This window comes from Streptomyces sp. WM4235, from assembly GCF_001279725.1.
Lineage (GTDB): Bacteria > Actinomycetota > Actinomycetes > Streptomycetales > Streptomycetaceae > Streptomyces.
In genome coordinates this window covers 1-56,876 of record NZ_LGDE01000282.1, presented here as the reverse complement: position 1 = coordinate 56,876, position 56,876 = coordinate 1, and the positions used below count along the sequence as shown (strand labels likewise).

General features: G+C 73.0%; 52 protein-coding genes (1 of these 52 running past the window's edge). 32 read left to right on the top strand and 20 right to left on the bottom strand.

Annotation, left to right across the window (positions count from 1 at the left end):
• Positions 1-816: the 3' portion of a succinyldiaminopimelate transaminase gene (gene dapC / locus ADK55_RS19630; protein WP_053680491.1), read on the top strand. The gene continues 279 nt to the left of window position 1, outside the view; 816 of the gene's 1,095 nt are visible here — the last part of the coding sequence; the start codon falls outside the window, past its left edge; it ends in the stop codon at positions 814-816.
• Between the two features lie 90 nt (positions 817-906).
• Here dapC and ADK55_RS19625 read toward each other — a convergent pair whose 3' ends face one another.
• Positions 907-1,290, bottom strand: a complete 384-nt coding sequence (locus ADK55_RS19625) for a hypothetical protein (RefSeq protein WP_053680489.1) — start codon at positions 1,288-1,290, stop codon at positions 907-909.
• 307 nt (positions 1,291-1,597) lie between these two features.
• The gene (locus ADK55_RS19620; RefSeq protein WP_063839571.1) at positions 1,598-2,560 is read right to left on the bottom strand and encodes a hypothetical protein; all 963 of its coding nucleotides are present in this window, start codon (positions 2,558-2,560) and stop codon (positions 1,598-1,600) included.
• Positions 2,561-2,716: 156 nt separating this feature from the next.
• On the opposite strand from ADK55_RS19620, the gene dapE reads away from it, so the two are divergent.
• Positions 2,717-3,796: a succinyl-diaminopimelate desuccinylase gene (gene dapE, locus ADK55_RS19615; RefSeq protein WP_053680484.1), complete on the top strand. Its 1,080-nt coding sequence runs from the start codon at positions 2,717-2,719 to the stop codon at positions 3,794-3,796.
• A gap of 64 nt (positions 3,797-3,860) precedes the next feature.
• Entirely contained in the window at positions 3,861-4,628 is a 768-nt protein-coding gene (locus ADK55_RS19610; protein ID WP_053680482.1) for a TIGR00730 family Rossman fold protein, read from the top strand.
• Between the two features lie 13 nt (positions 4,629-4,641).
• Here the strand turns inward: ADK55_RS19610 and folP are convergent, their stop codons facing one another.
• Entirely contained in the window at positions 4,642-5,502 is an 861-nt protein-coding gene (folP, locus tag ADK55_RS19605) for a dihydropteroate synthase (RefSeq protein WP_053680480.1), read from the bottom strand.
• Positions 5,503-5,578: 76 nt separating this feature from the next.
• Here folP and ADK55_RS19600 point away from each other — a divergent pair, with 76 nt between their 5' ends.
• Complete coding sequence (locus ADK55_RS19600; RefSeq protein WP_063839570.1) at positions 5,579-5,938, top strand: DivIVA domain-containing protein; 360 nt, start codon at positions 5,579-5,581, stop codon at positions 5,936-5,938.
• On the top strand, positions 5,935-6,516 hold the full coding sequence (locus ADK55_RS19595; RefSeq protein ID WP_053680478.1) for a DNA-3-methyladenine glycosylase I: 582 nt from the start codon (positions 5,935-5,937) through the stop codon (positions 6,514-6,516). The genes ADK55_RS19600 and ADK55_RS19595 overlap by 4 nt, the downstream gene beginning before the upstream one ends.
• Positions 6,517-6,592: 76 nt before the next feature.
• On the opposite strand, the gene ADK55_RS19590 is transcribed toward ADK55_RS19595, so the two are convergent.
• Positions 6,593-7,396: an enoyl-CoA hydratase/isomerase family protein gene (locus ADK55_RS19590; protein ID WP_053680476.1), complete on the bottom strand. Its 804-nt coding sequence runs from the start codon at positions 7,394-7,396 to the stop codon at positions 6,593-6,595.
• A 330-nt stretch (positions 7,397-7,726) separates the two neighbouring features.
• Here ADK55_RS19590 and ADK55_RS36550 point away from each other — a divergent pair, with 330 nt between their 5' ends.
• Complete coding sequence (locus ADK55_RS36550; protein ID WP_003966491.1) at positions 7,727-7,894, top strand: DUF3117 domain-containing protein; 168 nt, start codon at positions 7,727-7,729, stop codon at positions 7,892-7,894.
• Between the two features lie 156 nt (positions 7,895-8,050).
• On the opposite strand, the gene ADK55_RS19585 is transcribed toward ADK55_RS36550, so the two are convergent.
• Positions 8,051-8,713, bottom strand: a complete 663-nt coding sequence (locus ADK55_RS19585) for an O-methyltransferase (protein ID WP_053680474.1) — start codon at positions 8,711-8,713, stop codon at positions 8,051-8,053.
• 189 nt (positions 8,714-8,902) lie between these two features.
• Here ADK55_RS19585 and sigE point away from each other — a divergent pair, with 189 nt between their 5' ends.
• The 5 genes from sigE to ADK55_RS19560 all read left to right on the top strand — a co-directional run bounded on the left by sigE (position 8,903) and on the right by ADK55_RS19560 (position 13,304).
• The gene (sigE, locus tag ADK55_RS19580; RefSeq protein ID WP_078999151.1) at positions 8,903-9,682 is read left to right on the top strand and encodes an RNA polymerase sigma factor SigE; all 780 of its coding nucleotides are present in this window, start codon (positions 8,903-8,905) and stop codon (positions 9,680-9,682) included.
• Entirely contained in the window at positions 9,679-10,284 is a 606-nt protein-coding gene (locus ADK55_RS19575; protein WP_053680472.1) for a zf-HC2 domain-containing protein, read from the top strand. The genes sigE and ADK55_RS19575 overlap by 4 nt, the downstream gene beginning before the upstream one ends.
• Positions 10,285-10,413: 129 nt before the next feature.
• Positions 10,414-11,841, top strand: a complete 1,428-nt coding sequence (locus tag ADK55_RS19570) for a S1C family serine protease (protein WP_078999150.1) — start codon at positions 10,414-10,416, stop codon at positions 11,839-11,841.
• 139 nt (positions 11,842-11,980) lie between these two features.
• On the top strand, positions 11,981-12,430 hold the full coding sequence (locus ADK55_RS19565) for a sec-independent translocase (RefSeq protein ID WP_053680468.1): 450 nt from the start codon (positions 11,981-11,983) through the stop codon (positions 12,428-12,430).
• Positions 12,431-12,572: 142 nt separating this feature from the next.
• Positions 12,573-13,304 (top strand): hypothetical protein, encoded by a 732-nt coding sequence (locus tag ADK55_RS19560; RefSeq protein ID WP_053680466.1) that lies wholly within the window; start codon positions 12,573-12,575, stop codon positions 13,302-13,304.
• A 116-nt stretch (positions 13,305-13,420) separates the two neighbouring features.
• Here ADK55_RS19560 and ADK55_RS19555 read toward each other — a convergent pair whose 3' ends face one another.
• The 3 genes from ADK55_RS19555 to ADK55_RS19545 form a co-directional block, all read right to left on the bottom strand.
• A complete protein-coding gene (locus tag ADK55_RS19555; protein ID WP_199826570.1) occupies positions 13,421-14,587 on the bottom strand; it encodes an Mrp/NBP35 family ATP-binding protein in 1,167 nt (388 codons plus the stop codon).
• A gap of 42 nt (positions 14,588-14,629) precedes the next feature.
• Positions 14,630-15,136, bottom strand: a complete 507-nt coding sequence (locus ADK55_RS19550) for a DUF1003 domain-containing protein (protein ID WP_371591602.1) — start codon at positions 15,134-15,136, stop codon at positions 14,630-14,632.
• A 199-nt stretch (positions 15,137-15,335) separates the two neighbouring features.
• A complete protein-coding gene (locus ADK55_RS19545) occupies positions 15,336-16,607 on the bottom strand; it encodes a magnesium transporter MgtE N-terminal domain-containing protein (RefSeq protein ID WP_053680465.1) in 1,272 nt (423 codons plus the stop codon).
• Between the two features lie 244 nt (positions 16,608-16,851).
• Between ADK55_RS19545 and ADK55_RS19540 the strand changes: the two genes are divergently transcribed.
• A complete protein-coding gene (locus tag ADK55_RS19540) occupies positions 16,852-17,649 on the top strand; it encodes a hypothetical protein (protein WP_053680462.1) in 798 nt (265 codons plus the stop codon).
• A gap of 53 nt (positions 17,650-17,702) precedes the next feature.
• On the opposite strand, the gene ADK55_RS19535 is transcribed toward ADK55_RS19540, so the two are convergent.
• On the bottom strand, positions 17,703-18,215 hold the full coding sequence (locus ADK55_RS19535) for a hypothetical protein (protein ID WP_053680460.1): 513 nt from the start codon (positions 18,213-18,215) through the stop codon (positions 17,703-17,705).
• A gap of 95 nt (positions 18,216-18,310) precedes the next feature.
• On the bottom strand, positions 18,311-19,426 hold the full coding sequence (locus ADK55_RS19530) for a magnesium and cobalt transport protein CorA (protein ID WP_053680458.1): 1,116 nt from the start codon (positions 19,424-19,426) through the stop codon (positions 18,311-18,313).
• A gap of 380 nt (positions 19,427-19,806) precedes the next feature.
• On the opposite strand from ADK55_RS19530, the gene ADK55_RS19525 reads away from it, so the two are divergent.
• The 4 genes from ADK55_RS19525 (at position 19,807) to ADK55_RS19510 (ending at position 22,751) form a co-directional block, all read left to right on the top strand.
• Positions 19,807-20,391: a suppressor of fused domain protein gene (locus tag ADK55_RS19525; protein ID WP_053680456.1), complete on the top strand. Its 585-nt coding sequence runs from the start codon at positions 19,807-19,809 to the stop codon at positions 20,389-20,391.
• An 84-nt stretch (positions 20,392-20,475) separates the two neighbouring features.
• Complete coding sequence (locus tag ADK55_RS19520) at positions 20,476-21,120, top strand: DUF6758 family protein (RefSeq protein ID WP_053680454.1); 645 nt, start codon at positions 20,476-20,478, stop codon at positions 21,118-21,120.
• Positions 21,121-21,211: 91 nt separating this feature from the next.
• Positions 21,212-22,075: a PHP domain-containing protein gene (locus tag ADK55_RS19515; protein WP_053680452.1), complete on the top strand. Its 864-nt coding sequence runs from the start codon at positions 21,212-21,214 to the stop codon at positions 22,073-22,075.
• A 70-nt stretch (positions 22,076-22,145) separates the two neighbouring features.
• The gene (locus tag ADK55_RS19510) at positions 22,146-22,751 is read left to right on the top strand and encodes a MarC family protein (RefSeq protein ID WP_053680451.1); all 606 of its coding nucleotides are present in this window, start codon (positions 22,146-22,148) and stop codon (positions 22,749-22,751) included.
• Positions 22,752-22,878: 127 nt separating this feature from the next.
• On the opposite strand, the gene ADK55_RS39260 is transcribed toward ADK55_RS19510, so the two are convergent.
• The 3 genes from ADK55_RS39260 to ADK55_RS19500 form a co-directional block, all read right to left on the bottom strand.
• Positions 22,879-23,031 (bottom strand): hypothetical protein, encoded by a 153-nt coding sequence (locus ADK55_RS39260; protein ID WP_199826569.1) that lies wholly within the window; start codon positions 23,029-23,031, stop codon positions 22,879-22,881.
• 95 nt (positions 23,032-23,126) lie between these two features.
• The gene (locus tag ADK55_RS19505; RefSeq protein ID WP_053680449.1) at positions 23,127-24,008 is read right to left on the bottom strand and encodes an alpha/beta fold hydrolase; all 882 of its coding nucleotides are present in this window, start codon (positions 24,006-24,008) and stop codon (positions 23,127-23,129) included.
• 91 nt (positions 24,009-24,099) lie between these two features.
• A complete protein-coding gene (locus ADK55_RS19500) occupies positions 24,100-26,016 on the bottom strand; it encodes a DEAD/DEAH box helicase (RefSeq protein ID WP_234350148.1) in 1,917 nt (638 codons plus the stop codon).
• Positions 26,017-26,467: 451 nt separating this feature from the next.
• Between ADK55_RS19500 and ADK55_RS19495 the strand changes: the two genes are divergently transcribed.
• Positions 26,468-27,226, top strand: a complete 759-nt coding sequence (locus tag ADK55_RS19495) for a ferritin-like fold-containing protein (RefSeq protein ID WP_053680447.1) — start codon at positions 26,468-26,470, stop codon at positions 27,224-27,226.
• A 115-nt stretch (positions 27,227-27,341) separates the two neighbouring features.
• Here the strand turns inward: ADK55_RS19495 and ADK55_RS19490 are convergent, their stop codons facing one another.
• The 4 genes from ADK55_RS19490 to ADK55_RS19475 all read right to left on the bottom strand — a co-directional run bounded on the left by ADK55_RS19490 (position 27,342) and on the right by ADK55_RS19475 (position 29,150).
• Entirely contained in the window at positions 27,342-27,644 is a 303-nt protein-coding gene (locus ADK55_RS19490) for a hypothetical protein (RefSeq protein WP_199826568.1), read from the bottom strand.
• 139 nt (positions 27,645-27,783) lie between these two features.
• The gene (locus ADK55_RS19485; protein ID WP_053680445.1) at positions 27,784-28,011 is read right to left on the bottom strand and encodes a DUF3107 domain-containing protein; all 228 of its coding nucleotides are present in this window, start codon (positions 28,009-28,011) and stop codon (positions 27,784-27,786) included.
• Between the two features lie 138 nt (positions 28,012-28,149).
• A complete protein-coding gene (locus ADK55_RS19480) occupies positions 28,150-28,788 on the bottom strand; it encodes a TetR/AcrR family transcriptional regulator (protein WP_053680443.1) in 639 nt (212 codons plus the stop codon).
• Between the two features lie 146 nt (positions 28,789-28,934).
• Entirely contained in the window at positions 28,935-29,150 is a 216-nt protein-coding gene (locus ADK55_RS19475) for a hypothetical protein (RefSeq protein ID WP_053680441.1), read from the bottom strand.
• A gap of 119 nt (positions 29,151-29,269) precedes the next feature.
• Between ADK55_RS19475 and ADK55_RS19470 the strand changes: the two genes are divergently transcribed.
• The 12 genes from ADK55_RS19470 to moeZ all read left to right on the top strand — a co-directional run bounded on the left by ADK55_RS19470 (position 29,270) and on the right by moeZ (position 43,294).
• On the top strand, positions 29,270-30,259 hold the full coding sequence (locus ADK55_RS19470) for an alpha/beta fold hydrolase (RefSeq protein WP_053680439.1): 990 nt from the start codon (positions 29,270-29,272) through the stop codon (positions 30,257-30,259).
• Between the two features lie 5 nt (positions 30,260-30,264).
• Positions 30,265-31,722, top strand: coding sequence for a DUF3152 domain-containing protein (locus tag ADK55_RS37805; protein ID WP_107089237.1), 1,458 nt, complete (start codon positions 30,265-30,267; stop codon positions 31,720-31,722).
• 46 nt (positions 31,723-31,768) lie between these two features.
• On the top strand, positions 31,769-31,864 hold the full coding sequence (locus tag ADK55_RS40750) for an Ms4533A family Cys-rich leader peptide (protein WP_323178900.1): 96 nt from the start codon (positions 31,769-31,771) through the stop codon (positions 31,862-31,864).
• Positions 31,865-32,081: 217 nt separating this feature from the next.
• Positions 32,082-33,821 (top strand): ABC transporter substrate-binding protein, encoded by a 1,740-nt coding sequence (locus tag ADK55_RS19460; RefSeq protein WP_053680438.1) that lies wholly within the window; start codon positions 32,082-32,084, stop codon positions 33,819-33,821.
• Positions 33,818-34,822, top strand: coding sequence for an ABC transporter permease (locus ADK55_RS19455; RefSeq protein ID WP_078999145.1), 1,005 nt, complete (start codon positions 33,818-33,820; stop codon positions 34,820-34,822). The genes ADK55_RS19460 and ADK55_RS19455 overlap by 4 nt, the downstream gene beginning before the upstream one ends.
• Positions 34,819-35,811 (top strand): ABC transporter permease, encoded by a 993-nt coding sequence (locus ADK55_RS19450; protein WP_053680436.1) that lies wholly within the window; start codon positions 34,819-34,821, stop codon positions 35,809-35,811. The genes ADK55_RS19455 and ADK55_RS19450 overlap by 4 nt, the downstream gene beginning before the upstream one ends.
• Positions 35,808-37,448: a dipeptide ABC transporter ATP-binding protein gene (locus tag ADK55_RS19445; RefSeq protein WP_053680434.1), complete on the top strand. Its 1,641-nt coding sequence runs from the start codon at positions 35,808-35,810 to the stop codon at positions 37,446-37,448. The genes ADK55_RS19450 and ADK55_RS19445 overlap by 4 nt, the downstream gene beginning before the upstream one ends.
• Positions 37,449-37,666: 218 nt before the next feature.
• Positions 37,667-39,316 carry a DUF3492 domain-containing protein gene (locus ADK55_RS19440; protein ID WP_053680507.1) on the top strand — a complete coding sequence of 550 codons (1,650 nt, stop codon included), beginning with the start codon at positions 37,667-37,669 and terminating at the stop codon, positions 39,314-39,316.
• The gene (locus ADK55_RS39880; protein WP_053680432.1) at positions 39,313-40,203 is read left to right on the top strand and encodes a hypothetical protein; all 891 of its coding nucleotides are present in this window, start codon (positions 39,313-39,315) and stop codon (positions 40,201-40,203) included. Before ADK55_RS19440 ends, ADK55_RS39880 begins: the two co-directional genes overlap by 4 nt.
• A 101-nt stretch (positions 40,204-40,304) precedes the next feature.
• On the top strand, positions 40,305-41,300 hold the full coding sequence (locus ADK55_RS19430) for an NAD-dependent epimerase/dehydratase family protein (RefSeq protein ID WP_053680430.1): 996 nt from the start codon (positions 40,305-40,307) through the stop codon (positions 41,298-41,300).
• Positions 41,288-42,037: a spherulation-specific family 4 protein gene (locus tag ADK55_RS19425; RefSeq protein ID WP_053680428.1), complete on the top strand. Its 750-nt coding sequence runs from the start codon at positions 41,288-41,290 to the stop codon at positions 42,035-42,037. Before ADK55_RS19430 ends, ADK55_RS19425 begins: the two co-directional genes overlap by 13 nt.
• A gap of 78 nt (positions 42,038-42,115) precedes the next feature.
• Entirely contained in the window at positions 42,116-43,294 is a 1,179-nt protein-coding gene (moeZ, locus tag ADK55_RS19420; RefSeq protein WP_053680427.1) for an adenylyltransferase/sulfurtransferase MoeZ, read from the top strand.
• 98 nt (positions 43,295-43,392) lie between these two features.
• Here the strand turns inward: moeZ and ADK55_RS19415 are convergent, their stop codons facing one another.
• The 3 genes from ADK55_RS19415 to ADK55_RS19405 all read right to left on the bottom strand — a co-directional run bounded on the left by ADK55_RS19415 (position 43,393) and on the right by ADK55_RS19405 (position 49,650).
• Positions 43,393-44,994 carry an alpha/beta hydrolase gene (locus ADK55_RS19415; protein ID WP_053680426.1) on the bottom strand — a complete coding sequence of 534 codons (1,602 nt, stop codon included), beginning with the start codon at positions 44,992-44,994 and terminating at the stop codon, positions 43,393-43,395.
• A gap of 128 nt (positions 44,995-45,122) precedes the next feature.
• Entirely contained in the window at positions 45,123-46,502 is a 1,380-nt protein-coding gene (gene hemG, locus ADK55_RS19410) for a protoporphyrinogen oxidase (protein ID WP_234350147.1), read from the bottom strand.
• 223 nt (positions 46,503-46,725) lie between these two features.
• The gene (locus tag ADK55_RS19405) at positions 46,726-49,650 is read right to left on the bottom strand and encodes a lysylphosphatidylglycerol synthase transmembrane domain-containing protein (RefSeq protein ID WP_107089236.1); all 2,925 of its coding nucleotides are present in this window, start codon (positions 49,648-49,650) and stop codon (positions 46,726-46,728) included.
• Positions 49,651-49,769: 119 nt separating this feature from the next.
• Here ADK55_RS19405 and ADK55_RS19400 point away from each other — a divergent pair, with 119 nt between their 5' ends.
• The 3 genes from ADK55_RS19400 to ADK55_RS19390 all read left to right on the top strand — a co-directional run.
• Entirely contained in the window at positions 49,770-50,117 is a 348-nt protein-coding gene (locus ADK55_RS19400) for an MGMT family protein (protein WP_053680505.1), read from the top strand.
• A gap of 354 nt (positions 50,118-50,471) precedes the next feature.
• Entirely contained in the window at positions 50,472-53,915 is a 3,444-nt protein-coding gene (locus tag ADK55_RS19395; protein WP_420713646.1) for an ATP-dependent helicase, read from the top strand.
• A 66-nt stretch (positions 53,916-53,981) separates the two neighbouring features.
• Positions 53,982-56,876 (top strand): ATP-dependent helicase (locus ADK55_RS19390; protein WP_053680423.1); only part of this gene is annotated, 2,895 nt, incomplete at its 3' end.

Sequence of the window (56,876 nt, the reverse complement as noted above, 5' to 3'; positions counted from 1 at the left end):
GTCGGCTCCAAGGAACTGGTGGCCTGGCTGCCGACCCAACTCGGCCTCGGCGCGGGCGACAAGGTGGCCTACCCCCGGCTCGCCTACCCGACGTACGAGGTCGGCGCGCGCCTGTGCGGCGCCGAGGCCGTCGTGTACGACGACCCGACCGAACTCGACCCCGCCGGCGTGAAGTTGCTGTGGCTCAACTCCCCGTCCAACCCCACCGGCAAGGTCATCCCCAAGGAAGACCTGATCCGGATCGTGGCCTGGGCGCGCGAACACGGCGTCCTGCTGTTCAGCGACGAGTGCTACCTGGAACTGGGCTGGGACACCGACCCCGTCTCGGTCCTCCACGACGACGTGTGCGGCGGCTCGTACGAGGGCATCGTGGCCGTCCACTCGCTCTCCAAGCGCTCCAACCTCGCCGGGTACCGGGCCGCTTTCATCGCCGGTGACGCGGCGGTGCTGGGCGAGCTGCTGGAGATCCGCAAGCACGGCGGCATGATGACCGCCGCCCCCGTCCAGAACGCCGTGGTCGCGGCCCTCGGCGACGACGCCCACGTCGCCGCGCAGCGCGCCCGGTACGCGGCCCGCCGCGACGCGCTGCGCACCGCCCTGGAGGCGCACGGCTTCCGCATCGAGCACAGCGAGGCCGGCCTGTACCTGTGGGCGACCCGCGACGAGCCCTGCTGGCAGACCGTGGCCCACCTCGCCGAACTGGGCATCCTGGTCGCCCCGGGCGACTTCTACGGGGAGGCGGGCGCGAACTTCGTCCGCGTCGCCGTCACCGCCACCGACGAACGGGTCGAGGCCGCGGTCAAGCGCCTCGGCTGAGCCGGGAGCGGCCCGCGCGGCGCCGCGGACAGCCCGAGGGGCCGGGAGTTCGTGCTCCCGGCCCCTCGGTGTTCCTTGTCCGCGCGGTGGTCAGCCGCCCAGGCCGCCGGCCAGCGGCAGGCCGCCCAGCGGGAGGGTCTGCGCCGAGGGCAGCCCCGAGGTGGGCAGCGCGTCGGTCGGCAGGGCCTCGGTGGGCAGCCCCGAAGTGGGCAGCCCCGAGGTCGGCAGGCCGGCCAGCAGCGGGCCGGCCGCGCCGGTCAGTTCGGCCGGTGCGGCCTTCGTCACGGCGTTCGTGGCGGTCGCGGCGGTGTCGCCCGCGCCGTCGGCGGCGTCCGGCGCGGTGAGCGTGCCCAGTTGCGGCACGGACTCCAGGCCCGCGGCACTGGCCGCGCCGGCCGCACCGACCACGGGAGCTGCGCCGGCTGCGAGGAGCAGCGCGGCACGGGCGATCCGACGGGTCAGGGGGAGGGACATGTTGCTCCTAAGCGGTAGCGGCTGAGTACGCCGTGTACAACCGCTCGCAGGGCGGGCGAAGTTGCGGACCCGTCGGGTAAAGGATCAGTAACGCATCGTTTAATCGGCTTCCGGGAAAAGCGCACCGGACGCGCGCCCACCAGGTGTTCTGTCCGACCCGACCCCCCGAGGTCCCCCGAACCGGTCACCCCCGCACGGGGGACGTCCCGCACGTCTGAACGAGCCCGTCGGCGAGCCCGTTGAACGAGCCCGTGAACGAGCCCCCGTCCACGCCGCCTTCGATCGGCCTCGCGTCGGGCGGCTCGCCTCAGCGCGCCAGGAAGATCCGCACCCCGTCGGACCCCGCGGTGGGCGCGTCGCCGGCCCCGGCCCCCGCCCCGCCCTTCGCCCGCCACCGGCCGTCGGACTCGCCCGCGACCCAGCTCCCCGGGGCGTACGACACCCGGGCGATGCCCATGTCGCGCGCGTGGGCCACCGCCCACTGCGCCACCAGCCGATTGCGCCGCCGCTCGGCCTCGTCGGTGCCGCGCGTCGGCGCGACCGCGACCTCGCTCTGCCCGACCGGTCCGGACTCCCCGGCGGTCGCCGGCTCGGCGCGGGCGTCGAGCCGCATCTGCTTGCCGAAGATCCGCGTCAGCTCCGTCCGCACCCGCTCCGGATCGCCCGGCGCGGTGGGAGCGGGCCCGCCGCAGTCCACCGAGCCCTCGCCGCCGAACGCCGCGGTCAGCACCACCGCGTCCGGCTCGTGCTTCGCGTACGCCTGCGGGAAACCACTGAGCTGCACCTTCTGCGCGGCCACCGTCAGGGGGAGCCGCGAGTAGCCCTTCACCTCGGCGAGCCGGTCGTAGAAGATGCCCGCCGAGTACACCGGGTCCATGATCTGCTCCGCGGTACCCCACCCCTGCGAGGGCCGCTGCTGGAACAGCCCGAGCGAGTCCCGGTCGCCGTGATCCAGATTGCGCAGCGCCGACTCCTGCATCGCGGTCGCCAGCGCGATCGTCACCGCCCGCTCCGGAAGCCCCTTCGAGACGCCGACCGCGGCTATCGTCGACGCGTTCGCCGCCTGCTCCGGGGACAACTCGTAGGTCTGGGCCGAGCCGTCGTCGGCGCCCGCCCCCGAGGTCCGGGCCGTGCAGTACGGGGGGCCGTCACCGCCGGTCGACTCGTACTGGACGACGAGGTACCCGCCGAGCGCGAGCAGCACGAGCAGACCGGCGACCTTGGGCCAAGGCCGCCGGCGACGCGGGCGGGGATGATCGGTGCGGGACACGCGGCCCACCGTACTTGAGGCGGGTGACGGGCCGGCCTGACGAGTCCCCCGACTTCGCAACGGGCCTCGGGACGGGCTTTTGGACGGGCCCGCGGGACGCGTCCACCCGACGGACGGACCGGGCCCCCCGGCGACCCGGGCGTTAGGGTCGGTTCCATGCCCGAATCCGAGCTGGACCTCACCCTGGACGCTGCCGAGCTGACCGCCCGGCTCGTCGACATCCCTTCCGTGAGCGGCGACGAGAAGGTACTCGCCGACCTCGTGGAAGACGCGCTGCGCGGCCTCCCGCACCTCACCGTCGACCGCTTCGGCAACAACGTCGTCGCCCGTACGCACCTCGGCCGCGCCGAACGCGTCGTGCTCGCCGGGCACCTCGACACCGTGCCGATCGCCGACAACGTCCCGTCCCGACTGGACGAGAACGACGTCCTGTGGGGCTGCGGAACGACGGACATGAAGTCCGGCGTCGCCGTGCAACTGCGCATCGCGGCCACCGTGCCCGAGCCGAACCGGGACCTCACCTTCGTCTTCTACGACCAGGAGGAGGTCGCCGCCGACCTCAACGGCCTGGGCAAGGTGGCCGAGGCCCACCCCGACTGGCTCGTCGGCGACTTCGCGGTCCTGCTCGAACCCTCCAACGCCGAGGTCGAGGGCGGCTGCCAGGGCACCCTGCGGGTCCTGCTGCGGACCAGCGGCGAACGCGCCCACTCGGCCCGCAGTTGGATGGGCTCCAACGCCATCCACGGCGCGAGCCCGATCCTCGCCACGCTGGCCGCGTACGAACCGCGCAAGCCCGTCATCGACGGCCTGGAGTACCACGAGGGCCTCAACGCGGTCCGCATCGAGGGCGGCGTCGCCAACAACGTCATCCCGGACTCCTGCACGGTGACGGTCAACTTCCGCTACGCCCCCGATCGCGACGAGGCACAGGCCCTGGCCCACGTCAAGGAGGTCTTCGCGCACTGCGACATCGCCGAGTTCGTGGTCGACGACTCCTCCGGCGGCGCCCTCCCCGGCCTCGCCCACCCGGCGGCCGCGGCGTTCATGGAGGCCGTCGGCGGCCGGGCCATGCCCAAGTTCGGCTGGACGGACGTCTCCCGCTTCAGCGCCCTCGGCGTCCCCGCGGTCAACTACGGCCCGGGCGACGCGCTGCTGGCCCACAAGGTCGACGAGCGGGTCGAGACGAAGGCGATCCTGCACTGCGAGGAACGACTCCGCGCCTGGCTGACCTCCTGAATTCCGCTTCTCGTCACCTTTGTGCGCCTACCCTGATCCAACGATCAGCAGGAGGGAGCACATCATGGGCAACCCCGGCAATCTCGGCGGGAACGCTCGTCGTCGGCCCGAGGAGCAGCAGCTCGGTCCGGTGCTGCGCAGGCGGAGTCAGGTCCAGGCGGGCAGTACGACGGACCAGCGGCTGCTGGACTCGGCCGGACCCTCCGAATGGGTGCACACCGATCCCTGGCGGGTCCTGCGCATCCAGTCGGAGTTCATCGAGGGCTTCGGCACGCTGGCGGAGTTGCCGCCGGCGATCAGCGTGTTCGGGTCGGCCCGTACTCCGGTGGACTCGCCGGAGTACGAGGCGGGCGTACGGATCGGGCACGCGCTCGTCGACGCCGGCTTCGCCGTCATCACGGGCGGCGGCCCCGGCGCCATGGAGGCCGCCAACAAGGGCGCGCGCGAGGCCAACGGGATCTCGGTCGGCCTCGGCATCGAGCTGCCCTTCGAACAGGGCCTGAACCAGCACGTCGACCTGGGTCTGAACTTCCGCTACTTCTTCGTCCGCAAGACGATGTTCGTGAAGTACAGCCAGGGCTTCGTGGTCCTGCCGGGCGGACTCGGCACGCTGGACGAGATGTTCGAGGCGCTGACCCTGGTCCAGACGCAGAAGATCACCCGCTTCCCGATCGTGCTGTTCGGCACCGAGTACTGGAGCGGGCTGATCGACTGGCTGAAGAACACGGTGATCGCGCAGGGCAAGGCCTCCGAGCGCGACCTGTACCTCTTCCACGTCACCGACGACGTGGACGAGGCCATCGCGCTGGTGACCAAGGAAGTCGGCAAGTAGCTCCGCCGACGCGCTACGCGAGTCCCCGGCGGGCGACCGCCGGGGGCCGCAGCCCCTGGATCGAGCGCACCATGTCCAGGACCTGCCGCGTCTCCGCGACCTCGTGGACCCGGTAGACCTGCGCGCCCAGCCAGGCCGAGACGGCCGTCGTGGCCAGGGTGCCCAGCAGGCGCTCCTTGACCGGCTTGTCGAGGGTCTCGCCGACGAAGTCCTTGTTGGACAGGGAGACCAGCACCGGCCAACCCGTGTCGGTCATCTCCGCCAGGCGCCGGGTGGCCTCCAGCGAGTGGCGGGTGTTCTTCCCGAAGTCGTGACCCGGATCGATCATGATCGCGTCCCGCCGGACGCCCAGCGAGGCCGCCCGCTCGGCCAAGCCCACCGTGACGCGCAGGATGTCCGCCATCACGTCCTCGTACGAGGTCCGGTGCGGGCGGGTGCGCGGCTCGACCCCACCGGCGTGGGTGCACACGATGCCGACGTCGTACCGGGCGGCGACCTCCGCGAGCCGGGGATCCACCCCGCCCCACGCGTCGTTCAGCAGATCGGCGCCGGCCTCGCACACGGCCTCGCCGACCTCGTGCCGCCAGGTGTCCACGCTGATCACCACGTCCGGGTGGCGTCGGCGCACCTCGGACACGAACCCGACGGTACGGCGGGCCTCCTCGACCGCGTCCACGTGCTCGCCCGGACCGGCCTTGACCCCACCGATGTCGATGATCGCGGCGCCCTCGGCGACCGCCTGCTCGACCCGGTCCAACGCGGGCTCGTCGCGGAACGTCGCGCCCTGGTCGTAGAAGGAGTCCGGAGTCCGGTTCACGATGGCCATGATCACCGGCTCGTCGGTGTCGAACTCGCGCCTGCCCAGTCGCAGCATCCCGCTCTTTCCTCCTTCGGCGACCCTCTCGCCTCGTCTGTGACCTTAACCTGGTGCCCGGAAGCCTCTCAGGGAGATGATCGTGTTCTGGTTCTTGCTGATCGCGCTGGTCGTGGTCGTCGCCGCGGTCACCCTCGCGGTCGTCGGTGGAGGTGCCGAGGCGGTCCTGCCCGAGGCCGAGCCGGACCGGGTCGCCGACGGGCTGCCCGACGCCCGCCCCGTCGCCCGGACGGACATCGACGCGCTCCGCCTGCCCGTCGCCGCGCGCGGCTACCGGATGGCCGAGGTCGACGACGTACTGGACCGGCTGGGCGCCGAGCTGGCGGAGCGCGACGCGCGGATCGCGGAACTCACGGCGCGGCTCGCGGCCGCGGCCGAGGACGACGCGCCCGCCGCCGCGGCGGGCCGGGTGGACCTCGGCAAGGACGGACGATGACCGGCTCCGCGGTCGCCGGCCCCGACGGCGACCCGCGCTGCCCGTGGGCCGTGTCCACCGAGGACTACCTCGCCTACCACGACACGGAATGGGGCCGCCCGGTCCACGGGGACGACGCGCTGTACGAGCGGCTCTGTCTGGAGGCGTTCCAGTCGGGCCTGTCCTGGATCACGATCCTGCGACGCCGCGAGGGCTTCCGGAAGGCGTTCGCGGACTTCGAGATCGCGGCGGTGGCACGGTTCGACGAGAGCGACGCGGCGCGGTTGCTGCTGGACGAGGGCATCATCCGCAACCGGCTGAAGATCGAGGCCACGCTGGCGAACGCACGGGTCCTGGCGGGCTGGAAGGAAGGGCGGCTGGAGGAGCTGATCTGGTCCCACGCCCCGAAGCGGCCGGGCCGGGCGCCGAGGACCGTCGCCGACGTCCCGGCGATCACCGACGAGTCCACGGCCCTCGCGAAGGAACTCAAGAAGGCCGGCATCCGCTTCGTCGGCCCGACCACGGCCTACGCCCTGATGCAGGCCTGCGGTCTGGTCAACGACCACCTCGCCGGCTGCGTCTCCCGCGACGGATCCTGATCGGCGCTCCGGCCGCCGACGCGCCGGCGGCCGGGGGCGCGGTGCGCGCCTGATCGGCCGACCGCCGGTCGGCCGATCAGCGACCCAGGTACTTCGGGGTCTCCTTCGCCAGGAACGCCCGCACCGCGATCCCGTGGTCCTCGGACGCCCCGGCGCGCGTCTGGAGCTCGTCCTCGCGGGTGAGCGCCTCCGGGAGGCCGTGGGAGGCCCCGTACGCCAGGGACTCCTTGAGGGCCGCGTAGGCCACCGTGGGGCCCGCCGCGAGGGCGCGGGCCACGGACTCGGCCTCGGCGGCCAGCGACTCCGACGGCACCAGACGGTTCGCGATGCCCAGCTCGAACGCCTCCTTGGCCTTCACGGACCGCGGGAAGAACAGCAGGTCGGCGGCGCGCGAGGCACCGATCAGACGCGGCAGGGTCCAGGACACCCCCGAGTCGGCGGTCAGCGCGACCCCCGCGAACGAGGTGTTGAACGACGCCGTGTCGGCCACCACCCGGAAGTCGGCCGCCAGCGCGAACCCGAAGCCGGCCCCGGCCGCGACCCCGTTGACGCCCGCGACCACCGGCTTCGGCATCTGCGTGAGCGCCCGCACGATGGGGTTGTAGTGCTCCGCGACCGTGCTCATCGTCAGCGAAGAGCCGGTCTCGCGGTCGGCGGCCAGGTTCCCGATGTGCTCCTTGAGGTCCTGGCCGACGCAGAAGGCCCGGTCGCCGGCCGCGGTCAGCAGGACCGCCCGTACCGCCGTGTCGGAGCCGGCCGCCTCGACCGCGTCGCGCAGGGCGACCTTGGTCTCGGTGTTCATGGCGTTCATCGCGTCGGGCCGGTTGATCGTGATGGTCGCGAGTCCGTCGGTCACTTCGTAGAGCACGCTGTCGGCCATGGCGGGGGTCCCCCTTCGTCGCGGGCTTGGCTACCGGCCGGTATCGGGCGGTGCAAGGGCCAGCATGGCGGACCCGGACCCGGCCGGGCATGTGATGTGCGTCAATAAAGCCGAGGGCAGTCGCCAAGGCAGCGGCGAAGTATCGCAGGCGGGTCCCCGAAATGAGTGGTTTTGGTCAAGCGCGTTGCCGAAGCGTTCCCTACCGATGTTGGTCATCGGGTCCTGACATGCGGGATAATGGCCGGGAAGCAATGTGTTCGATGCCGGGTACTAGGCGCCTGAATGGGGCCGTCGGCTGACGATGAGCTGGTTTCAGGAAGGGGAACGAGCATGGCGGCCATGAAGCCGCGGACGGGCGACGGCCCGCTCGAGGTCACCAAGGAGGGGCGGGGCATCGTCATGCGCGTACCGCTCGAGGGCGGCGGTCGGCTCGTCGTCGAGCTGACTCCGGACGAAGCGGACGCCCTGGGTGACGCCCTGAAGAAGGTCGTCGGCTAACCGGTCGGCAGTACTTTCACCATGCATTCTCTGCACTGCCCCGGCCGCGTCACGCGGCCGGGGCAGTGTTGTTCCCGGGGCGTGGTCGCCGGGCGCGCGGTTCCAGGGGTGCGCGAGATCGCCCCCCGGGCGCGCGGGGCGAACGGGCGCGGGGGATCAGCGCCGGACCGCGCACAGCAGGCCGTCGCCCACGGGGAGCAGCGCGGCCTCCAGGGCGGGGGTCTCGCGGACGGTGCGCAGCAGTTCGCGGACCCGGAGCACCTCCACGGGCTGGGCCGCGGAGTCGACCGTGCGGCCGTCCGAGAAGACCCCCTCGAAGCACACCAGCCCGCCGGGCCGCAGCAGCCGCAACGATTCCGCGAGGTAGTCGAGGGACTCGGTGGGGTCCCCGTCGCAGAAGACCAGGTCGTACCCGCCGTCGGCGAGCCGCGGCAGTACGTCCAGCGCGCGGCCGGGGATGAAGCGGGCCCGGTTGACCGCGAAGCCCGCGGCGCGGAACGCCTGGCGGGCGAAGGCCTGTCGGTCGGCTTCGGGATCCACGGTGGTCAGCACCCCGTCGGGGCGCATTCCGTGGAGGAGGTGGATGCCGGAGACGCCGGTGCCGGTGCCGATCTCGGCGACCGCCTTTGCGTCCGCGGTGGCGGCCAGCAGGCGCAGCGCGGCCCCGGTTCCGGGCGAGACCGAACGCAGTCCCGCCTCCCTGGACCGGTCGCGGGCCCATCGCAGAGCGTCGTCCTCGGCGACAAACGCGTCGGCGAACGCCCAGCTCGTCTGCCGGTTGCCGCTAATGACCCTCTCCTGTCCCCATAGTTGGCGCAACGGTGACTGTATCCGTTGACGTCGGGAACCCGCAGATGGGACCGGGCGTTGAAAGAGGTGTGCGCGGGACGGACGCCGGAGGTCGGCGAACACCCGTGGACGAGACGACGAGCGGGGGCGTCGGAAGACCCGCGACCCGTGCAAAGTTAGTGCAAAAATCTTTATCCGGAGCTGACGGGAGGGGTGGCTATGGTAGGGACTCCACTGGACACCACCAGAGCCGACAGGGGAGGTGCGGCTGCGCCTGTGGATCGTGGAGGCGTGCTCAGGCGCCTCTTCTGGTCGGCCGGCGAGCCGAAATCCGTGACCGACATTGCTGACCGCTTCCACACCACCGCATCCGCTACCACCGCGACCTTTGCCGCCGATGCGGGCTCGCAGGCGTGGACCCCTCCCTCGTGGGAGGAGATCGTCAGCACGCACAGTGCGCGGGTCTACCGTCTCGCCTACCGCCTGACGGGCAACCAGCACGACGCCGAGGACCTGACGCAGGAAGTCTTCGTCCGCGTCTTCCGCTCGTTGTCCACGTACACGCCCGGCACGTTCGAGGGCTGGCTGCACCGCATCACGACGAATCTCTTCCTGGACATGGTCCGCCGCAAGCAGCGGATCCGCTTCGACGCGCTCGGCGACGACGCCGCGGAGCGGCTGCCCAGCCGCGAGCCGTCCCCCCAGCAGGTGCTGCACGACACGCACTTCGACGCGGACGTGCAGCAGGCGCTGGACACCCTCGCCCCCGAGTTCCGCGCGGCCGTGGTGCTGTGTGACATCGAGGGCCTGTCGTACGAGGAGATCGCCGCCACGCTCGGCGTGAAGCTCGGCACCGTGCGCAGCCGCATTCACCGCGGCCGCTCCCACCTGCGCAAGGCGCTCAAGCACCGGTCTCCCGAGGCCCGTGCGGAGCAGCGCGCGCTGGCCGGGGTGGCGGTGGGTGCGCCGGGTGCCGGGGGAGAGGGCGGAGCCGAGTGACCGGAGCCCGTCCGTCCCCCGCCGAACAACACCTGGGCGACCGTCTCGCCGCCCTCGTGGACGGCGAGTTGAGCCATGACGTGCGCGAGCGGGTGCTCGCCCACCTGGCCACCTGCCCCAAATGCAAGGCCGAAGCCGACGCGCAGCGTCGGGTGAAGAGCATGTTCGTGGAGAGCGCGCCCCCGCCGCTGTCCGCCGGACTGCTGGCCCGCCTCCAAGGCCTTCCGGGTGGCGATCCCGACGGTCCGCCGCCGCCCTCCGGCCCGCCGGGTGCCGACCCGTTGTCCTCCTTCGGGTACGCCGCGCCGGCGTCCTCGCGCGAGGGTTTCAGGATCCATGAGATGGGGCGACCCAGACGTCGCTTCGCGTTCGTCGCCGCGGGAGCCGTGTCGTTGGCCGCCATCGCGCTCGGCGGGTCGCTGCCGCTGGACGCCGTCGAGCCGAACGCCCGGGGAGACGCGCCCGCGACCAGGCCCGGGCCGTACGCGCCGTTGACCGACGCCGTGGTCCGCGACCGGCTGCCCAGCCCCGGTGGCCTGCCCACGCTCACCTCGCCCGGCCCCACCGTGTCGGCCCGCCCGGCGGTCTCCCTGTCCCGGTGACGGCCGCCGCCCCGTGCCCCGTCGTTCGCGTCGCGGGTTCGGGGGCGGGGCTCCCCCTGACGGCCGGACCTGGTTGAATCGGCGGCAGATGCGCCGCCCGGCGGTGCGACAGGTACGCGGGGAGCGCGCATGTCCGACAGCCAGCAGACCGATGCGTCGCGGGCGCCACAGTGGTGGAGCCGGCCCGACGGCCCTGCGAAGGCGCGACCGGCGGAGGTGCCCCCGCAGCGCTCCGACCCGCAGGGCTCGGACCCGGAGCACGGGCCCCTGAGCGACCCGTACACCGCTTCCGACCCGCACACCGCTCCCGACCCGCACGCCGCGACCGTGGTCGATGCCGAGGCCGGTACCGGTGCGGAAGTCGATCCCGACGCGGGGCCCGAGGTCGCGCCGCGGTACGACCCCTGGGCGGCCCGGCCGCTGCACGTGGTGGACCGGGGGCGGGAGCCGCGCGGGTTCCGCATGTGGCGGGTGGTGGCCCTCGCGGTCGGCGTCGCCCTCCTCGCCGGCGGCGTCGGCGGCTTCCTGGGCGTCCTCGCGGAGCGCCGCAGCAGCACCCGCCTCGAACTCCCGCAGGCCGCCGTCGACTCCAAGGGGCGGGCCCCCGACAGCGTCGCGGGGATCGCGGCCTCGGCGCTGCCCGGCGTGGTCACCCTCCACGTCAGCGGCGGCGGGGGCAGCGGCACGGGCACGGGCTTCGTGCTCGACCCGCAGGGACACATCCTCACCAACAACCACGTCGTCGCCGACGCCAAGGACATAACGGTCACCTTCAGTACCGGTGAGAGCGTCCCCGCCACACTCGTGGGCCGGGACGGCGGCTACGACCTGGCCGTGGTCAAGGTCGAAGGGGTGCGCGGACTGCGGCCCCTGACCCTCGGGAACTCCGAGAACGTCAAGGTCGGCGACCCGGTGGTGGCCATCGGAGCCCCCTTCGACCTCTCCAACACCGTCACCGCGGGCATCATCAGCGCCACCGGGCGCCCCATCACCGCGGGCGGCGACAAGGGCGACGGCAGCGACATCAGCTACGTCGACGCCCTCCAGACCGACGCGCCGATCAACCCCGGCAACTCCGGCGGCCCGCTCCTCGACGCCCGCGCCCATGTCGTCGGCATCAACAGCGCCATCCGGGGCGCCGACAAGAGCGGCGACGGAGACGAGGAGGACCGCCAGAGCGGCAGCATCGGCCTCGGCTTCGCCATCCCCGTGAACCAGGGCAAGCGGGTCGCGGAGGAACTCATCGGCACCGGGCACGCCACCCATCCGGTCATCGGAGTCACCCTCGACATGCAGTACAAGGGCGACGGAGCCCGTGTCGGGACCAAGGCCGCGGACGGCAAGCCCGCGGTCGTCGCCGACGGGCCGGGAGCCCGCGCCGGGATCAAGGCGGGCGACGTGATCACCAAGGTGGACGGGCAGCGCGTGCACGGCGGGGACGAGCTCATCATCAAGATCCGGGCCCACCGGCCGGGCGATTCCCTGAACCTGACCGTGCTGCGCGACGGCGGGGAGCGCACGCTGGACGTCGTGCTGGGTTCGGCCGACGGCTCGTGACACGGCGAGCGCGCCCGACGCGCTCCCGGCGTCGGACGGCGGCGAAAGTGGTACCCGTGCGGTACGGGCGTATGGGTCCCGAGGCATCGACGGGTACCGTTGTCCTGGCCCGACGTGAAGAGAGCCGAGGAGCGGCAAGGTGTTCAACGACATAGGCGCACTCGAGCTGGTCACGATCGTCGTGCTGGCCATTCTCGTGTTCGGTCCGGACAAACTGCCGAAGATGATCCAGGACGTCACCGGGGTGATCCGCAAGATCCGGTCGTTCTCGGACAGTGCCAAACAGGACATCCGCTCCGAACTGGGTCCGGAATTCAAGGACTTCGAGTTCGAGGACCTCAATCCCAAGACGTTCATCCGCAAGCAGCTGACGGAGAACGAGGACCTCAAGGACATCCGCAGCAGTTTTGACCTCCGCAAGGAGCTCAACGACGTCACCGACGCCGTGAACGGCAAGGAGCCCGCCGCGCCCGCGACCCCGTCCGCGTCCGCCGCCACGCCCGCCGCGAGCACCGGCCCCGACCTGCTGAAGAAGCCCGCCGCCCCGTCCCCCGAGCAGCGCACTCCCTTCGACGCCGACGCCACCTGAGCCGCCGCCTGCCCGGTGATCCGGAGTCGGATGGCTATCCTCCATCTGTCCGTCCGGACGCAGGACGCCCGAGGGAGGGGGTCCCCCCGTCGAGTCGAGGGGGAGGGCCGTTCCGGACCCCAGGGAACGAGAGGCCGCCCAGATGGAGACGACGAGCAGTAGCCGGGTAGGCGCGCAGCCTGCCGAAATCCCCGCAGAGCTGCCCGCGGACGACCCGCAGGCACAGCAGGACCCGCGACAGAGCCCCGCGGCGGCCCAGGAGGGCGCCGACCCCGCCCCTGCGGCCCGTCGGGCGGTGGAGGGGTACCTGCGGGCCGACTTCCCCTGGTACGGCCTGGACGGGGCCTTCACCGGCCCCCGCCGGCTGATGCAGGTGGGCACCGCCGCGGACGGGACCGTGGAGCACGGTTCCACCGGCCACGGCGACGAGCCGTCCGTGCGCGGGGAGATCGCCACCGGCGAGAAGGAACGCTTCGCGGTGGTGATCACCGTCGCCGGGAACCCGATCCGCCGCAGCGCCGACGGAACCGGCGTCCTGGAGGCCACCTCGGTCTCCTCGGCCGCCTGGCTGGCCGGCTCGGGCCTGCTGGCCTACAGCTGGCCCGGTCGGATGGACCACAGCCTGCGCGACGACTGGCTCGACCAGCAGACCGAGGCGGCCTGGGAACTCGCCGACGACCTCGACGGCGAGGACTGGTCGACGCTGTCCCTGCCGGTGGACGGGGAGCCGACGCCGTTCCACTACCGCGAGTCGGAGTTCGGCTGGGTGCTCGCCGGGTCCCGGGGCGGGGTGCACCTGGGCGCGTACGGGCGCGGCATGAGCGCGTACGGGCTCGGCTTCTCGGTGATCGGCGACCTGGACGCGTACCGGTAGCCGCCGGAAGTCCGCGCCCCCACGCCGCAGACGCACGGCGGGGACGGGTGACGGAAACGGGGGAGGGCACCGCCGACCGGCGGTGCCCTCCCCCGTTTCGTGCTCTCGGGCGAGCGCTAGAACTTGTTGCGCGGGGTGATCCCCAGCGACATGCCCGAGAGGCCGCGGGCCCGGCCGCCGAGCTTGCCGGCGATGGCGCGCAGGGCCGCGCCGGCGGGGGAGTCGGGGTCGGACAGGACGACGGGCTTGCCCTCGTCGCCGCCCTCGCGCAGCCGGACGTCGATCGGGATCGAGCCCAGCACCGGTACCGAGGCGCCGACCGTCTTCGTCAGCCCGTCGGCGACCCTCTGCCCACCGCCCGAGCCGAAGACGTCCACCATCTCGTCGCAGTGCGGGCACGGCAGGCCCGACATGTTCTCGACGACACCGACGATCTTCTGGTGGGTCTGCACGGCGATCGAACCGGCCCGCTCGGCCACCTCGGCGGCGGCCTGCTGCGGGGTGGTCACCACGAGGATCTCGGCGTTCGGCACCAGCTGGGCCACCGAGATCGCGATGTCACCGGTGCCCGGCGGCAGGTCGAGCAGCAGGACGTCCAGGTCGCCCCAGAACACGTCCGCCAGGAACTGCTGGAGCGCGCGGTGCAGCATCGGACCGCGCCAGACCACCGGCGCGTTGCCCGGGGTGAACATGCCGATGGAGATCACCTTCACGCCGTGCGCGGAGGGCGGCATGATCATGTTCTCGACCTGGGTGGGGCGCCCGTCCACGCCGAGCATGCGCGGCACGCTGTGGCCGTAGATGTCCGCGTCCACCACGCCGACCTTCAGACCGTCCGCCGCCATCGCGGCGGCGAGGTTCACCGTCACCGAGGACTTGCCGACGCCGCCCTTGCCGGACGCGACCGCGTACACACGGGTCAGCGAGCCCGGCTTGGCGAAGGGCACCTCGCGCTCGGCGGTGCCGCCGCGCAGCGTGTTCGCGAGGTCCTTGCGCTGCTCGTCGCTCATCACGTCGAGGGTGACGGCGACGGAGGTGACACCGGGGACGCGCTCGACGGCCTCGGTGACGTTCTTGGTGATGGTCTCGCGCATGGGGCAGCCCGACACCGTCAGGTAGACGGTGACGGCGACCGCGCCGCCGTCGCCGATCTCCACCGATTTGACCATGCCGAGCTCGGTGATCGGCCGGTGGATCTCGGGGTCGTTCACCGTCGCCAGCGCGTCCAGGATCGCGTCCTGCTCGGGCACGGCGGCGTCGGCGGAGCTTGTGTCGGTAGCCATGTCCCGATGGTACGGCTCGCCGGCACGCCGCCGGTAAGCCCGTCAGCGGTCGCCTTCGTCACGTTCGGGGGCCAGCAGCCGCCGTTCGTCCATCTCCTTGATCAGGTCCTGGAACTCCGACCTGATCCAGTCGCGCGTGGCGACCTCGCCCATGCCCATGCGCAGCGAGGCGATCTCCCGCGTCAGGTACTCGGTGTCGGCGATGGACCGCTCGTTCTGCTTGCGGTCCTGCTCCAGGTTGACCCGGTCCCGGTCGTCCTGCCGGTTCTGCGCGAGCAGGATCAACGGGGCCGCGTACGAGGCCTGGAGCGACAGCATCAGCGTCAGGAAGATGAACGGGTACTCGTCCCACCGCAGGTGCCCGGGCGCGAAGATGTTCCACAGCACCCAGGCGATGATGACGATCGTCATCCAGACGATGAACCGGCCCGTGCCCAGGAACCGCGCGACCCGCTCCGAGAGCCTTCCGAAGGCCTCCGGGTCGTACTCGGGCAACAGTCGGCGGCGCGCCGCACGCGGCTGGTCCAGCCGGACGCGCGAACGCGTCAGCGCGCTCGCCCCGGACGGGGCGCTCCCCTTGGACCGGTCGGCGGAACGCTCCGGTCGGTCGGCCCGCAGCCGCTCCGCCGCCTCCTCCAGCCGGTCCGACAGGCCCTCGCGGGCATGGTCGCGCCGCTCTCGCCGCTGCTTGCGCGCGGCGTCGCCGCGCGGGGCGCCGGCGCCGCGGCTTCGATCGCCACGCCCCCGCTCAGTGGCCACTCACGGCCTCCTCGGAATGGAAGTCCGTCTCCCGCCAGTCGTCCGGCAGCAGGTGGTCGAGCACGTCGTCGACGGTCACCGCGCCCAGCAGCGACCCGCTCTCGTCGACCACCGGCACCGCGACCATGTTGTAGGCGGCCAGGTGCGTGGTCACGGCGGGCAGCGAGGAGTCCGGCCGCAGCGGTGGCAGGTCCGTGTCCACGATCGAGCTGACCAGGGTGAACGGCGGGTCCCGCAGCAGCCGCTGGAAGTGCACCGTGCCCAGGTACTTGCCCGTGGGCGTCTCGTCCGGCGGCCGGCAGACGTACACCTGCGCCGCCAGCGCCGGCGACAGGTCCGCCTGCCGTACCCGGGCCAGCGCGTCGGCGACCGTGGCGTCCGGCCGCAGCACGATCGGCTCGGTGGTCATGAGACCGCCGGCGGTGTTCTCCTCGTAGGACAGCAGGCGGCGCACATCGGCCGCGTCGTCCGGCTGCATCAGCGTCAGCAGCCGCTCCTTGTCGTCCTCGGGCAGCTCGGAGAGCAGGTCGGCCGCGTCGTCGGGGTCCATCGCCTCCAGGACATCGGCCGCGCGCTCCTCCTTCAGCTTGCCGAGGATCTCCACCTGGTCGTCCTCGGGCAGCTCCTCCATGACGTCCGCGAGCCGGTCGTCATCGAGGGCGCTGGCGACCTCGGCGCGACGCTTCGGCGTCAGGTGGTGCAGTACGTTCGCCAGGTCGGCCGGTCGCATCTGCTCGAAGGTCGCCACCAGGCTCTCGGCGCCCTGCCCGTGCTCCTCCAACGAGAACCCGCTGACCGCGGACCACTCCACCGTGAGGGTCTCGCCGCGCCGGCGCAGCGCGCCCGCCTTGCCCTTGCGCACGAAGATCCGGTCGATCTCCCAGTCCCGGCGGGCCGGCAACTGCTGGATGGCCACGTCCAGGACGGTGACCTCCTCGCCGCCGGCGACCAGCGTCACCCGGCGGTCCAGCAGCTCGCCGAGCACCAGTCGCTCGGTGGGCCGCTGCTCGAAGCGCCGCATGTTGATGACACCGGTGGTGATGACCTGTCCGGACTCCACGCCCGTCACCCGGGTCATCGGCAGGAAGATCCGACGCCGGCTGACGACCTCGACCACCAGGCCCAGCAGCCGCGGCGGGCGACCGCCGACGCGCAGCATGGCGACGATGTCGCGGACGCGGCCGACCTGATCGCCGTTGGGATCGAAGACGGGCACACCCGACAGATGCGAGACGAAGATCCGCGGGGCGCCTGCAGCCATCCGAGCGCCTCCTAGAGCGTGAACCAACCGTCGATCAAGACTCGTGCCGAGCCTCAGGCTAGCCCGTGCCGCCGGTCAGCGTCCTGGTGGGGCCGTCCGGCCGGGGTTGGCGCACCTGTCCGAGCCGTGCGGGGGCCGCCCCGCGGGGCCCCCGCACCCCTCTCCGGACGCGGGCGCGGGCCGCGAGGCCCGGGCGGGTACGCTGCCTGTCGCCCCCAGAGGAACCACCGAGAGGCACCCGCCCGTGACCGCCAACCTCCCTGTCGCACGGCTGCGCCGGGCCGCCGTCGCCGGCGTCCTGTGCGCGGGCCTCGCCGTCTCCGTCACGGGCTGCGGCGGCGGCGGTGGCGAGGATCCCGACAAGGGGACCAACGGGGTCGGCAAGCTCTCCGCCGACAAGATCGAGGCGCAGGCGCGGACGGCGGCCACCGCCGCCTCCTCGGTGCACCTGTCCGGCACCCTGGTCAGCGGCGGCAAGTCCTTCACCCTCGACATGCGCCTCAAGTCCGACGGCGGCACCGGCGAGGTGAAGTCCCAGGAGGACACCTTCCAGGTGCTGCGCGTCGGGGAGCAGCTCTACCTGAAGGCCAGCGCGGCCTTCTGGGGCGAGTCCGACTCGGCCGGCAAGCTCGGCGACAAGTTCGTGAAGGTGCCCGAGAGCGACCCCACCTACAAGCAGTTCCGCGGCTTCACCGACATGGGCGTCCTGCTCGACGGACTGCTCGGCCTCGACGGCAAGCTCACCAAGAGCCCGTACAGCAAGGTCGGGCAGGCCCGCGTGGTCCCGCTCCTGGCCGACGGGGGCAAGGGCGGCCGCCTCTCGGTGTCCCTCGACGGCACCCCCTACCCGCTGCTCATGGAACGCGCGGGCGGCGCCGGCCGGGTGGAGCTCGCGGACTGGGGCCAGGCCTTCCCGCTGGATCCCCCCGCGAAGGACCAGACGGTCGACTACGGGTCCCAGCTGCCCACGACCAGGAACCAGGGCGGCGTCAAGCCGAGCCCGAGCGGCAGCGCGGGCCAGGGCTCCAACCCCGGCGGCTGACCGGCGGCCCGAGGGCTCATCCCCGGCGGGCCGGGCCCGTCACGGCCCGAGGATCAGCGCGCGGCCCTGCGCCGCTTCAGCAGCAGCTTCGGCAGCCCCGCCGGGATGGCCCGGCGGGTCGTCGCGGGGGAGGGCAGCGGGGCCGCGGCCAGCGACCCGCCCGGCAGCGCGTCCCGTACGGCCTCGGGCTCCAGGCGCAGCAGCCGGCACTCCCGCGCCCACCGCTCCGTCATCAGCTCGGAGTCGGGGGCGTTCAACCGCTTGCCCTTCAGCTCGGCCACCGCGGCCTGCCACTCCTCGCCGCGCGGCGGGAGTTCCCGCACGGTGGCCGTCCACGCGACGAGCCGGCCGCCCTTGTCCTTGCTGCGCACGGTGACCTCGGCCGTCGAGCCGTCCGCGAGCCCCGGGAACGGCTGCTCCCCGGGCCCGTCGCCGAGCACGTGGGCGGCGCCGTCGACCCAGGCGTGCCACAGGGCCCGATCGGTCCCGGAGCCGCGGACCCAGATCAGTCCGGACTTCTTGCCGGCCTCCTCGACGAGGGCCAGATCGAACGCGCTGAGAGTCATGGGGCCAGCGTAGCCGGCCGCGGTCGGTTCGCAGGGCGGTGTCCTGTCGGTCGGGCCGGGCTCGTCGTGTCCGGGCCCGATCGACAGGACATCCCCTACAGCCAGCCGTGGCGTCTGAGGGCCCGGTGGATGGTGAGGCAGGTCCCGACGATGGTGACCATCACCATCGGGTAGCCGTACTTCCACTGGAGTTCCGGCATGTGGGCGAAGTTCATGCCGTACACCCCGCAGATCATCGTGGGCACGGCGATGATCGCCGCCCAGGAGGTGATCTTGCGCATGTCCTCGTTCTGGGCGACGGTCGCCTGCGCGAGGTTGGCCTGGAGGATCGAGTTCAGCAGCTCGTCGAAGCCGACGACCTGCTCGTGCACCCGCGCCAGGTGGTCCGCGACGTCGCGGAAGTACTTCTGGATGTCCGGGTCCACCAGCCGCATCGGGCGCTCGCTCAACAGCTCCATGGGGCGCAGCAGCGGGGCGACCGCCCGCTTGAACTCCAGCACCTCGCGCTTGAGCTGGTAGATGCGGCCCGCGTCGCCGCCGCGGGTGGCGCCCTTGGCGGGCGCGGCGAAGACCTCGCTCTCCACCTCGTCGATGTCGTCCTGGACGGCCGCCGCGACCGCGATGTACCCGTCGACCACGTGGTCGGCGATGGAGTGCAACACGGCCGAAGGCCCCCGGGCCAGCAGGTCGGGGTCGTCCTGGAGGCGGTGTCGCAGGCCCTTGAGGGAGCCCTGGCCGCCGTGCCGGACGGTGATGACGAAGTCGGGGCCGGTGAAGCACATCACCTCGCCCGTCTCCACCACCTCGCTGGTCGAGGTCAGTTGGGCGTGGTCGACGTAGTGGATCGTCTTGAAGACGGTGAAGAGGGTGTCGTCGTAACGCTCCAGCTTCGGCCGCTGGTGCGCGTGCACCGCGTCCTCCACGGCGAGCGGGTGCAGTCCGAAGGTGGCGGCGATCCCCGCGAACTCGGACTCGGTCGGCTCGTGCAGGCCGATCCAGGCGAACCCGCCGTCCTCACGGACCCGACGGATCGCCTCACGGGGCGTCAGACAACCCGGCCCGGGTGCGCGCCGGCCGTCGCGGTACACGGCGCAGTCGACCACCGCGCTGCTCGCGGACGGGTCACGGGTGGTGTCGTAGCCGGGCTGCGCGGAGGCGGACCGGCGCAGGGCCGGACGGACGGCGGCACGGAGGTAGGGCAGCATCGACATGGCAGGCTCCTTCGCGCGCACGGCTGCGGACCGTACGGGTGGGAGACCCTCCGCGGCTGCGAGCGGGCGGGCAGGCCCCGGCAGGCGGAAGGAGAAGGACGGAGAGGACAAAGTTCTGCCGTCGCTCTTCTACTGATCGGAAGATCACAGGGGGCGGGAGGCGCCCGGCCTGAAAGTGGAAGAGCGATTGGTACTGCACGATCGACTTCGATCCATTGCAGCCCCACCTCCTCCGGCCGGTCCCCCGTGGGGGACGTCCTGTCGTCCGGCCCTTGAAACGATGCTTCTGCACGCGGGCCGAACCAGCTGTCAACACTAGCAGCCGACGGATGGTCAAGACCCGCCCTTTACCCGGGGGATACGAGTTCTATGCTCGCTCCATGGCAGAAATTCTGGCTCTTGTGGAGGCCCGGCTGCGGACCGCGTTCGGTGAACCCGACGCCCGCGCCGCCGTCACCTTCCTGGGCACCGATCGCATCGAGGTCCTGCGCTTCGTGGAGGGCGACCTCCTGCGCTACGCGACCCTCGGCATGTCCGCCCACCCGATGACCGACCCCACCGCCGTGGTCGCCGACCCGGTGCGCGGTCCGCGCGCCGAACTGGTGCTGACCGTCCGCGGCGGCCTCGCCCCCACCGACCGGCTGTTGCGACCGCTCGCCGTACTCGGTGCGTCCCCCGTCGTCGAGGGCCTGATCGTCGCCCCCGGGGCCTCGCTGGACGTGGGCGAACCGCTCTGGGAGGGGGCGCCGTTCACCTCGGTGCTGGTCGCGGAACCGGGCGGGCTGGTGCCCGACCTGGAACTGGACGAGCCCATGGACCCCGTGCACTTCCTGCCCCTGCTCCCGATGACGGCGAACGAGGCCGCCTGGAAGCGGGTGCACGGCGCCGCCGCGCTCCAGGAGCGCTGGCTCGCGCGCGGCACGGATCTGCGGGACCCTCTGCGTAGCGCCGTCGTACTGGACTGAGCGCCGCCGGTTGCGGGTACGGATGGGATCCGGACGGGTGATCGCGTCTTGACGGGGCGCCGGGCGGGGAGGAGCGTGCTTCCTATGAGGGGCGAACCGAGTTGCCCGAAGTGCGGTGGCCGGGTCCGCGCACCCGGCCTTTTCGCCGACTCCTGGCAGTGCGCGGTACACGGCGCCGTCCATCCCCTGCAGCCCGTCATCCCGCCGAGCGTCGAGGGCCTGGGCGTGGTCGTCCACCGGGCGCAGGTGCCGGTCTGGATGCCGTGGCCGCTGCCGGTCGGGTGGCTGTTCACCGGGGTCGCGGCCGCCGGTGACGACCGCAGCGGGGGCCGGGCCACCGCCGTGGCCTGCTCGGGCCCCGGGCCCCTGGGCGGCATCGGAGAGCTGCTGCTGATCGCCGAGGAGCTGGGCGTCGGACTCGGCGCCCGGTACGCGGGGATCGACGCGCCCGACCCGGGCCCCCACATGGACGTCTCCGGTGCGCCGCACGCCAAGGTCGTCGCCGCCGGCCGGCCGACACCGCTGTGGCACGTCACCGGCACCCCGGACGACCGCGCCGTCTTCGCCGGCGAGGCGCGCGGGCTGTGGCTGTGGGCGATCGTCTGGCCCGAACAGTCGGGGCTGCTGATGTACGACGAGCTGGTCCTGACGGATCTGCGCGACGCGGGCGCCGAGGTCGAACTCCTTCCCTGTGGCGCCCTGAGCCCCCGGATCCTCGGCCCGTCCTGACCGTCCCCGCCGTGCGGTGGGGCCGTGGGGCTCGCGGGGCTGGGTATTCTGGAGTGTCCCCCCGTCCGTACGAGAACCATGGAGCACGGCTGTGCGCATCGACCTGCACGCCCACTCCACGGCATCCGACGGCACGGACACCCCCGCCGAGCTGGTCCGCAACGCGGCCGCCGCCGGGCTCGACGTGGTCGCGCTGACCGACCACGACACCGTCGGGGGATACGCCGAGGCCGTCGCCCACGTGCCGGCCGGCCTCACCCTCGTCACCGGGGCGGAACTCAGCTGCCGACTCGACGGCGTCGGCATGCACATGCTCGCGTACCTCTTCGATCCCGAGGAGCCCGAGTTCGCCCGTGAGCGGGAGCTGGTCCGCGACGACCGCACCCCCCGCGCGCAGGCCATGATCGGCAAGCTGCGGGACCTCGGCGTGGACATCACCTGGGAGCGGGTCTCCCGCATCGCGGGCGACGGTTCCGTGGGGCGTCCGCACATCGCCACCGCCATGGTGGACCTGGGTGTCGTGCCCACCGTGTCCGACGCGTTCACCGCGGACTGGCTCGCCGACGGCGGTCGCGCCTACGCCGGCAAGCACGAGCTGGACCCCTTCGACGCCGTCCGCCTCGTCAAGGCCGCCGGCGGGGTCACCGTCTTCGCGCACCCCGCCGCGGTCAAGCGCGGGCGGGTCGTCCCCGAGGCCGCCATCGCGGCCCTGGCGGCCGCCGGGCTGGACGGCATCGAGGTGGACCACATGGACCACGACGCGGACACCCGGGCCCGACTGCGCGCACTGGCCGCGGACCTGGGCCTGCTGACCACGGGGTCCAGCGACTACCACGGCACCCGCAAGTCCTGTCGCCTCGGCGAGTACACCACCGACCCCGAGATCTACGGCGAGATCACGCGCCGCTCCACCGGGGCGTTCCCCGTGCCCGGCGCCGGCGGACGGGTCGCGTAACGAGGACCGGCTCCTCGCCCGCCCCGCACTCCCCTCTTGCTTTCACACCTCTCTCCTGCAAGGCATCACTGTGTTTGATTTCGCCGTCTTCGGATCCCTTTTTCTCACCCTTTTTGTGATTATGGACCCCCCGGGGATCACGCCGATCTTCCTCGCCCTGACCTCCGGGCGCCCCGCGAAGGTGCAGCGCCGCATGGCCTGGCAGGCCGTCTGCGTGGCCTTCGGCGTCATCGCCGTCTTCGGTCTCTGCGGCCAGCAGATCCTGGACTACCTGCACGTGTCCGTTCCGGCGTTGATGATCGCCGGCGGTCTGCTGCTCCTGCTCATCGCCCTCGACCTGCTCACAGGCAAGACCGACGAGCCCAAGCAGACCAAGGACGTGAACGTCGCCCTCGTCCCGCTCGGCATGCCCCTGCTGGCCGGGCCGGGCGCGATCGTGTCGGTCATCCTCGCCGTGCAGAAGGCGGACGGCTTCAGCGGTCAGGTCTCCGTCTGGGCGGCGATCGTCGCCATGCACGTGGTGCTGTGGATCACCATGCGCTACTCGCTGGTGATCATCCGGGTCATCAAGGACGGCGGGGTCGTCCTGGTGACGCGGCTCGCCGGCATGATGCTCTCCGCCATCGCGGTCCAGCAGATCATCAACGGCGTCCTCCAGGTCGTGCACACCTCCTGATCGCGGACGAGGCCCCTCGACGCCACGGCGGACCCGGCGACACACATGCGAATGCCCCGCACCGGATCGGTGCGGGGCATTGGTGTCCATACACGCGGCGGCTGTCAGGCGGCTCGCGTCAGGTGGGTCAGGAGGACGCCGTCTCGGCCGGTCGGATCAGAATGCGCTGGCCGACAGACGCGGCCTGCTGCACGATCCGGTTGACGGAGGCCGCGTCCACGACGGTGCTGTCCACGGCGGATCCGTCGACATCGTCCAGGCGCAGAATCTCGAAGCGCACGGGCTTCTCCCTTCGTCGGTGTTCTCCTTGCACAGGGTTAACGAAGTGTAAGCGGCAAACATTCCCTACGCTAAGGAAATTTTTTCACTGGCTAACTATTCGGGTGCCGCAGCGCTCCAGAAGTCCGCCAGCGCATCGGCCGTGACCTGCGGGTTCTCGGCGTTGGGGGAGTGCTCCGCGCCCTTCACGATCACTCGGGACGCACCCAGACGTTCCGCCATGGAGTCCATCAGCGGCACCGGCCACGCGTCGTCCACCACTCCCGACAGCACGAGCATGCGCAGCGGCACCACCGCCAGTTCGGCCACCCGGTCCGGCTCCGACATCAGCACCCGACCCGCGGCGATCAACTGCTCCGGCTCGGTCGCCACCCACCGCCCGCGCAGGAACTCCGTCAGCTCGGGGCCATCGACCGGCGCGTCCACCGGATCCTGGGCCCGCATCGCCGCCCACACCACCGACATGCATTCCACGGGCGGGACCCCCCGCAGCGACTCCAGAGCCGCCACCAGCAGCTTCGTACGCTCCTGCTGTGCCTCCGAGATCGCCGCCGGACCGCTGCTCATCAGGGTCAGGGAGGCGAAGGGGGTGTGGTCGCGCAGTACGGCGGCGCGGGCGATCAGGCCGCCCAGCGAGTGACCCACCAGGTGGATCGGGCCCCCGTCGACGCCGGACACGGCCGCCGCCTGGGCCAGCACGTCCCCGGCCAGCTCCTCCAGCGCGTACGCGGACTCCTCGCGCGGGCCGGGGCTCTCGTGCTGACCGCGCCCGTCGACCGCCACCACCCGGAAGCCGGCATCGGCCAGCGGCTCCAGCAGCCCGATGAAGTCCTCCTTGCTCCCCGTGTACCCGGGAACCAGCAGGGCGGTGCCGCGCAGCGGCTCCCCCGCCTCGTGCACGGCGAAAGCGCCGCGCGAGGTCGTCAGGCGGTACGCACGGGCCGCCGGTGGCAGGGTGAGGCGCGGTGGCTTGCTCATGGGCCCGAGGCTACCGGCCCGTACGCCCGGAGACGAGGACGGCCCCGACCCCCTCGAAGGGGGTCGGGGCCGTCCTCGTACGGCGGGTGGCTCAGGCCTCGGGGGTCTGCGCCACGGCCTTGCGGGTACGCGTGCGCTTCGGCTTGACCGGCGCCTCCTCGGCGTCGACCACGGCGTCCGAGGCGTCCGGGGCGACCGCGGTGGCCTTGCGGGCACGGGTGCGCTTCGGCTTCACCGGGGCCTCCTCGGCCTCGACGACGACCTCGGCGACCGGAGCGGGCTCCGCCACCTTGCGAGTGCGGGTCCGGCGCACCTTGACCGGGGCCTCCTCGACCGCGGTGGCCACGACCACCGGAGCCTCGACGGCGGCGGCCTGGGCGGCGATGGCCACGGCCTCGGCGACGACCGGGGCCGCCGCGACCTTGCGCGGCCGGGTGCGGCGCGCCTTGACCGGGGGCTCCACGAGCGGGGCCATCTGGAAGTCGGGCTCCGGGGCCGGCGCCTCGACCGGGGCGGCCACCACGGCGGACTCGACCACGGAGGCCGGGGCCGACGCGCGGGTCCGGCGACGACGCGGCCTGCGCGGCTCGTCGACGGCCGGGGCCTCGGGCGCCTCGGCGACCGGGGTCACGGCGGCCACCGCGGTGGCCACGGCCACGGCCTCGGCGGCCTGCTCGCTGCCACCGCGGGTCCGACGACGCTGACGCGGGGTGCGGGTCCGGGCGGGACGCTCCTCGGCCACCGGGGCGGCGGCGGCAGCAGCGCCGCGACCGCCACGGCCACCGCGGCCACCGGTCTCGCCCAGGTCCTCGAGGTTCTCGGCCTTCAGGCCGGCCCGCACGCGCTCGGCGCGCGGCAGGGTGCCCTTGGTCCCGGCCGGGATGTTCATCTCCTCGAACAGGTGCGCAGACGTGGAGTACGTCTCGACCGGGTCGTGGAAGTCCAGCTCCAGCGCCTTGTTGATCAGCTGCCAGCGCGGGATGTCGTCCCAGTCGACCAGCGTGACGGCGATGCCCTTGTTGCCCGCGCGGCCGGTGCGGCCCACACGGTGCAGGAAGGTCTTCTCGTCCTCCGGCGCCTGGTAGTTGATGACGTGCGTCACGCCCTCGACGTCGATGCCGCGCGCGGCGACGTCGGTGCAGACGAGCACGTCGACCTTGCCGTTGCGGAACGCGCGCAGGGCCTGCTCGCGCGCACCCTGGCCCAGGTCGCCGTGGACGGCGCCGGACGCGAATCCGCGCTTCTCCAGCTGCTCGGCGATGTCGGCCGCCGTGCGCTTCGTACGGCAGAAGATCATGGCCAGGCCACGGCCCTCGGCCTGCAGGATGCGGGAGACGAGCTCCGGCTTGTCCATGTTGTGCGCACGGAAGACGTGCTGCTTGATGTTGGCGACGGTCACGCCCTCGCCCTCGGGGGAGGTGGCGCGGATGTGCGTCGGCTGCGTCATGTACCGGCGGGCCAGTCCGATGACCGCGCCCGGCATGGTCGCCGAGAACAGCATGGTCTGACGCTTCGGCGGCAGGTAGTTGATGATCCTCTCGACGTCGGGCAGGAAGCCCAGGTCGAGCATCTCGTCGGCCTCGTCGAGAACGAGGGCCTTGACGTGGGAGAGGTCGAGCTTCTTCTGCCCGGCCAGGTCCAGCAGGCGGCCCGGGGTGCCGACGATCACGTCGACGCCCTTCTTGAGCGCCTCGACCTGGGGCTCGTACGCGCGGCCGCCGTATATGGCGAGGACGCGCACGTTGCGGACCTTGCCCGCGGTCAGGAGGTCGTTGGTGACCTGGGTGCACAGCTCGCGGGTCGGAACCACCACGAGGGCCTGGGGGGCGTCGGTGAGCTGCGCGGGCGTCGCCCGGCCGGCCTCGACGTCCGCGGGGACGACGACCCGCTCCAGCAGCGGCAGGCCGAAACCGAGCGTCTTGCCGGTACCGGTCTTCGCCTGGCCGATGACGTCCGTGCCGGAAAGGGCGACGGGAAGGGTCATCTCCTGGATCGGGAAGGGGGACACGATGCCGACGGCCTCAAGGGCCTCGGCCGTCTCGGGAAAGATCCCGAGGTCTCGGAACGTAGTCAGGGTGCTGCCTCTTCTGTGAGACGCGGCGCGAGGCGGCGATGGGGGTCGTACCGTGCCGGGCTTGCAGTACTACGACGTACGTACAAAGCTGCGCGGGACCACTAGCCTTCGCTCAAGCGCTTCTGCCGCTGAGGGGGCCCCTCGTGCAGGGCGGTACGCATGAGCGCACACACCACATCGAGGGCGGTCGGGTTGGAGCCGATCGGGCCACCGACCGGGCATCCTCATTCGGACGGCCCGCCGAGATTCGGCAGGCGCATTACCACTGTACCCCGGATTCGCGCAGGTGTGTTGGGTGAATTCACCTGGTAGTCGCGTTTAAGCGGAGTGTCGATGGCCATAGGTCGTGCCTTGACCGGGCTTTAGGCGGGCTATTGTGCGGAGCATGTCGACCGTAGAAAACGCATCTCCCGCCGACGACAGCACGCCCGTCGAGGCGCTCGGAATCGCCGCCCAGGACTGGGCGACGGCCTCCGCCTCGCCGCAGTACCGGGCCGCCGTCGAGGACCTCCTCGGCGCACTGGCGTACGGAGAGCTCGCCGCGTTCGAGCGCCTCGCCGAGGACGCGAAGCTCGCGCCCACCCTCGGCGACAAGGCCGAGCTCGCGAAGATGGCCTCCGCCGAGTTCCACCACTTCGAGCGGCTGCGCGACCGGCTCGCGGCGATCGACGTCGACCCCACCGCGGCGATGGAGCCCTTCGCGAAGGGCGTCGACGACTTCCACCGCCAGACCGCCCCCTCCGACTGGCTGGAAGGCCTGGTCAAGGCGTACGTCGGCGACTCCATCGCCAGCGACTTCTACCGCGAGGTGGCCACCCACCTCGACACCGACACCCGCGCCCTCGTCGTCGGTGTGCTCGACGACACGGGCCACGGCGGTTTCGCCGTCGAGAAGGTGCGCGCGGCGATCGAGGCCGACCCCCGCTGCGGCGGACGGCTCGCCCTGTGGGCCCGCCGGCTGATGGGCGAGGCGCTCTCGCAGGCCCAGCGCGTGGTCGCGGAACGCGACGCGCTCTCCACGATGCTGGTCGGCGGCGTCGACGGGATGGCGGCCGGATTCGACCTGGCGGCCGTGGGCGAGATGTTCACCCGCATCACCAAGGCGCACACCAAGCGGATGGCGGCCCTCGGCCTCGCGGCCTGAGCCCCACGCGGGCATCGAGCCCACGCGGACACGCGGCGGCCCCGGCACGGAGACACTCCGAGCCGGGGCCGACCCGTGTCAGGGGACGGGCGGGGGCGGACGGCCGTCGTCCCCTTCAGCCCCGGGAGGGGAGCGAAAAGGGAGGGCGTCGGTGCGTCCGACCGGAGCCCGAGCCGGGGCGCAGCAGGAGCGAGAGCACGACCGCCGACACCAGGGTCCCGCCGATCAGGGTCGCCACCAGGGTGTTGTGACCCGGTCCGAGCGACATGTGCGTGAGGTAGGCGCCGAACAGCGCTCCCACGACCCCGCTGACCAGGACCACCCTCGGTGACGGCAGCCGCTTCGCGAATCTGCGCACGGCGGCCCCGGACAGGGCGAGGCCCAACAGAGCGGAGCCGAGCGCTTCCATCAGCAGCATGAGGTCCCTTTCCGTACGTCAGGGCGTATTCGGGTTGCAGTACAGCGCTCCTACCCGAAGCGGAACAAAGAGAAACGACCCGGCGAAATCAACCGCCGGGTCGTTTTCCTCCTTTGAGGGAGGTTCAGTTCTCCGTGCCTCAGAGCGCTCCGAAGCCAACCTTGCGCGCACTCGGCTCACCCAGGTCCACGTACGCCAGGCGGTCGGACGGCACCAGGACCTTGCGGCCCTTGATGTCGGTGAGGCTCAGCAGCGGCGCAGTGCCGGACAGAGCGGCGGCCACGACGCCCTCCAGCTCCTCCGCGCTCAGGTCGCTCTCCAGCACGATCTCCCGGGGTGCGTGCTGCACGCCGATCTTGACCTCCACGGCTTTGTCCCTCCGACGATCCGGTTCGCGCGATCAGCCGCGCCGTACCCGGTCCACATTAGCCCGGAGAGGGGACACGATCGGCCCGTGGCGGACACGCTCGCAGCGAACAGCGGCGCACCGCCACGGCGGTGCGGGTCAGCCCTCCGTGCCGTGCAGCGGGAAGCCCGCGATGCCGCGCCAGGCGAGCGAGGTCAGCAGGCCGACCGCGGTGTCCCGGGCGACCGGGCTCTCGCTCGACAGCCAGTACCGGGCCACGACCTGCGAGACGCCGCCCAGGCCCACGGCCAGCAACATCGACTCGTCCTTGGACAGGCCGGTGTCCTCCGCGATGACCTCCGAGATGGCCTCCGCGCACTGGAGCGACACGCGGTCGACGCGCTCGCGCACGGCGGGCTCGTTCGTCAGGTCCGACTCGAAGACCAGACGGAAGGCGCCGCCCTCGTCCTGGACGTACGCGAAGTACGCGTCCATCGTCGCGGCCACGCGCAGCTTGTTGTCCGTGGTCGAGGCGAGCGCCGTGCGGACCGCCGACAACAGCGACTCGCAGTGCTGGTCCAGCAGCGCCAGGTAGAGGTCGAGCTTCCCGGGAAAGTGCTGGTAGAGCACCGGCTTGCTGACCCCGGCGCGCTCCGCGATGTCGTCCATCGCCGCGGCGTGGTAACCCTGCGCGACGAAGACCTCCTGGGCCGCGCCCAGGAGCTGGTTGCGCCGGGCTCGGCGCGGCAGTCGCGTGCCCCGGGGACGCGCTGCCTCCGTCTGCTCGATGGCTGTCACGCCGCCTCCCACTTTCTCTAAGAACACAGTGCGCTCTGCGCCGCGCCGCCATCGTACTTTTCGGTAACCGGATCTGGTGGGTTCAAGCCGAGTTTTCTCGCGGTACGGACCACCCTGACCCGCTGGTCAGCGCCTTTCCGCGGCGGTCAGCGGTAGTCGTCCTCGTCCAGGGGGACCACGCGGGCCTGCTCGGCGGCGTCCCCGTCGGTCGCCTCGTCGAGGTCGGCCCCCGTGAGCGGGTCGTCTTCGACGGGCTGGAGTTCGATGTGCTGCTCCGCGGCATCCGCCTCGGGCGTCTCCGGGTCGAGGTCCTCCCGGAGCCGCTCCCGGAAGGTGTCCGGTTCGGCTGGGTCGACAGTCATCGCGCTCCCCTCGCCTTCGCTGGTACCTACGAGCCTAGGAGGATCGCGACCGCGACGCCAGGTGGTCCTGTGACCGCCGACACAAGGGGTCGAGCGTGATCGTCTCGTAACATTGGCCCATGTCTTCGACCGAGCTGCCGGGTGTGCGGTCCACCGCCGAGGCGTCCTCCCAGGTGGGAGACGTCCGGGTGGCCGAGGGAGAGCGTCTGCGCACGGAACGGCTCCCCGGACTGGAGCTGAACGTGCGATTCCGGCCCTCCTCGAAGGAGGGGTTGCCGCCCGCGCTGTTCGTGCACGGGCTCGGCGGATCCTCGCAGAACTGGTCGGCGCTGATGGAGCGTCTGGCCGACGAAGTGGACGGCGAGGCCGTCGACCTGCCCGGCTTCGGCTGGTCCCCACCCCCCGCGAACCGGGACTACTCGATCACCGGTTTCGCCCGCGCGGTCATCCGACACCTCGACGCGGCCGGCCGCGGACCGGTGCACCTGTTCGGCAACTCGCTCGGCGGAGCCGTCTCCACCCGGGTCGCCGCCGCCCGCCCCGACCTGGTGCGCAGCCTGACCCTCGTCTCGCCCGCGCTCCCCGAACTGCGCGTGCAGCGCTCGGCGGTGCCGACCGCCCTGCTGGCCGCGCCGGGCATGGCGCCCCTGCTGCTGCGCCTCACCAAGGGGTTGAGCGCCGAGCAGCGCACCCGGGGGGTGACGGGCCTCTGTTACGGCGACCCCACACGGGTGACACCGGAGGGTTTCGAGGCGGCCGTCGAGGAGATGGCGCGCCGCATGGCGCTGCCGTACTTCTGGGAGGCGATGACCCGTTCGTCGCGCGGGATCGTCGACGCCTACACCCTCGGCGGGCAGCACGGGCTGTGGCGTCAGGCCCAACGGGTGCTCGCGCCGACCTTGTTGGTCTACGGTGGCCGGGACCAGTTGGTCTCGTACCGAATGGCGCGCAAGGCCGCCGCCGCTTTCCGGGGCTCGCGGCTGGTGTGTCTGCCGGAGGCCGGTCACGTGGCGATGATGGAGTACCCCGAGGTGGTCGCGGCCGCTTTCCGGGAGTTGTTGCAAGACACACAAGAACTGACACACACCGAAGAAGATGGTAGAGGCTGAGGCGCGTGGGACGACATAGTCGCAAGGACTCCGTCCCGGAGCGGCTCGCGCCGCCCGCGGAGCCCACGCCCTTCGAGGCGTTCGATCCGCCCGGGGTCTTCGGGGACTCGGGACCTCAGATCGCCGAGGCCCCGGCGCTCCTCGACGAGCCGGGGGCCTTCGGGGAGTACGAGGCGCCCGCGCCCCGCCGGGCGCCGCCGCCGTACGTCCCGCAGGCCGGCGCCGGCCCGGCTGGCCGTCGGGTACCCGAACCCACGGTCACGCACCGGGGATTCGCGTCCCCCGCCCCGCAGGCGCCCCGGGCGCGGCCCGCCGGACATCCCGAGCAGCGCGAGCCCGGTGGAGCGTGGGGCGCGAGCGCCTTCACCGACACCGGCTCCGTGTTCGTGGACCGGCCGGGCGTCCCGCGGGCCCGGACCGCGGCCCCGCCGGCCCGGAACAGCGACACCCCGGCCTTCGGCACCCCCGCCGTCGGCTTCCCGAAGGTCACCGTCGCGCCGGCCGCGGCGTCGCCGGCCGCCGATCCCGGCGAGGCTCGTGTCGCCACCGGCGCGCAGGGGCTGATTCCCGGTCCCCGGACGCCCGAGGCCGCCCCCGAAGCGGGCGGCGACACCCCCGAGAAGCCGGCCGCCGGTCGCGGCAGGAAGATCCGTGCCTACACCGGGGTGGCCGCGGCGGCCGTCACGGCCGTGCTGGCCGTCGTGGTGGCCACACAGGTGCTCGCCGAGGGCGAGGCGGGCAAGGGCAAGTCGCAGGCGGGCCCCGAGGACAGTCAGGGCCGCGCCGTTCCCGGGCAGTCGCCGGCCTCCCGCTCGGACGACCGCCTCAAGCCCGACGCGCCGGCGCCGGCGCCGGTGGAGCTGACGTACGACCAGAAGATGGCGTTGCAACTGCCGATCGACGCGAAGCTGGCCGGCCCGGGCGCCTTCGACACCGTGCCGGGCGTGGCCAAGGCGCCCGGCAAGGGCAAGCTCGTGCGCTACCGGGTGGACGTGGAGCAGAAGCTGGGGCTGGACGCCCAGCTCTTCGCGGAGGCGGTGCACCGCACCCTCAACGATCCGCGGAGCTGGGGCCACAACGGTGCGATGACGTTCGAGCGGGTGCCGGGCGGCGAGGCCGACTTCGTGATCACCCTGGCCAGCCCGGGCACCACCGGCGTGTGGTGCGCGAAGTCGGGTCTGGACACCACGGTCGACAACGTGTCCTGCGACTCCGCCTCCACCGAGCGCGTGATGATCAACGCCTTCCGCTGGGCGCAGGGCTCGCCCACCTACGGCGCCGGCCAGATGTTCGCGTACCGGCAGATGCTCATCAACCACGAGGTCGGGCACCGGCTCGGTCACGGGCACGTGAACTGCCGGACGCCGGGCGAGCTCGCGCCGATCATGCAGCAGCAGACCAAGTCGCTCAACATCGACAACATCCAGTGCAAGCCCAACCAGTGGGTCTTTCCCGGGAGTTGATTTCCGGCGTTGACAAGCCGTCCGATGGTCGGTAATTGTTCTCCGCATGTCGCACCGCCACACCACCGCCGCGAGCGCCGCCATAGAGCTGGCGCTCCTCGGTGTGGCCGCGCACAGCGTGGCCGACATCTTCTGTCGCTGACGCCTGCCTGAGCGCGCGACGCCCTTCACCGTTCTTCGCCGCGCCCGGGTGCATCCGCCCGCAGGCGCGGCCCTTTTTTCGACATGACCCCGGATCGGTGCGATCACTCGCGCCGGGACCTCCCGCTGTCGGGACGTCCGCCGGTGTGATCTCGGGCGGCTGCCCCTCGCGTGGCATTCCTCCCCGTTTCGCATCACGCCGAGAGGTCCCTTCTCCCATGCTCCGTCAGTCCCACACATCGCGCCGCGTGGCCGCGGTCGCCGTCAGCCTCGTACTGGCCGGGGGCGCCGCCGCCTGCGGGCCCAAGGACGCGGCGGACCAGGCCGGCCCCGGCGACAAGGCCGGCGCCACCGGGAGCGCCCCCGCCAAGGGCGGCACCCTCTCCGTCCTCAACGCCGACCCACAGAGCGACTTCGATCCGGCGCGGCTCTACACCTCCGGCGGCGGAAACGTTCCTTCGCTGGTGTTCCGGACCCTCACCACCCGCAACCGCGAGGACGGCGCGGCCGGCGCCAAGGTCGTGCCCGACCTGGCCACCGACCTCGGCAAGCCGAACGCCGACGCCACCGAGTGGACGTACACCCTCAAGGGCGGGCTGAAGTACGAGGACGGCACCCCGATCACCACCGCCGACATCAAGTACGGCATCGAGCGGTCCTTCGCCGCCGAGCTGTCCGGCGGCGCCCCCTACCTGCGGGACTGGCTGGTCGGCGGCGAGGCGTACCAGGGCCCCTACAAGGACGGCGGCAAGGGCCTCGACTCCATCGTCGTGCCCGACGCGAAGACGATCACCTTCAAGCTGCGCAAGCCCGAGGGGGAGTTCCCCTTCCTCGCCACCCAGACCCAGTTCGCGCCGGTACCCAAGGCCAAGGACACCGGCGCCGCGTACGAACAGCACCCGATCTCCTCCGGCCCGTACAAGGTCGTCAAGAACGACAACGACGGCGAACACCTCGTCCTGGACCGCAACCCGCACTGGGACGAGAAGACCGACGAGGAGCGCAAGGCCTACCCGGACAAGATCGACGTCCGCTCCGGCCTCGACGCCGCCGTCATCAACCAGCGCCTGACCACCAGCTCCGGCGCCGACGCCACGGCCGTCACCACCGACACCAACCTCGGGCCCGCCGAACTCGCCCAGATCGGCGACAACAAGGAACTCGCCGCCCGCGTCGGCACCGGCCACTTCGGCTACATCAACTACCTGGCTTTCAACCCCAAGGTGGCCCCCTTCGACAACCCGAAGGTCCGCCAGGCCATCTCGTACGCGATCAACCGCACCAGCGTGATCAACGCGGCGGGCGGCTCCGCGCTCGCCGAGCCGGCGACCACCTTCCTCCCCGAGCAGAAGGCCTTCGGCTTCACCAGGTACGACCACTTCCCCGCGGGCAAGACCGGCGACCCGGCCAAGGCCAGGGAACTGCTGAAGGAGGCCGGCTTCCCCGACGGGGTCGACGTCACGCTGACCCACTCCACCCAGCAGAACCGGCAGACCAGCCCCGAGGTCGCCACCGCCGTACAGCAGGCGCTCGCCGCCGCCGGGATCAGGGTCAAGCTGGAGGGCCTGGAGAACAACGCCTTCAACGAGAAGCGCTGGGACGCCAAGAACACCCCCGGCTTCTTCATCTCCCGCTGGGGCGCCGACTGGCCCTCCGGCGCCCCCTTCCTCGCGCCGATCTTCGACGGCCGGCAGATCGTCACCAACGGCTCCAACTACAACCACGCGCAGCTCGATGATCCCGCCGTGAACGCCGAGATCGACGAGATCGCCAAGCTCACCGACCTGGAGGCCGCCGGCAAGCGCTGGGGCGCCCTCGACCGGAAGATCGGCGAGCAGGCCCTGGACGTGCCGCTGTTCCACCCCGTCTACAAGCGGCTCGTCGGCAAGAACGTCAAGAACGTCGTCATCAGCGACTGGACCGGCGTCCTCGACATCTCGCAGGTATCGGTCAAGTGACGCTCCTCGCCGACCGGTCGGCGCCCGCGCCCGGGGCACTCGCCCCGGGCGCGGGCGCCGCGCGGCAGGTCTGGCGGCGACTGCGCACACGGCCCTCGGCCGTCGCGTCCGCCGCCGTACTCGCCCTCCTCGTCCTGCTCGCCCTCGCCGCACCCCTGCTCGCACAGCTCGCCGGCCAGGACCCCAACGCCTACCACGACGACCTCGTCGACTCGGCGCGCGGCGGAGTCCCCCTCGGTTCCCTCGGCGGGATCTCCGCCGACCACTGGCTCGGAGTCGAACCGGGCACCGGCCGGGACCTGTTCACCCGGCTCCTGCACGGAGCCCGGATCTCGCTGCTCGTCGCCCTCGGGGCCACCGCCGTCCAGGTCACCGTCGGCATCGCGGCCGGACTGACCGCCGCCCTCGGCAACCGCGCCGTCGCCACCCTGATCGGCCGGACCACCGACGTCATGATCGCCCTGCCCATGCTGGTGCTCGGCGTCGCGCTGACCGCCGTGGTCCCGCCGGACTTCCCCCGGCCCCTGCTGCTGATCCTCGTCATCGGACTCCTCGGCTGGGGCGGCACCGCCCGGATGGTGCGCGCCCAGACCCTGGCCCTGCGCGAGCTGGACTTCGTCGCCGCCGCCCGCCTGTCCGGCAACGGCACCCTGCGGATCGCCCGCCGCGAACTCCTGCCCTCACTGGCCGCACCCGTGATCACCCTCGCCGCGATCAACGTGCCGACCAACATGGTGGTCGAGGCCTCGCTGTCCTTCCTCGGCGTCGGCGTGAAACCGCCCACCCCGTCCTGGGGGCAGATGCTCTCCAGCGCCCAGACCTGGTTCCGCGCCGACCCGACGTACGTCCTGCTGCCCGCCGGGATGCTGTTCGTCACCGTGCTCGCCTTCACCGTCCTCGGTGACGCCGTCCGCACGGCCCTCGACCCCCGCGAGGCCTCACGGCTGCGGGTCGGCACCCGCGCCGGGGCCCGCGCCGGCCGAAAGGAGCGGAAGGCATGACCCGCTTCGTCCTCCAACGGACCGGCGGCGCACTCCTCGTGCTGCTCACCCTGTCCATCGCCGTGTACCTCCTCTTCTACGTCGCACCCGGCGACCCCGCCCGCCTCGCCTGCGGGGAGCGCTGCGACCCGACGCAGATCGCCCAGGTCCGCGCACAGCTCGGGCTGAACGACTCCGTGGTCGTGCAGTACCTGCACTTCCTCCAGGGCCTCGTGGCCGGCCGGGACTACTCCGGCGGCGCCGGGCTGACCCTGCACTGCGACGCGCCCTGCCTCGGATTCTCGTACCAGAACGACCGGCAGGTCACCGAACTGTTGCTGGACCGGCTCCCCGCCACCGCGTCGCTGGCGATCGGCGCGCTCGTGATCTGGCTCGTCATCGGCGTCGGCACCGGCCTGCTGTCCGCCCTGCGGCGCGGCGGGATCACCGAGCGGGTGCTGACCGTCCTCACGCTCGCCGGCACCGGGACGCCCGTCTTCATCCTCGGGCTGCTGGTGCTCATGGTGGTCTGCGCGTACCTGCGCTGGCTGCCCTTCCCGACCTACGTGCCCTTCGGCGAGGACCCCGAGCAGTGGGCCTGGAACCTGCTGCTGCCCTGGGTCACGCTCGGCTTCTTCGAGAGCGCCAAGTACGCCAGGGTGACGCGCAGCGCCACCCTGGAGACGCTCGCCGAGGACCACATCCGCACCTTCCGCGCCTACGGCGTGGGCGAACGGAAGATCGTCACCCGGCACGCCCTGCGCGGCGCGGTCGCGCCGGTGATCGCGCTGAGCGCCGTGGACTTCGGGACGATGATCGGCGGCGCGGTGCTGACCGAGTCGCTGTTCGGCATCCCCGGACTCGGCAAGACCCTGATCGACGGGGTCCGGGTCGTGGACCTGCCCGTGGTCGTGGGCGTCACCCTGGCCATCGGCACCGCCGTCGTGGTCGCGGGCGCCGTCGCCGACCTCTTGTACGCCGTCGCGGACCGAAGGGTGGCCCTGACATGAGCGAACCACTGGTGGAGGTGCGCGACCTCGTCGTCGACTTCCCGGTCGGCGCGCCGGGGGAGTGGCTACGGGCCGTGGACGGGGTTTCGCTGACCCTGGACGCGGGCGGCGCCCTGGGCATCGTCGGCGAGTCCGGCAGCGGCAAGTCCACCGTGGCCGCGGCCCTGTTGGGCCTGCACCACGGGACCGGAACCCGAGTGACCGGCGCCGTCCGGGTCGCCGGAACCGACCTGGCCGGCGCCGGCGCGCCGCAGCTGCGCGCCCTGCGCGGGGGCACGGCCGCCATGGTCTTCCAGGACCCGCTGAGCTCCCTCGACCCGTACTACGCCATCGGCGACCAGATCGCCGAGGTCTACCGGGTCCACGCCGACGCCTCCCGGCGCGCGGCCCGGGCCCGGGCGGTCGAGGTGCTGGACCGCGTCGGCATCCCCGACGCCGTGCGCCGCTCCCGCGCCCGACCACACGAGTTCAGCGGCGGCATGCGCCAGCGCGCCCTCATCGCCATGGCCCTGGCCTGCGAACCGAGACTGCTGATCGCCGACGAACCGACCACCGCCCTCGACGTCACCGTCCAGGCACAGATCCTCGACCTGCTCCACGGACTGCGCGAGGAACGGGGCCTGGGACTGCTGCTCGTCACCCACGACGTGGGCGTGGCCGCCGAGAACGTCGACGAGCTGCTCGTCATGCGCGACGGGCGGGCCGTGGAACGCGGGCCCGTCGGCCGGGTGCTGGCCGCGCCCACCGACCCGTACACCCGCGACCTGCTCGACGCCGTTCCCCGGCTCGACGCGCCGCGCCCCTCGCGGCTGCGGCCCGCCCCCGACGAACCGGCCCCCGTCGTCGAGGCCTTCGCCCTGCGCCGTGAGTTCGGCCGGGGCAAGCGCGCCGTCACCGCGGTCGACGGCGTCTCACTGGCCGTGCGCGCCGGGGAGACGCTGGGCATCGTCGGGGAGAGCGGCAGCGGCAAGAGCACCCTCGGCCGGATGCTCGTCGGGCTGCTGGAACCGAGCGCCGGGGAGGTCCGGCACACCGGGGAGGCGGCCGGCGGGGCCGTGCGCGACGGCATCCCGCACGGCGTCCAGATGGTCTTCCAGGACCCGGTGTCCTCGCTCAACCCGCGCCGCTCGATCGGCGAGTCCATCGCGGACCCGCTGCGCGCGGCCGGCGAGCGCGACGAGGGCGCGATCCGGGCCCGGGTCGCGGAACTGCTGGAACGCGTCGGGCTGGAGGCCGCCCACCACGACCGCTACCCGCACGAGTTCAGCGGCGGCCAACGCCAGCGCGTCGGCATCGCCCGCGCCCTGGCACCCCGGCCCCGCCTGATCGTCTGCGACGAACCCGTCTCCGCCCTGGACGTCACCACCCAGGCACAGGTCACCGCCCTGCTGGCGGAACTCCAACGGGAACTCGGCATCGCGCTCGTCTTCATCGCCCACGACCTGGCGGTGGTCCGGCAGGTGAGCGACCGGGTGGCCGTCATGCGGGCCGGGCGGATCGTCGAGGAGGGCCCCGTCGACGAGGTCTACGACCGCCCGCGCGATCCGTACACCCGCCGGCTGCTGGCGGCCATGCCGGCCCTGGACCCGGAGCGGGCCGGGGACCGGCGTTCCTCGCGACAGGAGGCCTACGCCTAGACAGGCTCCCGCGCCCCGCGGCCTGCGGCAGAAGGGCCGCAGGCCCTTTCTAGCGTGCTCGAACGCGAACCGTACGGGAAAGTTACGACTCTTCACCCCTTCCGGTGGCGCGACGGACAACCGTCCGTCGCGCCATCCGCATATCCGCTTGAGTTCTTCCGCAGCGGGTCCCCGGACCGACGGAGGCCGCTCGCGACGGGAGATCGGGGGTGCCACTCGTGCGGATCGGACTGCTCACGGAAGGTGGTTATCCGTATGCCACGGGAGAGGCCGGGCTGTGGTGCGACCGGCTGGTGCGCGGGCTGCCGCGGCACGAGTTCGAGCTGTACGCGCTGAGTCGCAGCGCCGAGCAGGAGGAGCGCGGCAAGGTGCCCCTCCCGCGCCAGGTCACGCGGGTACGGACCGCCCCGCTGTGGGCCCCCGGCGACGACGGGCGCACGCACTCCCGGCGTGAGCGGCGACGGTTCGCCGCCTGCTTCAAGGACCTGGTCCGAGGCATCTGCGCCGGCGAGGCCGAACCCTTCGCCGCCGGCCTGTACGGGCTGGCCGAACTGGCCCGGGAACAGGGCGGGATGTACGCGGCCCTGCGGTCCGAGACCGCCGTGCGGGCGGTGGAGTCCGCGTGCCGGGCGCCGGGCGCGAGCCGTACCGTGCGCAGCGCCCAGGTGCGGGACCTGCTGGAGTTCGTGGACGAACTGGAGCGCGCGCTGCGGCCGTTGTCCCTCGACTGGTACGAGGACCTCGGACGGGTCGACGTCTGCCACGCGACGGCGGGCGGGGTGGCGGCGATCCCCGGACTGCTGGCCAAACGCTTCTTCGGGGTGCCGCTCCTGGTCACCGAGTACGGGGTCCGGCTCCGGGCGCACTACCTCGACCACTCCGAGGAGGAACGCCCCGCGGTGCGGGCCCTCCTGGCCGCCTTCCACACCCGGCTCGCCGCCGAGATCTACGCCCGGGCCGACCTCCTGACCCCCGGCAACGCCCACGCCCGCCGCTGGCAGGAACGCTGCGGGGCCGTCCGCGAACGGATGCGCACCGTCTACCCCGGGATGGAGGCGGACCGATTCGCCACCGTCGGGGAGGACCCGGAGTGCGGGGACCCGGACACGCTCGTGTGGGTCGGCCGGATAGAGCCCGCCAAGGACCTGATCGCCCTGCTGCACGCCTTCGCGGAGGTACGCAAGGTCGCTCCGGGGACCCGGCTGCGCATCTTCGCCACGGCCGTGGCACCGGACTACCTCGCCGACTGCCGCTCGCTCGGCGCGCAGCTCTTCCCCGACGAGGCGGCCGACGCCCACGCGGTCGGCGAGAACCCCGTCACCCTCGAGGAGATCGGCGGACCCGACGCCCCCTCCTCGGCCGAGGCGTACGGCACCGGCCGGGTCGTCGTGCTGTCCTCCGTCATCGAGGGGTTCCCCATCACCCTCGCCGAGGCGATGTTCTGCGGCCGGGCCACCGTCTCCACCGACGTCGGCGCCGTCCGCGAGGTCATCGGCGGAACCGGCCTCGTCGTACCGCCCCGCAATCCGCGCGCGCTCGCCGACGCCTGCCTGTCGCTGCTGCGGGACCCCGAGCGGGCCCAGCGGCTCGGCTCCGCCGCCCGGGCCCGCGCCCTGGAGCTGTTCACCGTCGAACAGAACGTCGAGGCCTTCCGGGAGAGCTACCTGCGGCTCCTCGCCCGGGGCTCCGCCCGGCCCGACGGAGAGGTCCCGTTCGCCGTAGCGGCCGAGGCGCGCGTCCCCGGGCACTGGACCACACCCACCTGGGCATCGGTACCCGAGCCGGCTCCGGGGCCCGCGGCCGGCCCCGGGCCCGCCCTGCCGAACGCGGGGTCGGCTCCCGTTCCGAACACGGAGGCAGCGGTATGACCGGCACCAGCGTCGAGGACGTCACCCCGGTCGCGCCGCGGCGCAGACCCGCCGGCGATCCGGTGAAGGCACTGCTGCACCGGCACCGCGCCCTGTGCGAACGCGCCGTCGACCCCCTGGAGATCGCCGCCGGGCTGGAGGCCCACGGCATCACCGACCGCACCGCCGCCCGCTTCCGCCACCGGGACGTCTTCTCGCTCGCCGAGGAGCTGTACGCGCGGACCCCGCGCGGGGACGCCCCGCCCACCCCGCCCGACGCCGTCGACACCTCCCCGGTCGTGCTGCGCGGCTTCGGGTACTCCTTACTCCCCGGGGCCCTGGCGCTCGCCGCGACCGCCGCCGGGTTCCCCTACGCCGGACCACTCGCGGCGGTGGCCGTCGTCGCCGTGCTGGTGTGGCCCGGTCGGACCGCCGGGGGGCGGTTCCCCGGCCTGATCCACCTGCTCGCGGCGGCCGCCGTCGGCTGGGCAGTCCACCGGCACGGCCCGACCCTCGGCGTCGCCCTCGCGGTCGCCGCCGCGCCCGGCTACCTGATCGGGGCCGGCTTCGCCGCACGGGCCCGCCGCAGGCTCGCCGGGAGCCGGGCCCTGGAGGACTTCGCCGACGGCATCCGGCCCCTGCTGGCCGCGGCCGTCACCGGCTTCGTCGCGGCCGCCGCGGGGGCGGCCGCGCTCGCCGGAACCCCGCTCGCGGCGGCCCTGCCGCTCGCGGCACTGCTGTTCCTCACCCGGCTGCTGCTCGGGCACGGCGCCCACCGCGTGCCCGTGGCGGGGGCCCTCGCCCTCGCCCTCGTCCCGATCCCGGCGGTGCAGTGCGCCGCCGCGGCGGGACTCCTCGTCCACGCCTTCCGCGCGCTGACCCGTGCCTCCGCACACGCGCGCCCCTGAGCCCTTCGGAGCCGACGCCGAAGCGTTGTACCCCCATGTCGACCCCACCACCCAAGGAGAAACAGGATGACCGGCCAGCCGAACAACCAAGGGGCCGCGCGATGAGGGTGCTGCTGATCGGAGCCAACGGATACCTCGGCCGCTACGTCGCGGACCGACTGCTCGCCGACCCCGCCGTACAGCTCACCGCGCTCGGCCGCGGAGACGACGCGGACGTCCGCTTCGACCTCGCCACCGGCAGCCCCGGAGCGCTCACCCGCTTCCTCGACGCCGTCCACCCGGGCGTCGTCATCAACTGCGCGGGCGCCACCCGCGGCGGTGCCCGGGAACTCACCCGGCACAACACCGTCGCCGTCGCCACCATCTGCGAGTCGCTGCGCCGCAGCGGCTGCGGGGCCCGACTCGTCCAGCTCGGCTGCGCCGCCGAGTACGGGCCCAGCCAGCCCGGATCGTCCACGGCCGAGGACGCCGTCCCGAGACCCGGCGGACCGTACGGCGTCAGCAAGCTGGCCGCGACCGAGCTGGTGCTCGGCTCCGGGCTGGACGCCGTCGTGCTGCGGATCTTCTCCCCCGTCGGACCCGGCACCCCCGCCGGTTCCCCGCTCGGCCGGCTCGCCGAGGCCATGCGGCGCGCCATGCAGTCCGGCGACGGCGAGCTCAAGCTCAGCGGGCTCGGGGTGCAGCGGGACTTCGTGGACGTACGCGACGTCGCGCGCGCCGTCCACGCGGCCTCGCTGTCCGCCGCCCAGGGCGTCGTCAACATCGGCACCGGTCGCGCGGTCCGTCTGCGCGAGGCGGCCGGCGTGCTCGCCCGGGTCGCGGGCTACGGCGGCGCCCTCCACGAACTCGACCTGCCGCAACAGCCGCACGCCCACCCGGGCCGGCCGCCGGGCCTCGCCGCCATCGGTTCGCCGCGCTCCGAGGCCACGGCCGAGCAACTGGCCGCGTCCGCCCCGCAGGCCCCGTACCCGGACGGCTGCGGCGCCTGGCAGCAGGCCGACGTGCGCACCGCCCGCGACCGGCTCGGCTGGCGCCCCCGGATCAACCTGGAGGAGTCACTGGCCGACATCTGGATGGAGGCGGCGTGCCGCATCTGACCACGTCGGAGGCGACCTCGGCGGCCACGGGCGCCGGCCGGATGGGCCTGGGCATCCCCGGGTACGCGCACCCACTGCTCGCCCCGGTGGAATGGGCCGAGCTGACCCGGCCCGGCACCCCCCTGCACTGGGCCGTCCTCAACGTCTCGGACGGCCCGGGCGGGCGCCCCGACCCGCACTGCACGGAGGCCACCGCGAAGCTCCGCGGCGCGGGCGGCACCGTCGTGGGCCATCTCGCGATGCGAGACGGAACGCGCGCGTTCGGGGAGCTGATCGCCGACGCCCACCGCTTCCGGGACTGGTACGGGGTGGGCGGTTTCTATCTCGCCGACACCCCCTGCGACAAGGCGGACCTGGAGGGCGTCCGCCGGGTCGTGGACACCCTGCGCGGGCTCGGTGACGGACTGCGCGTCGTGCTCGGGCACGGCACGCACCCGTACGCGGGTTACGCCGAAGCCGCAGATCAGCTGGTCACCTTCTCCGGGACCTGGGCCGACTACCGCTGGTCGCAGGTCGCGGAGTGGACGGCCGAGTATCCGCCGGAACTCTTCTGCCACCTGGTGCACGGGGTTCCGCGCTCCCACCTGGACGAGGCCGTGCGCATCGCCCGGTGGCAGGGCGCCGGCACGGTCTGGTTCACGGATCGACGCGGCACTCCGGTGCGGGACCCCTGGGCCTCGATGCCCGGGTACTGGGACGAAATCGTCTCGCGGATCGGGACGCGTGTCTCGGAATGAAGTGGGGCGTGGCAGTGTTACGGAACAGAACAAACCTTTGATGCTCCCCGCGGCTGCGGGGATGACCCTGGAGTCCCCGTGTCGCTGCCACCCCTGGTTGAGCCGGCTGCCGAGCTCACCGTTGACGAGGTCCGTCGGTACTCCCGCCACCTGATCATCCCGGACGTCGGGATGGACGGGCAGAAGCGCCTGAAGAACGCCAAGGTGCTCGCGGTGGGCGCCGGCGGCCTCGGCTCTCCCGCGCTCATGTACCTGGCCGCGGCCGGCGTGGGCACCCTGGGCATCGTGGAGTTCGACGAGGTCGACGAGTCGAACCTCCAGCGCCAGATCATCCACAGTCAGGCGGACATCGGCCGGTCCAAGGCCGAGTCGGCCCGCGACAGCGTGCTGGGCATCAACCCGTACGTCAACGTGGTCCTTCACGAGGAGCGGCTCGAAGCCGAGAACGTGATGGAGATCTTCAGCCAGTACGACCTCATCGTCGACGGCACGGACAACTTCGCCACGCGCTACCTGGTCAACGACGCCTGCGTGCTGCTGAACAAGCCGTACGTGTGGGGTTCGATCTACCGCTTCGACGGCCAGGCCTCGGTCTTCTGGTCCGAGCACGGGCCGTGCTACCGCTGCCTGTACCCGGAGCCGCCGCCGCCGGGCATGGTCCCGAGCTGCGCCGAGGGCGGCGTGCTGGGCGTGCTGTGCGCGTCGATCGGGTCCATCCAGGTCACCGAGGCCATCAAGGTCCTCACGGGTGTCGGCGAGTCGCTGGTCGGCCGTCTGATGATCTATGACGCCCTGGAGATGCAGTACCGCCAGGTCAAGGTCCGCAAGGACCCCGACTGCGCGGTCTGCGGTCCCAACGCGACCGTGAAGGAACTCATCGACTACGAGGCTTTCTGCGGCGTCGTGTCGGAGGAGGCCCAGGAGGCCGCCGCGGGTTCGACGATCACTCCCAAGCAGCTCAAGGAGTGGATCGACAACGACGAGCCCATCGAGATCATCGACGTCCGCGAGATCAACGAGTACGAGATCGTCTCGATCCCCGGCGCGAAGCTGATCCCCAAGGGCGAGTTCCTGATGGGCACCGCCCTCCAGGACCTTCCGCAGGACAAGCGCATCGTCTTGCACTGCAAGACGGGTGTCCGCAGTGCGGAAGTCCTCGCGGTCCTGAAGTCTGCGGGCTTCTCCGACGCGGTCCACGTCGGCGGCGGCGTCATCGGCTGGGTGCACCAGATCGAGCCCGACAAGCCGGTCTACTAGGTCACCCCGAACGGACCACGCCCAGGGCCCCCACCGCGAGCGCGGTGGGGGCCCTGTGACGTACCGGCGTGCCGGCCCGGCCTACCGGCGTGCCGGAGTCAGGTGCCCTCGGGTTCCACCGGCTGCTGCTGCGGAGTCGGCGTGGCCGACTCGCTCCGGGTGCAGACGGTGCCGGTGGCCGGCACCTTCCCGTCCAGGAGGTAGGTGTCCACCGCCTTCTGCACGCAGGGGTCGCCGCTGTTGTACGCGCCGTGGCCCTGCCCCTTGTACGTCAGCTCCACGCCGACGCCCGGGCCGAGCCGCTCGACCATCTTGCGCGCGCCCTCGTACGGGGTGGCCGGGTCACCGGTGTTGCCGATCACCACGATCGGGGCGGCCCCGGGGGCGGAGACGTCGGGGGTGTCCCAGGCGCCGGGCACCGGCCAGCCGGTGCAGCTCATCAGGGCCCAGCCGAGGAAGTCCCCGAAGACGGGCGAGGCCGCGCGGAACTCGCCGAGCTTGGCCTTGGTCTGCGCGAGCGAGTAACGCTCCTTGGAGTCGGCGCAGTTGATCGCCGTGTTCGCGGCGCCGATGTTGCTGTACCGGCCCTGTTGGTCCCGGCCGTTGAGCGCGTCGGACAGCGCCATCAGCAGTTGGCCCTGGCCGCCCTCGGCCTCGTCCAGGCCCTGTTCGAGCAGCGGCCACAGTTCCGTCGAGTACAGGGCCTGGGCGATGCCGTTGGTCGCGGCGGACTCGGTGAGCTCGCGGTCGCCGATGCCGGGGATGGGCTTGGCCGCCAACCGCTTCTGCAGCTTGACGATGTTGTCCTCGATCTCCTTGACGCTGCTGCCCTGGAGCCGGCAGGCGTCGCCGCGGTCCACGCAGTCCTGGGCCCAGTTGTCGAGGGCGAGTTGGAAGCCCTTGGCCTGGCCCAGCGAGCCTTCCTCGGAGGTCTTGGTCGGGTCGACCACGGCGTCGAAGACGGCCCGGCCGACGTTCTTCGGGAAGAGGTGGGCGTAGACCCCGCCGAGTTCGGTGCCGTAGGAGATGCCGAAGTAGTTCAGCTTCTCGTCGCCGAGGGCCTGGCGGATGCGATCGAGGTCGCGGGCGGCGTTCTCGGTGCCGACGTGGGGGAGCAGCGTGCCGGACTTGGTCGAGCAGGCCTGCTGGTACTTCTTGATGTTGTCCACGAAGACCTTCTCCTGCTCCGGAGTGGTCGGGCTGGAGTCGGAGGCGTAGTAGGCGTCCAACTGCTTGTCGTTCTCGCAGCGGACGGGCGCGCTGCGGCCGACCCCGCGGGGGTCGAAGCTGACCAGGTCGTACCGCTGTCGCAGGCCGTCGTACTCCTTGGCGGCGCCGGGCAGGGTGGTGATGCCCGATCCGCCGGGACCGCCGAAGTTGAAGACGAGGGAACCGATCCGCTTGTCCTGATCGCGGGCCTTGGCCCGGATCAGCGCCAGAGGAATCGTTTCTCCTTCGGGCTTGGCGTAGTCGAGGGGGACGTCCAACGTGGCGCACTGCCAGTCCTTGCCCGGAGCCTGCCCACCGCCCTCGGCGGCGGTGGGGGGATCGCAGTCACCCCACTTCAGGGACGTGGCGCCCGAGGCACTGCCGCCCCCGGTCTTCTTGTCCTTGCTCCCGTCGTCGGAACAGGCGCTGGTGCTGACCAGCGCGGCGGCGAGGGCGGCGGCAGCGGTGACCCGCAGGGCGTTTCTCGGCATGCACCCCATCCTGTGCGCGAACGGGCCGGTCCGCGCGTGCGATGAGCCAACCGGGTGGGGCGCCGATCGGCGCCGCTTCCCGCCGCCGGGGTGTCCGCCGAACGGCGGCCGGGGCCGCCCGGGCGCGGTCAGGCGCCGCTCAGGATCCGCTTCGCCGCCGCGCGCCCCGTGGCCACGCAGGCCGCGACGCCCACGCCCTCGTACGCCGCCCCGCACAGGGCGAGCCCCGGCAGCTTGCCGGCGGCCTCCCGGATGCGGACGACGCGCTCGCGGTGGCCCACGCCGTGCTGGGGCAGCCCCCGGTCCCAGCGGGTCACCCGGGCCGCGAGGGGCTCGCCCATCGGGCCCACCGCGCGGTGGAGGTCCGAGACGGCCGCGCGGATCAGGTGCCGGTCGGGGCGGGCGAGCGGTTCGGCCTCCCCGACCCGGCCGATCGAGGCCCGCAGGACGAAGGTCTCGGGGGAGGCCTCGCGCAGCCAGGACCACTTGTTGGAGAGGAACGAGGCGGCCTTCAGGGTGTGGCCGTCCGTCGGCGGGACCAGGAAACCGTTGCCCTCGGGCAGCGGGTTCGCCCGGGCGCGGGAGAACGCCATGGTGATGACGGCCGTCGAGGCGTACGGGACGGCCGCGAGTTCCGCCTCGGCCAAGGGCGAGTGCGGGCGCAGCAGTTCCGCCGCCGCGAAGGCGGGGAGCGCGAGCACCACGGCGTCCGCCTCCATCGTCAGCACCCCGTCGTCCGTGACGGCCCGTACCCGCCAGCGGTCACCCGCGATCCGGTCCAGGGAGCGGGCGGTGGTTCCGGTGAGGACGCGGGCCCCGCAGGCCCGGGCGACGGCCTCGGGGAAGCGCCCGGCGCCGCCGACCACGCCGTGGACGGCCACGACCGGCGGGCGCGGGGCGCCGGCCGTCCTCAGCCGGCGCAGCGCGGGCAGCAGCGGGGCGCCCTGTTCGGCCAGGGCCGCGATCCGGGGCAGGGCCGCGTGCAGTGAGAGCCGGTCGGCGCGGCCCGCGTAGACGCCGCCCAGCAGGGGCTCGACCAGGCGGTCCACGACCTCCCGGCCGAACCGCGCCGAGAGGTACTCGGCGACCGAGCAGTCCCCGACCAGGGGGCGCGCGGGCAGGGTCTCCTCCTCGGCCGCCCGGGCGATGCCCTCGGGGGAGAGCAGGCCGGAGTCGGCGAGCGTCGCCGGATGCGTCGGGATGCCCATCACGTGGCCGGCGGGCAGCGGGCGCAGGGCGCCGTCGGTCCAGATCGTGGTCGGGGACGGGGCGGGGTCGCACAGGCTCGGGCCGAGCCCGACGGCCGTAGCCAGTTCCACGGCCTCCGACCGCAGGGCCATCAGGGAATCGGCGCCCTCGTCCACGCCGATGCCGGCGACGGTGCCGGTGCGCAGTTTGCCACCGACCCTCGTGCCGGCTTCCAGCACGGTGACGTCGGCCCCTTCGCGCAGCTGCCACGCCGCCGCCAGACCACTGATGCCGCCACCGATGACGATCACTGAACGCATTGATTCTCTCCCGGGGCCGATGAGTCCCCCTTCGCACCGTAGGGGGCGCCGGGCCGCCGGCACCTCGTGCTTTCGGTCAGACTCCGCGGCTCGCCCCGGGTACGGGAAGCCGCCCGGCTCGTGGGCGCGGCACGGGTCCGACCTCCGGGGCTTGCCCCGGTTCCGCGGCGTCCCGGCGTACGGGATGCCGCCGGGCGCCGGCCCCCTCGGGAGCCCCGCGCGGCTAGATGGCTTCCTTGCGGGTCAGGAAGTTGAACGAGACCCACCCCGGCAGCACCGGCAGCCAGAACGTCATCAGCCGGAACAGCAGCACCGACGAGAAGGCGATCTCGCGATCCAGCCCCGCCGCGATCAGACCCAGCGTCAGGGTGGTCTCCACCGCGCCGATGCCGCCCGGGGTCGGCGCCGCCGAGCCCAGCGCGTTGCCCGCGAGGAACACGACCGCGATGCTGGCGTAGCTGATGGCCTGGCCGCCGCCGAACGCCCGGATCGAGGCGTCCAGACACATCACGAAGCAGCCCGTCAGCAGCAGCATGCCGCCGATGCCCGTCACCAGCTTCTTCGGCCGCTGGAGCACGTCCAGCATGCGCGGCACCACGCCCGCGAACAGCGCCCGCAGCCGGGTCGCCACGAACTTCCGCATGAACGGGACCGCCGTCACCACCAGCACCAGCACCGCCACCGTCAGCAGACCCGCGATGACCGTCCGGGACGGGGTCATCTCGGTGGTCTTCTCGGTCCCGGTCAGGTAGCCGAAGGACAGCAGCAGCAGGACGTGGCTCGCGAGCCCGAACAGTTGGGACGCGCCCACGCTCGCCACCGCGAGTCCGGGCCGGATGCCCGACCGCTGGAGGAACCGGGTGTTCAGCGCGACACCGCCCACCGCCGCCGGGGCGACGAGTTTCACGAAGGATCCGGCGACCTGCGCCAGTACCGTCCGCAGGAAGGAGACCCGCTCGGGCACGAAGCCCAACAGGCTCATCGCCGCCGCGAGGTAACTCAGGGCGGAGAAGGCCAGCGCCGCCCCCACCCAGCCCCACTGGGCCTCCGCGATGATCGTCCCGAAGTCGACGTGGGCCAACTGCGTCAGCAGGAAGTACGCGCCGAAGGCGCCCGCGATGAACGACACGAGGGTGCGCGGCCTGATCCGCTCCAGGCGGGCCGGCTCCACCGGCGCCTGGGGGCGCAGCAGCAGCACCTGCCGGCGGATCTGACTCAGCAGATCCTCCTCGCGGGCCTCGTCGAGCGCGTCGTCCAGGGCCCGCTTCTCGGCCTTGCGGTCGGCGGCCGTGGCCTCGGCGGGAGCCGAGGCATTGGCCTCGCGCGCCGCCTTCGCGGCCCGCGAGGACTCCAGTACGGCCTCCCGTTCCCGGTCGGCCCGCTCCCGGGCGAGCTTGCGCAGCGTCGCCCGGGTGGAGCGGCTCAGCGCGATCGGCTGGAGCAGCGGCAGACAGTCCGCGACCACGTCGGGACCGAGCACGGACACCGCCGAGGCCACCGATCGCTCGGCGCCGACCCGCAGGCCGAGGGTGGCCAGCAACTGGGCGACGTCCATGCGCAGCACCAGGTCACCGGCCGCGATCTCGCCGCCGCGCAGGTCGGTGAGGATGACCTTGCCGGAACGATCCACCACGAGGGCGTCACCGGTCAGTCGCCGGTGCGCGATCCGCCGCGACTGGAGGGCCTTCACCTGCTCCCACGCGTTGCGCGTCAGCTCGTCGGTGATCTCCCCGTCGGGCAGGGAGTCGAGGGTGCGGCCGCCCAGGTGCTCGTACACGAGCATCACGGCGTCCGGACCGAGCTCGGAGGTCGCGATCAGCTTGGGCGCGTTCGCCCCGGCGGCGATGGCGGCGTACGCGAGGAGGGCCTCCTGCTCCAGTGCCTGACGCAGCGACTGGAGGCTGCGCCGGGTGGTGATGCCGCGCAGCGTGAGCCGGCGCCAGACCCGGTAGAAGAAGCCCTGCGCCTGCTGCTCGCGGTCCACGACCGTGACGTCGAGGGGCGGCCCCTTCTCCAGCGTCACGTGGTACCGGCGGCCCCGGTCGCTCACCTCGGAGGCCTCCGGGCCGTCCGGGGCCTCGGCGCGCATCGCGCTGACCGGCTGGAAGCCGACCCGGCGCAGACCGGCGAGGAGGTTCTGCCCGGTGGGGCGGACGTTCGGGGAGCCGACGGCGTACAGGGTCCCGTAGGCGACGGTCCAGCCGATGAGGACGGTCAGGATGATCGACAGGGGCGTGGTGTACCCGCTGACCAGCATGGCGAAGGCGTCGAGCAGCAGCACCACCCACAGGGCGACCCGCCAGCGCGGCCGGCGCGTCATGCCGACCGCCGTCATGTAGGCGATGACCGGGGCGAGATAGCCGTGCACCGGGTCGGTCAGGGCGCCGGCGGTACCCGTCGGCAGGGTCAGGGAGTCCTGGATGGTGGCGGAGGCGGCCTGGGAGACCCACAGGTCGGTGGCGAGGGTGACGCCGTGCGCGAGGACGGCGGCGAGGACGCCGTCGGCGATGCGCAGACCGTCGCGTTTGATGAGCCGTTCGATCGCGAAGGCGACGGGCACCAGCAGCACGGCGATGCTCGACACCAGACCCGCGACCTTGATCAACAGGTCGGGTGCCTGGCCAGTGCCGTTGCTGATGTCCTCTTCGAGGCCCGCGGTGGTGCCGTGGGCGAAGGCGGCGATGGCGAGGACCACGGCGATGCCGAGGATGCCGACCAGCAGGCGCACCAGGTCGGACGGGCGGTGCACGCGGGCCGCGAGCAGCGGTTCGTCCACCTCGACCTGGTCGGCGGCGGTGGGGGCGTGACCGTGCGGGCGCTCGGGGTGGTCGAAGTCGTCCACCCGCCCGTGGTCGGGGTCGAGGCCGTGGTGACCGCCGCGGCGTCCCGCGTCCCGCTCGTCGCGGGGACCCTCGTCCGCGTGGTCGTCCGCGTGGTCGCGGGCGGGGCTCCCGGGCCCGTCGGCGGGCCGGTCACCGGGCGTGTCGTCCGCGCCGGCGTTCGGCACGTCGGACCTGTCGTCGGGCATCTCGCGGGGCGCGTCCGGGTGCGCGTCTGGGCGCGCGCCGTCATCCGCCGTCGCGCCGTCCGGAGGGCTCACACCCTGCTCCTTCGCCGTCACATCCGTCTCTTCTTGATCACGTATCACCAGTCACCGCCCGCAAGATGGTGGCACGGACCGGCTGCCGTGCGGGGCAGCAGGGTGCGCGCCGGTGCGGAAGGAAACCTTCCGTCGGGGTGTCGGTGACGTGCGGCACCATGTCCCGAATGAGCGAAGAGCTTCCCGAGTACGCGGAGCGGGTGCTGGAGGCGGCCGAGCGGATTCCGCCCGGCCGGGTGATGACGTACGGCGACGTCGCGGAGTGGATCGGCGCGGGCGGACCACGCCAAGTCGGGCGTGTCATGGCCCTGTACGGGGGAGCCGTGCCCTGGTGGCGCGTGGTCAGGGCCGACGGCCGACCGCTGCCCGGCAGCGAGCACCGGGCCCTGGAGCACTACCGCGCCGAGGGCACCCCACTGCGCGACACGGCCGGCGGCGAGCCCCGGCTGGCGATGCGCCGGGCACGCTGGGACGGGCGGCAGGGACCGGGCGAAGGCGACGAGGGTCACATCTGACAGCTTCCGGCACCCGGAGCCGGCGCGGGCGGTCGAAGGCTCGTACGGGGGACGACACGAGGACCCCCCGAGGCGACGCCGGGAGCCGCCCGGGGAGACTGCGGGAGCCCGCGCGGGTGGCGTAGCGTGGCCCCTTCGGCCGTCGCCGCCGCCCTCGCCGTCCTCGCCGCAGTCGCCACCGACGCGACGCTCGGCACGACGGTCGGGAGCGCGGTCGGCGAGGCCACCGAGGCAACCGCAGTCGTCGCAGCAACCGCAGTGACGGAAGACCCACCAGGACCGGCACACCACGTGATCACCTCTCCTTCCGACCGCTCGGAGCGGCGTACGCGGACTCCTGACGCGTACCGCCTGGTGCGCACCGGGCCGGAACGGGTGGCTCCCCCTGTCTTGGACGCAGCGCAGCGGGCGGTGGTTGACCACACCACCGGACCACTGCTCGTCCTGGCCGGACCCGGTACCGGGAAGACCACCACCCTGATCGAGGCGGCCGCCGCCCGGGTCGAGGCCGGCACGGACCCCTCCCGCATCCTGATCCTCACCTTCAGCCGCAAGGCCGCCGTCGAACTCCGCGACCGCGCCGCCCTGCGCCTGGGCGGCGCGCGGGCCCCGCAGGCCACCACCTTCCACTCCTACTGCTACGGCCTGGTCCGCGCCCACCAGGACACCGACCTGTTCGCCGACCCGCTGCGGCTGCTGTCCGGGCCGGAGCAGGACGTCATGGTCCGCACCCTCCTGGAGGGCCAGCGCCGGATCCGCTCCATCCGCTGGCCCGACGACCTGCGCGCCGCCCTGACCACGCGCGGGTTCGCCGACGAGGTCCGCGCCGTCCTGGCCCGCGCCCGCGAACTGGGCCTGGGCCCCGGGGCACTGTCCGACTTCGCCGACCGCATCGGCCGCCCGGACTGGAAGGCGGCCGCCGCGTTCCTCTCCGAGTACCTGGACGTCCTCGACATGCAGGGCACCCTCGACTACGCGGAACTCCTCCACCGCGCCGTCCTGCTGGCCGAACGCACGCCGTCCCTGGCCTCGGCCCACGACGTGATCCTCGTCGACGAGTACCAGGACACGGACGCCTCCCAGCTGCGCCTGCTGCGCGCCCTGTCCGGACCCGGCGGCACACTCATCGCCTTCGGCGACCCGGACCAGTCGATCTACGCGTTCCGCGGCGCCGACATCAACAACATCCTGGACTTCGAGACCTCCTTCCCCGGCGCCCGGGTCCGGGCCCTCACGGTCGGCCGGCGCTCCTCCTCGGAGCTGCTCGCCGCGACCCGCCTCCTCACCACCCGCATGCCCGTCCCGCGGCTGCCCTCGGCGGCCGTACGGGCCCACCGCGACCTGCGCGCCACACGGGAGGGCGGCCGGGTGGAGGTGTACACGTACCCCACCGCCGGGGCGGAACTGGACAACATCGCGGACATCCTGCGCCGGGCCCACCTGGAGGACGGCGTGCCGTGGCAGGACATGGCCGTCCTGGTCCGCGCGGGCGGCCGTACCCTTCCCGCGATGCGCCGCGCCCTCGTCTCGGCCGGCGTGCCCGCCGAGACGGACGGCACGGACACCCCCCTGCGCCACGAACCCGCCGTGGCCCCCCTGCTCACGGCCCTGCGCATCACCGCCACGGCCGCCGCCCGCCCGCAGGCACCCGAGGACCCCGCGGATCCGGACGATGCGGGCTCCGACGGCGAGCGCCCCGAGGGACCGTCCGACGCCGAGCGGCCGGAGGGACCGTCCGACGCCGACGCCGACGCCGACGCCGACGCCGACGCCGACGCCGACGCCGAAGCGGACGCGGGCGCCGGAGCCGAAGCCGAAGCGGGCGCGGGCGCCGGAGCCGACGTGGACGCCCCCGTTCCGGCCGACCCCGCCTCCGCGCCCCCCTCGGACCGGGACCGGGACGGGGCCGGCACCGCCGACCACGGATGGGTCGGGGTCGAGGCGGCCATCGCCCTGCTCGGGTCCCCGCTCGGCGGGATGGACGCCGCCGACCTGCGCCGCCTCGGCCGGGCCCTGCGCGACGAGGAACGGGCCGCGGGCGTCAAGGTGCCCGCGCCCTCCGACGTCCTGCTGGCCCGCGCCCTCGCCGAACCCGAGCGGCTCGTCGCCCACGACCCCGCCCACGCCCGCGGCGCGCAGCGCCTCGGCCTGCTCCTGCGCAAGACGCGCGAACTGCTCCAGGGCGGCGGCACCGCCGAAGAGGCCCTGTGGACCCTGTGGGACGGCACCCCCTGGCCGCAGCGCCTGGAACGCGGCGCCCGTCGCGGCGGCGCCGGCGGACGCAACGCCGACCGGGACCTCGACGCCGTCTGCGCCCTCTTCGACACCGCCGCCCGCGCCGAGGACCGCACCGGCGGTCGCGGCGCCCTCAACTTCCTCGAACAGCTCGAAGCCGAGGACATCGCCGCCGACACCCTCACCATCCGCGCGACCCGCCGCGACGCCGTCCGACTGATGACCGCCCACCGGTCGAAGGGTCTGGAATGGGGCCTCGTCGTCGTCGCCGGCGTCCAGGAGGGGCTCTGGCCCGACCTGCGCCGGCGCGGCTCCCTCCTGGAAGCCGACCGGATCGGCCGCGACGGCCTCGCCGAACCCCTCACCCCCGGCGCCCTCCTCGCCGAGGAACGCAGGCTGTTCTACGTGGCCGCCACCCGGGCCCGCGAGCGCCTCGTCGTCACCGCCGTCAAGGCCCCCGCCGAGGACGGCGACCAGCCCTCCCGCCTCCTCACCGAACTCGGCGTCACCCCGAAGGACGTCACCGGCCGCCCCCGACGTCCCCTGGCCGTCCCGGCGCTCGTCGCGGAACTACGCGCCACCACCGTCGACCCCGAGGCCTCCGAGGCCCTGCGCGACGCCGCGGCCCGCCGGCTGGCCCGCCTCGCCGTACTCACCGACGACGAGGACCGCCCCCTGGTCCCCGCCGCGCACCCGCAACGCTGGTGGGGGCTGTACGAACCGACCCGCAGCAGCGTCCCGCTCCGCGACCGGGACCGCCCCGTGGCCCTGTCCGGATCGGCCCTGGAGCAGCTCGCCAACACCTGCTCCCTCCAGTGGTTCCTGGGCCGCGAGGTCAAGGCCGACGCCCCCTCCACCGCCGCCCAGGGCTTCGGCAACGTCGTCCACGTCCTCGCCGACGAGGTCGCCTCGGGCCGCACGCCCGCCGACCTCGCCGTCCTCATGGAGCGTCTCGACTCCGTCTGGGACGCCCTCGCCTTCGACGCCCCCTGGAAGTCCCGCCAGGAGAAGGAGAACGCCCGCGCCGCCCTGGAACGCTTCCTGCGCTGGCACACCACCGACCGGGGCGGCCGGGAGTCCGTGGCCACCGAGCACGACTTCGACGTCACACTGGAGGCGGGGGAGTTCGCCGTACGGATCCGCGGCTCCATGGACCGGGTCGAGGCCGACCCGCAGGGCCGCGCCTACGTCGTGGACTTCAAGACCGGCAAGGCCGCCCCCACCAGGGACGAGGTCGCCCGCCACCCCCAGCTCGCCGTCTACCAGCTCGCCGTGCGCGAGGGCGCCGTCGACGAGGTCTTCGACGGCGTGCGCCCCGATCCCGGCGGCGCCGAACTCGTCCAGCTGCGCCAGGGCGCGCCCAAGAAGGACGGCGGCGACGAGGTCCCCAAGGTGCAGGCGCAGCAGCCCCTCGAAGGCGAGTGGGTGGGCGACCTGCTGGCCAACGCCGCCGGCCGGGTACTTGACGAGCGGTTCACGCCCGCCGCCGGCGAGCACTGCAAACGCTGCTCCTTCCGCAGCTCGTGCACCGCTCTCCCCGAGGGCCGCCAGACCGTGGAATGAGCCGCGCCCGGCCCGCTCGTCGAGACGGCGGTGGGGAGTGTCGGTGCCGGCGGCTAGCCTTTTCACGTGTCCGCGCGCCCGACCGTCCCGGCGGTGATCAGCGATCCCGAGCAGCTCAAGGAGCTCCTCGGGATCCCCTTCACGCCCGAACAGATGGCCTGCGTCACCGCCCCGCCCGCCCCCCAGGTCATCGTGGCGGGCGCCGGCTCCGGCAAGACCACCGTCATGGCGGCCCGCGTCGTCTGGCTGGTCGCCACCGGCGCCGTCGCACCCCAGGAGGTCCTCGGCCTGACCTTCACCAACAAGGCCGCCGGCGAACTCGCCGAGCGCGTGCGCAAGGCCCTCGCGCGCGCCGGCATCAGCGACCCGGACCCCTCCCCGGCCGACCCCGACGCGCTCGCGGGCGAGCCGCGCATCTCCACGTACCACGCCTTCGCCGGGCAGCTCCTCAAGGACCACGGTCTGCGCATCGGGCTGGAGCCCAGCGCCCGACTGCTCGCCGACGCCACCCGCTTCCAGCTCGCCGCGCGCGTGCTGCGCGAGGCGCCCGGCCCGTACCCGTCGCTGACGAAGTCCATCCCCGACCTGGTCAGCGACCTGCTCGCGCTCGACGCGGAACTCTCCGAACACCTCGTGACCCCCGAGGAGCTGCGCGCGTACGACACCGCACTGCTCGACGTCCTCGCGGACACCCGGCTCACCAACGACGACCTGCGCAAGGTCCCCGAGGCCGGCCGCGGCCGGCTGGAACTGCTGGAGCTCGTCGCCCGCTACCGCGTCGCCAAACGCTCCCGCGACCTGATCGACTTCAGCGACCAGATCGCGCTCTCCGCGCGACTCGCCACCACCCGGCCCGAGGTGGGGGCGCTGCTGCGCGAGGAGTTCAAGGTCGTCCTGCTCGACGAGTACCAGGACACCTCCGTCGCGCAGCGGCTGCTGCTGTCCGGGCTGTTCGGCGGCGGCACCGGCCACGCCGTCACCGCCGTCGGCGACCCCTGCCAGGCGATCTACGGCTGGCGCGGCGCCTCCGTGGCCAACCTCGACGACTTCCCCGAGCACTTCCCGCACGCCGACGGCCGCCCCGCCACCCGCTTCTCGCTCGGCGAGAACCGCCGCAGCGGCGGTCGCCTCCTCGACCTGGCCAACGAACTGGCCACGCCGCTGCGCGCCATGCACGAGGGCGTCGAGGCGCTGCGCCCGGCGCCCGGCGCCGAACGGGACGGATCCGTGCGGTGCGCCCTGCTGCCCACCCACGCCGAGGAGCTGGAGTGGCTCGGGGACTCCGTCGCCCACCTGGTGCGGACGGGGACCGAACCGGGCGGGATCGCCGTGCTGTGCCGCTCGGCCGGAGACTTCGCCCGGATCCAGGCGGTCCTGGTGGCCCGCGACGTCCCCGTCGAGGTGGTCGGCCTGTCCGGCCTGCTGCACCTGCCGGAGGTCGCCGACCTGGTCTCGGTCTGCGAGGTGCTCCAGGACCCGGGGGCCAACGCCGCCCTCGTCCGGCTGCTGATCGGCCCGCGCTGGCGCATCGGCGCCCGCGACCTGGCGCTGCTCGGGCGCAGGGCACGCCAACTGATCGGACGGACCCCCGCCGGCGCGGACGATCCGGACGGCCGGCTCGCGGCGGCCGTCGAGGGCGTCGACCCGGCGGAGGTCGTCTCGCTCGCCGACGCGCTGGAGACCTTCCTCGACGGATCCGGGGCCTCCTCCGCCGACGACCTGCCCTTCTCGGCGGACGCCCGCGTCCGCTTCGCCCACCTCGCCCGCGAACTGCGCGACCTGCGGCGCTCGCTCGCCGACCCGCTGATGGACGTCCTGCACCGGGTGCTGGCCGCGACCGGCCTCGACGTGGAACTGTCCGCCTCGCCGCACGCCCTCGCCGCCCGACGGCGCGAAACCCTGTCGAACTTCATGGACGTGGCCGCCGGGTTCGCCGCCCTCGACGGGGAGGCCTCGCTGCTCGCCTTCCTGGCCTTCCTGCGGACCGCCGCCCAGTACGAGAAGGGCCTCGACCACGCGCTCCCCGGCGGGGAGAACACCGTCAAGGTGCTCACCGCCCACAAGTCCAAGGGCCTGGAGTGGGACGTGGTGGTGGTCCCGGACCTGTGCGCGGGCGCCTTCCCGAAGGAGAAGCCGCCGGAGGCCTGGACCTCGTACGCCAAGGTCCTGCCGTACGCCCTGCGCGGCGACGCCTCCACCCTGCCCGGGGACCCGGCGTGGACCGCGGCGGGGATCAAGTCCTTCAAGGCCGCCCTGAAGGAACACAAGGCCGTCGAGGAACTCCGCCTCGGATACGTCACCTTCACCCGCCCCCGCTCCCTCCTCCTGGCCTCCGGCCACTGGTGGGGCCCGAGCCAGAAGAAGCCGCGCGGCCCGTCGGCGTTCCTCTCCGCGCTGCGGACCCACTGCGAGGCCGGGCACGGCGAGATCGAGGCCTGGGCGCCGGAGCCCGAGCCCGGCGCCGAGAACCCGGCCCTGTCCGAGGCGGGCGCCCCGGACCACTCCTGGCCCCTGCCCCTGGACCCGACCTCGCTGCGCCTGCGCCGCCGCGCGGCGGCGTTGGTGGAAGCCCACCTCGCGACTCCTCCGCCGCCCGAGGAGCCCCACCTGTGGCCCTCCGACCGCGAGGACCCCGCCTACGACACGGAACCCTGGCCGGACGCGGACCCCCACCCGGACCCCGATCCGGACCCCGACCCGTGGTCCGAGGCCGATCCGGACGCGGAGCCCTGGCCGGAGACGGACCCCTGGCCCCGGTCGGCGGACGCGGCCCCCGGCGCGGCCGCGCACCGGGCCCGCGTCCCCGCCCAGGACGCCGACCGGTACACGACCCCCGCGCCCCCGCCCGACGAGGACCTCTGGGCCCCGGGCGAAGCCCTGCCCGCGCCCGCCCCGGCCCAGGCCCCGGCCGCGCCCGAGGATGCGTACGAGGACCCCCGGGCGGCGCCCGGTGCCCGGGTC

Coding starts and splice junctions, on each gene's coding strand:
- ADK55_RS19625 (WP_053680489.1), bottom strand. CDS start 1,290: ATGTCCCTCCCCCTGACCCGTCGGATCGCCCGTGCCGCGCTGCTCCTC.
- dapE (WP_053680484.1), top strand. CDS start 2,717: ATGCCCGAATCCGAGCTGGACCTCACCCTGGACGCTGCCGAGCTGACC.
- ADK55_RS19610 (WP_053680482.1), top strand. CDS start 3,861: ATGGGCAACCCCGGCAATCTCGGCGGGAACGCTCGTCGTCGGCCCGAG.
- folP (WP_053680480.1), bottom strand. CDS start 5,502: ATGCTGCGACTGGGCAGGCGCGAGTTCGACACCGACGAGCCGGTGATC.
- ADK55_RS19600 (WP_063839570.1), top strand. CDS start 5,579: ATGATCGTGTTCTGGTTCTTGCTGATCGCGCTGGTCGTGGTCGTCGCC.
- ADK55_RS19595 (WP_053680478.1), top strand. CDS start 5,935: ATGACCGGCTCCGCGGTCGCCGGCCCCGACGGCGACCCGCGCTGCCCG.
- ADK55_RS19590 (WP_053680476.1), bottom strand. CDS start 7,396: ATGGCCGACAGCGTGCTCTACGAAGTGACCGACGGACTCGCGACCATC.
- ADK55_RS36550 (WP_003966491.1), top strand. CDS start 7,727: ATGGCGGCCATGAAGCCGCGGACGGGCGACGGCCCGCTCGAGGTCACC.
- sigE (WP_078999151.1), top strand. CDS start 8,903: ATGGTAGGGACTCCACTGGACACCACCAGAGCCGACAGGGGAGGTGCG.
- ADK55_RS19570 (WP_078999150.1), top strand. CDS start 10,414: ATGTCCGACAGCCAGCAGACCGATGCGTCGCGGGCGCCACAGTGGTGG.
- ADK55_RS19560 (WP_053680466.1), top strand. CDS start 12,573: ATGGAGACGACGAGCAGTAGCCGGGTAGGCGCGCAGCCTGCCGAAATC.
- ADK55_RS19555 (WP_199826570.1), bottom strand. CDS start 14,587: ATGGCTACCGACACAAGCTCCGCCGACGCCGCCGTGCCCGAGCAGGAC.
- ADK55_RS19545 (WP_053680465.1), bottom strand. CDS start 16,607: ATGGCTGCAGGCGCCCCGCGGATCTTCGTCTCGCATCTGTCGGGTGTG.
- ADK55_RS19535 (WP_053680460.1), bottom strand. CDS start 18,215: ATGACTCTCAGCGCGTTCGATCTGGCCCTCGTCGAGGAGGCCGGCAAG.
- ADK55_RS19530 (WP_053680458.1), bottom strand. CDS start 19,426: ATGTCGATGCTGCCCTACCTCCGTGCCGCCGTCCGTCCGGCCCTGCGC.
- ADK55_RS19525 (WP_053680456.1), top strand. CDS start 19,807: ATGGCAGAAATTCTGGCTCTTGTGGAGGCCCGGCTGCGGACCGCGTTC.
- ADK55_RS19520 (WP_053680454.1), top strand. CDS start 20,476: ATGAGGGGCGAACCGAGTTGCCCGAAGTGCGGTGGCCGGGTCCGCGCA.
- ADK55_RS19505 (WP_053680449.1), bottom strand. CDS start 24,008: ATGAGCAAGCCACCGCGCCTCACCCTGCCACCGGCGGCCCGTGCGTAC.
- ADK55_RS19495 (WP_053680447.1), top strand. CDS start 26,468: ATGTCGACCGTAGAAAACGCATCTCCCGCCGACGACAGCACGCCCGTC.
- ADK55_RS19490 (WP_199826568.1), bottom strand. CDS start 27,644: ATGCTGCTGATGGAAGCGCTCGGCTCCGCTCTGTTGGGCCTCGCCCTG.
- ADK55_RS19475 (WP_053680441.1), bottom strand. CDS start 29,150: ATGACTGTCGACCCAGCCGAACCGGACACCTTCCGGGAGCGGCTCCGG.
- ADK55_RS19470 (WP_053680439.1), top strand. CDS start 29,270: ATGTCTTCGACCGAGCTGCCGGGTGTGCGGTCCACCGCCGAGGCGTCC.
- ADK55_RS40750 (WP_323178900.1), top strand. CDS start 31,769: ATGTCGCACCGCCACACCACCGCCGCGAGCGCCGCCATAGAGCTGGCG.
- ADK55_RS19460 (WP_053680438.1), top strand. CDS start 32,082: ATGCTCCGTCAGTCCCACACATCGCGCCGCGTGGCCGCGGTCGCCGTC.
- ADK55_RS19450 (WP_053680436.1), top strand. CDS start 34,819: ATGACCCGCTTCGTCCTCCAACGGACCGGCGGCGCACTCCTCGTGCTG.
- ADK55_RS19445 (WP_053680434.1), top strand. CDS start 35,808: ATGAGCGAACCACTGGTGGAGGTGCGCGACCTCGTCGTCGACTTCCCG.
- ADK55_RS39880 (WP_053680432.1), top strand. CDS start 39,313: ATGACCGGCACCAGCGTCGAGGACGTCACCCCGGTCGCGCCGCGGCGC.
- ADK55_RS19430 (WP_053680430.1), top strand. CDS start 40,305: ATGAGGGTGCTGCTGATCGGAGCCAACGGATACCTCGGCCGCTACGTC.
- ADK55_RS19415 (WP_053680426.1), bottom strand. CDS start 44,994: ATGCCGAGAAACGCCCTGCGGGTCACCGCTGCCGCCGCCCTCGCCGCC.
- hemG (WP_234350147.1), bottom strand. CDS start 46,502: ATGCGTTCAGTGATCGTCATCGGTGGCGGCATCAGTGGTCTGGCGGCG.
- ADK55_RS19400 (WP_053680505.1), top strand. CDS start 49,770: ATGAGCGAAGAGCTTCCCGAGTACGCGGAGCGGGTGCTGGAGGCGGCC.